The organism is Arthrobacter sp. NPDC090010, from assembly GCF_044748305.1.
Classification (GTDB): domain Bacteria; phylum Actinomycetota; class Actinomycetes; order Actinomycetales; family Micrococcaceae; genus Arthrobacter_E.
The window spans coordinates 57401-113129 of record NZ_JBIVFT010000001.1; the positions used below are offsets into that span (position 1 = coordinate 57401).

General features: G+C 66.3%; 52 protein-coding genes and 3 tRNA genes (2 of these 55 cut by a window edge). 25 read left to right on the forward strand and 30 right to left on the reverse strand.

The window, feature by feature from the left end; translation table 11 throughout:
• Positions 1-114, forward strand: partial view of a zinc metalloprotease HtpX gene (gene htpX, locus ACIPXZ_RS00240; RefSeq protein ID WP_400590006.1) — the end only. The gene continues 759 nt to the left of window position 1, outside the view; 114 of the gene's 873 nt are visible here — the last part of the coding sequence; its start codon lies off the left edge, out of view; its stop codon occupies positions 112-114.
• 165 nt (positions 115-279) lie between these two features.
• Here the strand turns inward: htpX and efeB are convergent, their stop codons facing one another.
• From efeB to ACIPXZ_RS00260, 4 genes are all read right to left on the reverse strand, one after another.
• Positions 280-1620, reverse strand: a complete 1341-nt coding sequence (gene efeB, locus ACIPXZ_RS00245) for an iron uptake transporter deferrochelatase/peroxidase subunit (protein WP_400590007.1) — start codon at positions 1618-1620, stop codon at positions 280-282.
• A 2-nt stretch (positions 1621-1622) separates the two neighbouring features.
• The gene (efeO, locus tag ACIPXZ_RS00250) at positions 1623-2795 is read right to left on the reverse strand and encodes an iron uptake system protein EfeO (RefSeq protein WP_400590008.1); all 1173 of its coding nucleotides are present in this window, start codon (positions 2793-2795) and stop codon (positions 1623-1625) included.
• Between the two features lie 33 nt (positions 2796-2828).
• The gene (gene efeU / locus ACIPXZ_RS00255; protein ID WP_400590009.1) at positions 2829-3728 is read right to left on the reverse strand and encodes an iron uptake transporter permease EfeU; all 900 of its coding nucleotides are present in this window, start codon (positions 3726-3728) and stop codon (positions 2829-2831) included.
• A 283-nt stretch (positions 3729-4011) separates the two neighbouring features.
• Positions 4012-4503, reverse strand: coding sequence for a YajQ family cyclic di-GMP-binding protein (locus tag ACIPXZ_RS00260; RefSeq protein WP_400590010.1), 492 nt, complete (start codon positions 4501-4503; stop codon positions 4012-4014).
• Positions 4504-4674: 171 nt separating this feature from the next.
• On the opposite strand from ACIPXZ_RS00260, the gene ACIPXZ_RS00265 reads away from it, so the two are divergent.
• Positions 4675-4965 carry a hypothetical protein gene (locus tag ACIPXZ_RS00265; RefSeq protein ID WP_400590011.1) on the forward strand — a complete coding sequence of 97 codons (291 nt, stop codon included), beginning with the start codon at positions 4675-4677 and terminating at the stop codon, positions 4963-4965.
• A gap of 116 nt (positions 4966-5081) precedes the next feature.
• A tRNA-Tyr gene (locus ACIPXZ_RS00270) sits at positions 5082-5163 on the forward strand.
• A gap of 167 nt (positions 5164-5330) precedes the next feature.
• Here ACIPXZ_RS00270 and ACIPXZ_RS00275 read toward each other — a convergent pair.
• The 3 genes from ACIPXZ_RS00275 to ACIPXZ_RS00285 form a co-directional block, all read right to left on the reverse strand.
• Entirely contained in the window at positions 5331-5588 is a 258-nt protein-coding gene (locus ACIPXZ_RS00275) for a hypothetical protein (protein ID WP_400590012.1), read from the reverse strand.
• A gap of 123 nt (positions 5589-5711) precedes the next feature.
• Positions 5712-7037: an erythromycin esterase family protein gene (locus tag ACIPXZ_RS00280; protein ID WP_400590013.1), complete on the reverse strand. Its 1326-nt coding sequence runs from the start codon at positions 7035-7037 to the stop codon at positions 5712-5714.
• Positions 7038-7100: 63 nt separating this feature from the next.
• The gene (locus tag ACIPXZ_RS00285) at positions 7101-7313 is read right to left on the reverse strand and encodes a hypothetical protein (RefSeq protein WP_400590014.1); all 213 of its coding nucleotides are present in this window, start codon (positions 7311-7313) and stop codon (positions 7101-7103) included.
• A 151-nt stretch (positions 7314-7464) separates the two neighbouring features.
• Between ACIPXZ_RS00285 and ACIPXZ_RS00290 the strand changes: the two genes are divergently transcribed.
• Together ACIPXZ_RS00290 and ACIPXZ_RS00295 are read left to right on the forward strand one after the other, a co-directional pair.
• The gene (locus tag ACIPXZ_RS00290; RefSeq protein ID WP_400590015.1) at positions 7465-8259 is read left to right on the forward strand and encodes a hypothetical protein; all 795 of its coding nucleotides are present in this window, start codon (positions 7465-7467) and stop codon (positions 8257-8259) included.
• A gap of 41 nt (positions 8260-8300) precedes the next feature.
• Positions 8301-8843, forward strand: a complete 543-nt coding sequence (locus ACIPXZ_RS00295) for an acyl-CoA thioesterase (RefSeq protein WP_400590016.1) — start codon at positions 8301-8303, stop codon at positions 8841-8843.
• A 105-nt stretch (positions 8844-8948) separates the two neighbouring features.
• Here ACIPXZ_RS00295 and ACIPXZ_RS00300 read toward each other — a convergent pair whose 3' ends face one another.
• The 4 genes from ACIPXZ_RS00300 to ACIPXZ_RS00315 all read right to left on the reverse strand — a co-directional run bounded on the left by ACIPXZ_RS00300 (position 8949) and on the right by ACIPXZ_RS00315 (position 11769).
• Positions 8949-9740, reverse strand: a complete 792-nt coding sequence (locus ACIPXZ_RS00300; RefSeq protein ID WP_400590017.1) for an ABC transporter permease subunit — start codon at positions 9738-9740, stop codon at positions 8949-8951.
• A gap of 1 nt (position 9741) precedes the next feature.
• Positions 9742-10722 carry an ABC transporter ATP-binding protein gene (locus ACIPXZ_RS00305; protein WP_400590018.1) on the reverse strand — a complete coding sequence of 327 codons (981 nt, stop codon included), beginning with the start codon at positions 10720-10722 and terminating at the stop codon, positions 9742-9744.
• A gap of 1 nt (position 10723) precedes the next feature.
• On the reverse strand, positions 10724-11371 hold the full coding sequence (locus ACIPXZ_RS00310) for a TetR/AcrR family transcriptional regulator (protein ID WP_400590019.1): 648 nt from the start codon (positions 11369-11371) through the stop codon (positions 10724-10726).
• Positions 11372-11436: 65 nt separating this feature from the next.
• On the reverse strand, positions 11437-11769 hold the full coding sequence (locus ACIPXZ_RS00315) for a hypothetical protein (protein WP_400590020.1): 333 nt from the start codon (positions 11767-11769) through the stop codon (positions 11437-11439).
• A gap of 131 nt (positions 11770-11900) precedes the next feature.
• Between ACIPXZ_RS00315 and trxA the strand changes: the two genes are divergently transcribed.
• The 4 genes from trxA (at position 11901) to ACIPXZ_RS00335 (ending at position 15707) form a co-directional block, all read left to right on the forward strand.
• Entirely contained in the window at positions 11901-12284 is a 384-nt protein-coding gene (gene trxA / locus ACIPXZ_RS00320; RefSeq protein ID WP_400590021.1) for a thioredoxin, read from the forward strand.
• 45 nt (positions 12285-12329) lie between these two features.
• Complete coding sequence (locus tag ACIPXZ_RS00325; protein ID WP_400590022.1) at positions 12330-12950, forward strand: rhomboid family intramembrane serine protease; 621 nt, start codon at positions 12330-12332, stop codon at positions 12948-12950.
• A 10-nt stretch (positions 12951-12960) separates the two neighbouring features.
• Positions 12961-14646 (forward strand): AMP-binding protein, encoded by a 1686-nt coding sequence (locus ACIPXZ_RS00330; RefSeq protein WP_400590023.1) that lies wholly within the window; start codon positions 12961-12963, stop codon positions 14644-14646.
• 140 nt (positions 14647-14786) lie between these two features.
• Positions 14787-15707 (forward strand): hypothetical protein, encoded by a 921-nt coding sequence (locus tag ACIPXZ_RS00335; protein ID WP_400590024.1) that lies wholly within the window; start codon positions 14787-14789, stop codon positions 15705-15707.
• A gap of 61 nt (positions 15708-15768) precedes the next feature.
• Here ACIPXZ_RS00335 and ACIPXZ_RS00340 read toward each other — a convergent pair whose 3' ends face one another.
• Positions 15769-16425, reverse strand: coding sequence for an NADPH-dependent F420 reductase (locus ACIPXZ_RS00340; RefSeq protein ID WP_400590025.1), 657 nt, complete (start codon positions 16423-16425; stop codon positions 15769-15771).
• Positions 16426-16452: 27 nt separating this feature from the next.
• On the reverse strand, positions 16453-17565 hold the full coding sequence (locus ACIPXZ_RS00345) for an LLM class flavin-dependent oxidoreductase (protein WP_400590026.1): 1113 nt from the start codon (positions 17563-17565) through the stop codon (positions 16453-16455).
• Positions 17566-17656: 91 nt separating this feature from the next.
• On the opposite strand from ACIPXZ_RS00345, the gene ACIPXZ_RS00350 reads away from it, so the two are divergent.
• On the forward strand, positions 17657-18130 hold the full coding sequence (locus ACIPXZ_RS00350; RefSeq protein ID WP_400590027.1) for a MarR family winged helix-turn-helix transcriptional regulator: 474 nt from the start codon (positions 17657-17659) through the stop codon (positions 18128-18130).
• An 8-nt stretch (positions 18131-18138) separates the two neighbouring features.
• A complete protein-coding gene (locus ACIPXZ_RS00355) occupies positions 18139-19248 on the forward strand; it encodes an NAD(P)-binding domain-containing protein (protein ID WP_400590594.1) in 1110 nt (369 codons plus the stop codon).
• A 26-nt stretch (positions 19249-19274) separates the two neighbouring features.
• Here the strand turns inward: ACIPXZ_RS00355 and ACIPXZ_RS00360 are convergent, their stop codons facing one another.
• The 5 genes from ACIPXZ_RS00360 to ACIPXZ_RS00380 form a co-directional block, all read right to left on the reverse strand.
• Positions 19275-19568, reverse strand: coding sequence for a DUF1905 domain-containing protein (locus tag ACIPXZ_RS00360; protein WP_400590028.1), 294 nt, complete (start codon positions 19566-19568; stop codon positions 19275-19277).
• Positions 19569-19635: 67 nt separating this feature from the next.
• Positions 19636-20622, reverse strand: coding sequence for a DNA-3-methyladenine glycosylase family protein (locus tag ACIPXZ_RS00365; protein ID WP_400590595.1), 987 nt, complete (start codon positions 20620-20622; stop codon positions 19636-19638).
• 53 nt (positions 20623-20675) lie between these two features.
• Entirely contained in the window at positions 20676-24347 is a 3672-nt protein-coding gene (locus tag ACIPXZ_RS00370; RefSeq protein ID WP_400590029.1) for an error-prone DNA polymerase, read from the reverse strand.
• 27 nt (positions 24348-24374) lie between these two features.
• On the reverse strand, positions 24375-26003 hold the full coding sequence (locus ACIPXZ_RS00375) for a DNA polymerase Y family protein (protein WP_400590030.1): 1629 nt from the start codon (positions 26001-26003) through the stop codon (positions 24375-24377).
• A gap of 63 nt (positions 26004-26066) precedes the next feature.
• Positions 26067-26780 (reverse strand): hypothetical protein, encoded by a 714-nt coding sequence (locus ACIPXZ_RS00380; protein WP_400590031.1) that lies wholly within the window; start codon positions 26778-26780, stop codon positions 26067-26069.
• A gap of 133 nt (positions 26781-26913) precedes the next feature.
• Here ACIPXZ_RS00380 and ACIPXZ_RS00385 point away from each other — a divergent pair, with 133 nt between their 5' ends.
• Both ACIPXZ_RS00385 and ACIPXZ_RS00390 read left to right on the forward strand, forming a co-directional pair.
• Positions 26914-28299, forward strand: a complete 1386-nt coding sequence (locus ACIPXZ_RS00385; protein ID WP_400590032.1) for a cystathionine beta-synthase — start codon at positions 26914-26916, stop codon at positions 28297-28299.
• Between the two features lie 35 nt (positions 28300-28334).
• Positions 28335-29498, forward strand: a complete 1164-nt coding sequence (locus ACIPXZ_RS00390) for a cystathionine gamma-synthase (protein ID WP_400590033.1) — start codon at positions 28335-28337, stop codon at positions 29496-29498.
• A 61-nt stretch (positions 29499-29559) separates the two neighbouring features.
• Here the strand turns inward: ACIPXZ_RS00390 and ACIPXZ_RS00395 are convergent, their stop codons facing one another.
• The gene (locus tag ACIPXZ_RS00395) at positions 29560-29886 is read right to left on the reverse strand and encodes a hypothetical protein (protein ID WP_400590034.1); all 327 of its coding nucleotides are present in this window, start codon (positions 29884-29886) and stop codon (positions 29560-29562) included.
• A 334-nt stretch (positions 29887-30220) separates the two neighbouring features.
• Here ACIPXZ_RS00395 and ACIPXZ_RS00400 point away from each other — a divergent pair, with 334 nt between their 5' ends.
• Both ACIPXZ_RS00400 and ACIPXZ_RS00405 read left to right on the forward strand, forming a co-directional pair.
• Complete coding sequence (locus ACIPXZ_RS00400) at positions 30221-30811, forward strand: ClpP family protease (protein ID WP_400590035.1); 591 nt, start codon at positions 30221-30223, stop codon at positions 30809-30811.
• Positions 30808-31395 carry a ClpP family protease gene (locus ACIPXZ_RS00405; RefSeq protein WP_400590036.1) on the forward strand — a complete coding sequence of 196 codons (588 nt, stop codon included), beginning with the start codon at positions 30808-30810 and terminating at the stop codon, positions 31393-31395. The genes ACIPXZ_RS00400 and ACIPXZ_RS00405 overlap by 4 nt, the downstream gene beginning before the upstream one ends.
• A gap of 21 nt (positions 31396-31416) precedes the next feature.
• Here ACIPXZ_RS00405 and ACIPXZ_RS00410 read toward each other — a convergent pair whose 3' ends face one another.
• The gene (locus tag ACIPXZ_RS00410; protein WP_400590037.1) at positions 31417-31788 is read right to left on the reverse strand and encodes a helix-turn-helix domain-containing protein; all 372 of its coding nucleotides are present in this window, start codon (positions 31786-31788) and stop codon (positions 31417-31419) included.
• 98 nt (positions 31789-31886) lie between these two features.
• On the opposite strand from ACIPXZ_RS00410, the gene ACIPXZ_RS00415 reads away from it, so the two are divergent.
• Positions 31887-32660, forward strand: coding sequence for an SAM-dependent methyltransferase (locus tag ACIPXZ_RS00415; RefSeq protein WP_400590038.1), 774 nt, complete (start codon positions 31887-31889; stop codon positions 32658-32660).
• A 129-nt stretch (positions 32661-32789) separates the two neighbouring features.
• Here the strand turns inward: ACIPXZ_RS00415 and ACIPXZ_RS00420 are convergent, their stop codons facing one another.
• The 6 genes from ACIPXZ_RS00420 to ACIPXZ_RS00445 all read right to left on the reverse strand — a co-directional run bounded on the left by ACIPXZ_RS00420 (position 32790) and on the right by ACIPXZ_RS00445 (position 41545).
• The gene (locus ACIPXZ_RS00420; protein WP_400590039.1) at positions 32790-34931 is read right to left on the reverse strand and encodes a phosphocholine-specific phospholipase C; all 2142 of its coding nucleotides are present in this window, start codon (positions 34929-34931) and stop codon (positions 32790-32792) included.
• 179 nt (positions 34932-35110) lie between these two features.
• Positions 35111-37558: an HAD-IC family P-type ATPase gene (locus ACIPXZ_RS00425; protein WP_400590040.1), complete on the reverse strand. Its 2448-nt coding sequence runs from the start codon at positions 37556-37558 to the stop codon at positions 35111-35113.
• 151 nt (positions 37559-37709) lie between these two features.
• Complete coding sequence (locus ACIPXZ_RS00430; RefSeq protein WP_400590041.1) at positions 37710-38750, reverse strand: hydroxyacid dehydrogenase; 1041 nt, start codon at positions 38748-38750, stop codon at positions 37710-37712.
• Positions 38751-38857: 107 nt separating this feature from the next.
• Positions 38858-39364 carry a hypothetical protein gene (locus tag ACIPXZ_RS00435; protein ID WP_400590042.1) on the reverse strand — a complete coding sequence of 169 codons (507 nt, stop codon included), beginning with the start codon at positions 39362-39364 and terminating at the stop codon, positions 38858-38860.
• 84 nt (positions 39365-39448) lie between these two features.
• Positions 39449-39856 carry a hypothetical protein gene (locus ACIPXZ_RS00440; RefSeq protein WP_400590044.1) on the reverse strand — a complete coding sequence of 136 codons (408 nt, stop codon included), beginning with the start codon at positions 39854-39856 and terminating at the stop codon, positions 39449-39451.
• Positions 39857-40456: 600 nt separating this feature from the next.
• Positions 40457-41545 (reverse strand): substrate-binding domain-containing protein, encoded by a 1089-nt coding sequence (locus ACIPXZ_RS00445; protein WP_400590046.1) that lies wholly within the window; start codon positions 41543-41545, stop codon positions 40457-40459.
• Positions 41546-41694: 149 nt separating this feature from the next.
• Between ACIPXZ_RS00445 and ACIPXZ_RS00450 the strand changes: the two genes are divergently transcribed.
• The gene (locus ACIPXZ_RS00450; protein ID WP_400590047.1) at positions 41695-43584 is read left to right on the forward strand and encodes a DUF2264 domain-containing protein; all 1890 of its coding nucleotides are present in this window, start codon (positions 41695-41697) and stop codon (positions 43582-43584) included.
• On the opposite strand, the gene ACIPXZ_RS00455 is transcribed toward ACIPXZ_RS00450, so the two are convergent.
• Genes ACIPXZ_RS00455 through ACIPXZ_RS00465 form a run of 3 tightly spaced genes read right to left on the reverse strand, consistent with a single transcriptional unit; the run spans position 43565 to position 46937 of the window.
• Positions 43565-45052: an APC family permease gene (locus ACIPXZ_RS00455; protein WP_400590048.1), complete on the reverse strand. Its 1488-nt coding sequence runs from the start codon at positions 45050-45052 to the stop codon at positions 43565-43567. The genes ACIPXZ_RS00450 and ACIPXZ_RS00455 overlap by 20 nt on opposite strands.
• On the reverse strand, positions 45049-46275 hold the full coding sequence (locus ACIPXZ_RS00460; protein ID WP_400590050.1) for a glutathionylspermidine synthase family protein: 1227 nt from the start codon (positions 46273-46275) through the stop codon (positions 45049-45051). Before ACIPXZ_RS00460 ends, ACIPXZ_RS00455 begins: the two co-directional genes overlap by 4 nt.
• A 2-nt stretch (positions 46276-46277) precedes the next feature.
• Complete coding sequence (locus ACIPXZ_RS00465) at positions 46278-46937, reverse strand: Tat pathway signal protein (RefSeq protein ID WP_400590052.1); 660 nt, start codon at positions 46935-46937, stop codon at positions 46278-46280.
• A gap of 165 nt (positions 46938-47102) precedes the next feature.
• Here ACIPXZ_RS00465 and ACIPXZ_RS00470 point away from each other — a divergent pair, with 165 nt between their 5' ends.
• The 7 genes from ACIPXZ_RS00470 (at position 47103) to ACIPXZ_RS00500 (ending at position 53413) form a co-directional block, all read left to right on the forward strand.
• Positions 47103-48593, forward strand: a complete 1491-nt coding sequence (locus tag ACIPXZ_RS00470; RefSeq protein WP_400590053.1) for an ATP-binding protein — start codon at positions 47103-47105, stop codon at positions 48591-48593.
• Positions 48590-49264, forward strand: coding sequence for a response regulator (locus tag ACIPXZ_RS00475; RefSeq protein WP_400590055.1), 675 nt, complete (start codon positions 48590-48592; stop codon positions 49262-49264). Before ACIPXZ_RS00470 ends, ACIPXZ_RS00475 begins: the two co-directional genes overlap by 4 nt.
• Before the next feature lie 43 nt (positions 49265-49307).
• Positions 49308-49964 carry an MOSC domain-containing protein gene (locus tag ACIPXZ_RS00480; RefSeq protein ID WP_400590057.1) on the forward strand — a complete coding sequence of 219 codons (657 nt, stop codon included), beginning with the start codon at positions 49308-49310 and terminating at the stop codon, positions 49962-49964.
• A 395-nt stretch (positions 49965-50359) separates the two neighbouring features.
• Positions 50360-52540: a DEAD/DEAH box helicase gene (locus tag ACIPXZ_RS00485; RefSeq protein ID WP_400590059.1), complete on the forward strand. Its 2181-nt coding sequence runs from the start codon at positions 50360-50362 to the stop codon at positions 52538-52540.
• A 116-nt stretch (positions 52541-52656) separates the two neighbouring features.
• The gene (locus ACIPXZ_RS00490) at positions 52657-53109 is read left to right on the forward strand and encodes a LysM peptidoglycan-binding domain-containing protein (protein ID WP_400590060.1); all 453 of its coding nucleotides are present in this window, start codon (positions 52657-52659) and stop codon (positions 53107-53109) included.
• Positions 53110-53200: 91 nt separating this feature from the next.
• Positions 53201-53272 (forward strand) — tRNA-Thr (locus tag ACIPXZ_RS00495).
• Between the two features lie 64 nt (positions 53273-53336).
• A tRNA-Met gene (locus ACIPXZ_RS00500) sits at positions 53337-53413 on the forward strand.
• A gap of 117 nt (positions 53414-53530) precedes the next feature.
• Here ACIPXZ_RS00500 and ACIPXZ_RS00505 read toward each other — a convergent pair.
• Positions 53531-55453, reverse strand: coding sequence for a DUF5107 domain-containing protein (locus ACIPXZ_RS00505; protein WP_400590062.1), 1923 nt, complete (start codon positions 55451-55453; stop codon positions 53531-53533).
• A gap of 250 nt (positions 55454-55703) precedes the next feature.
• Here ACIPXZ_RS00505 and ACIPXZ_RS00510 point away from each other — a divergent pair, with 250 nt between their 5' ends.
• Positions 55704-55729, forward strand: partial view of a hypothetical protein gene (locus ACIPXZ_RS00510; protein WP_400590064.1) — the start only. It continues 781 nt past the right edge of the window; the window shows 26 of its 807 coding nt (coding positions 1-26); the start codon lies at positions 55704-55706; the stop codon falls past the right edge of the window.

Genomic DNA, 55729 nt, shown 5'->3' on the forward strand with positions numbered 1-55729 from the left:
CATCTGATGATCGCCAACCCGTTCCGTGGCGCGGGCATGGCGAAGCTGTTCTCGACGCACCCGCCCATGAAGGAGCGCATCGCCCGCCTGGAGGCCATGGCCCGCGGGCAGTAGCCCTCCCAGGCCCACCCGCGACGACGGTGCCGGGCCGGCGCCTGGCTTTCCTCACGCTCTCACGCGAGAAGCCAGTTGAGCACAGTCCAGGAGCCTGGGACTGTGCTCAACTGGTTTCTCGTGTGAGGGGTGGCGGTGTCACGGCGTTTCGGAGCGCCCCAGAGGCTAGGAGAACAACCCCTGGCCCACATACTCGCCCTGTTTGACCCCGGGCGGCACGGCGAAGAGTCCGGAACCGGTGTGCTTGAGGTATTCGACACTGAGCCGGTCGCTGCGAGCGAGCTGATTCTGCATCGGCACGAACTGGGTCCGGGGATCCCGCACGAAGGCGATGAAGAACAGGCCTGCGTCCAGGCGGCCCAGGGCATCGTTGCCGTCCGTGAAGTTGAAGCCACGGCGCAGCATCTTCACGCCCTTGTTCGTCGTGGCGTGCGCGAGACGGACATGGGAGTCCATGGCGATCAAGGGCGCATCCCCGCGGCCCTTGGACTCGAAGTTGGGCTCCGTGAACTCCTGGCCGCCCGAGAGCGGAGCGCCGGTGGACTTGGTCCGGCCGATCACGGCCTCCTGCTCGCTCAGCGAGGTCCGGTCCCACACCTCGATATGCATACGGATCCGGCGGGCCACGAGATAGCTGCCGCCAGTCATCCACTCCTCGCCGGGCTTGTCACCGGGAGCCACCCAGACATGGTCCATCAGCTGCGCAGGTTCCTCCGCCTTGAGGTTCGCGGTGCCGTCCTTGAAACCGAAGAGGTTGCGGGGCGTCTGCTGGCTGGTGGACGTGGAGGACGTCCGCCCGAAGCCCAGCTGGGACCAGCGGAGCCGGGCCCTGCCGAAGGCGATGCGGGACAGGTTCCTGATGGCGTGCACCGCGACCTGCGGGTCGTCGGCGCAGGCCTGGATGACCAGGTCGCCGCCGGTGCGCTGGGGCTCCAGCTGATCGCCCGGGAAATGCGGCAGCTCGATGAGCGCCTCCGGGAGGCGACCGGACAGGCCGAAACGCGGCGCGCCGTCGTCGTTCACGAAGAACGAGCGGCCGAAGCCGAAGGTGATGGTCAGATTCGCGGCGGGGAGGCCCATGGCTTCACCGGTGTCCGAAGGGGGAGCCTCGTAATCGCCGCCCACGGCACCGCCGTCGCCGGTCTCCCGCCCCGCGGACATGGCCTCGGCGGCCGCCGTCCAGTCCCTGAGCAGTCCGATGACGTCATCGCGGCTGGCGGCCGTCACGTCGAACGAAGCGATGTGCAGGCGGTCCTGCACGGGCGTGACGATGCCTGCCTGGTGCTCCCCATGAAAGGGGACCACGGAGCTGACGGGCTGCTGAGCATCGGCAGCCGGCCGGGTGACGACATAGCTCGTGGCGGCGCCGACGGCTCCTGCACCCACCAGGGACGCGGTCGTCAGTAGGCCGCGCCTGCTGACTTTCGGGCCGCCGGACGACGCCGGAACGCCCGCCGCTTCCGGAGAAGCAGCGGGCGTGACCGGTGTGGGGTCCTGCTCGGGCATGGTCAGAGGACCACCGTGGCGGTCAGCTGGCCCAGGGGCTCGCCGAGGGCGTCCACGAGGCTGGCGAGCTGCTTGATCTGCGCCGGGCTGAGCTCGTTGTAGTACTTGAAACCATCGCCGACCTTGAGCTTGTCCAGCTCCGTCTGCAGGGTCTTGAAGCGCTCATCGAGGGTCTTGGCCAGCTCGGGCTTCTTCAGCTCCACGACGGGGCGCAGGTTCTGGTAAGCGATCCGGGCGCCGTCCACATTGGCCTGGAAGTCCCAGAGATCGGTGTGGGACCAGGTCTCCTCCTCACCGGTGACCTTGCCGGTGGCGACCTCGTCGAGGAGTTCCTTGGCGCCGTTGCCGAGCTTGTCCGGGGTCAGCGTGAGGGTGCGGGTCCGGTCGAAGAGCGTCTGGGTGTCGGCCACGAGCTTCTTGGAGAGCTTCTGGCGGTCGGCGGCGGTCAGCGGGGTGTAGCCCTTCGGCGGGAACAGGTCCTTCTCCGCCTTGTGCCAGCCGGTCCACTCCTGGCCCTTCTCCAGATCCGCTTCGCGCAGGTCCAGGCTGGGGTCCAGGTCACCGAAGGACTCGGCCACGGGCTCGATGCGCTCCCAGTGCATGCGGACCGAGGCGTAGAGGCTGCGGGCCTTCTCGGCGTCGCCGGATTCGTAGGTGGCGGCGAACTCCTTGGTGCCGGTGAGCAGCTGTTCCGTCTGATCCTTGACGTAGGCGACGTACTGGGTGGTAGCGGTGTCCAGAAGTGCCTTGGTGTCCGAGTCCACGGAGGCGGTGGTGCCGGAGGCCTCCACGGTGAACGCCGCGCGGATGCCTTCGCCCTGCATGCCCGGCTTGCAGGCGGTGAAGTACTTGCCCTCCGGGGCCGTCACCACGAGCTTCCGGGACAGGCCCGGTCCGATGTTCTCGACCTCGCCGACGATTCGCAGACCGTCCTCGGCCAGGAGATAGAACTCGGTGACCTGCTGGCCTTCGTTCTTCACGTCGAACGTCAGGTGGCCGCTCTTGGCCGTGGTCGCGCTGAGCTTGCATTCCTTATCGGTGCTGCTCACGGCGACCGGGCCGTCGCTGGCGCCATCGCTCGGTTTGGCGTTGTCCGTGCAGGCGGTCAGGGCCAGGGGCGTGAGGACGGCGAGAGCCGCTAGCGAGCTCAGAGTGCGGCGTGCGGAAGTGGGCATGACTGTCCTTGGAGGGTTCTTGAGTGGAAGGGATTACGACGTCGGGGCGACGGCGCGGGACGCCAACGGTTTGGCATCCGAGGAGGTCTGCTGCGCTGCGGGCTCCTGGGAGGCCGTCTTGCGTGCGAGCTGGGCGCGGCGGTAGTTCCGAAGGTAGAAGTACAAGGTGGGGACCACGTAGGCCCACCAGGCGATGGCTTCCAGCCAGGTGGTGGCCGGGGAGAAGTTGAAGGTGCCCTTCAGCAGAGTGCCGTACCAGGAGTCCGGCGGAATCACGCCCGAGACGTCGAAGGCCAGCGAGTGCAGCCCTGGGACGATCCCGGCCTCCTGAAGGTCGTGGATCCCATAGGAGAGGACGCCACCGGCCACCAGGATCAGGAAGATGCCGGTGACGGTGAAGAACTTGCCCAGGTTGATCTTGAGGACCCCGCGGTGCAGGAGGAAACCGAGCAGGACGGCGACGGCCAGCCCGAGGACGGCGCCCAGCAGCGGGACCGTGCTTTCTCCTGTGGCCTGGGCGGCGGCCCAGAGGAAGAGCGCGGTTTCCAGGCCTTCGCGTCCCACGGAGAGAGCGCCCACGAGGATGATGCCCCAGGCGGCCCCGGTGGCTGCGGCGTCGATCTTGCCGTGGAGTTCGGTGCCGAGGGTCCGGGCTGTCCGGGCCATCCAGAACACCATCCAGGTGACCATTCCGACCGCGATGATCGAGAGCGATCCGCCGATGGCCTCCTGCGCCTCGAACGTCAGGCCACGCGGGCCGAAGGTCAGCAGGGCCCCGAATGCGATCGAAACGGTGACGGCGGCGCCGATCCCGATCCAGAGCTTCGGCAGGAGCCGGGATCGCCCGGTCTTCACCAGATAGGCCATGAGGATCACGACTACGAGGGTCGCTTCGAGGCCTTCGCGCAGACCGATCAGGAAGTTCCCGAGCATGCTGGATTCCTTGCTGTATTCAGGGGAGTGGCGTGGACCCGGGAGGGGTACGCCGAGCAGAACATTACTCTCTCGGCTGAATTATGCAAACTTTTTGTTGTCTATTGCGTTCAGGTGAACCTTGCCTTGTCCTCCCTCTCTCCGCGAGAAGCCAGATCAGCACAGTGTCGAAGTCTCACACTGTGCTGATCTGGCTTCTCGCGGAGAGAGGACTGCGGAAATAACGACGGCGGGCGCCTCCCGTGTGTGGGAGGCACCCGCCGTCGTCGCTGTGAGGCTGCTGCTAGCTGCGGAAGTTCACGAACTGAAGGTCGACTTCCTCGAAGTCCTTCAGGAGGGCCATGGTGGCCTGGAGGTCGTCGCGGGACTTGGAGGTCACGCGCAGCTCGTCGCCCTGGATCTGGGACTTGACGGACTTGGGGGCCTCGTCGCGGATGATCTTGTTGATCTTCTTGGCGATGTCCTGCGCGATGCCCTCCTTGATGGAGGCCTCGATGCGGTACTCCTTGCCGGAGGGGAAGGGGTCGCCGGCATCGAGGGACTTCAGGGAGATTCCGCGCTTGATGAGCTTGGTCTGAAGGACGTCCAGGACGGCCTTGACGCGCTCCTCGGAGTTGGCCTTCATGAGGATCTTTTCGCCGCTGAAGTCGACCTCTGCGCCGACGCCCTTGAAGTCGTACCGCTGAGCGAGCTCCTTCTGGGCCTGATTGAGGGCGTTTGCGACCTCCTGCTTGTCTACCTTGCTGACAACGTCGAATGTGGACTCGCCGGCCATGACTCTCCTTGGCGGTTGGGGATCTTCTCACGACAAGTTTAAGGCCTGGGCGCCTCCGGGGGAGGTCTGGCTTCACAGTTCACTCTCAGCTGATCCCGTGGCGGAACTCAGAAGGGCGCGGAAGAGTTACTTTCAGTAGAACCGCAGCAGACGTCGAGGAAGGACCCTGGCATGAGTGCGGAACACGTGAAGTACTCCGTAGTGGGAGCCGCAGCGAAAGCGGGCGGACGAGCGGCGAGCGTCATCAAGGGCGCCTCGGCCGCGGTGGCGACAGCCGCCGTCGTCGCCGCCTCTGTTGCCTTCGCGCCGCAGGCGGCCCCCGAGGCGCGGTTGAGTGGCATTCACGAGGACCTGCAGCGGGCCGTGCAGCTCAAGCAGCTGACCCCTGAGCAGGCCGCCCGCTTCGAAGAGCGCATGAACAGGACCATCCTGGGTGGAGGAAACGACGCCGGAGAGGCGTGATCCCGGCCTTGGAGGGGGCGATCGGGACTCGATTCGATTCTGGCGAAAATTTTCTGTAATGTTGTCTTGCTTCCACTCGCCGGAAACGGTGCGGGAAGTGCTTCCACGTGAAGCTCGGCAGATTACCCGAGCGGCCAAAGGGGGCTGACTGTAAATCAGCTGGCACTGCCTACGGGGGTTCGAATCCCTCATCTGCCACGGCAAGCGAAGGGCCCGGAACCGAATGGTTCCGGGCCCTTCGTGCATCTCCGGTGCCCGAGTGCTCCTCTGAGGTTGGCAGCGCGGAAAGCGCGCCGATCTCGATGAAGCGCGCCCCAATTGGGGCGCAGAATGCCGATGGAGGCGCGGAATCAGCGGAGCCGGATTCAGAATCCTCCGAAGCGGTCTTTATGCAGATCGTCGATGGACTTCAGGCCTCGGTAGATCCCAACCAGGATCATCATCGAACCGAGGAACGAGATAGCTCCAGCAACGACGTACAGGGTCGTACTCAGAGCAACGGCATGGCTGAGGTCCTGCCCTAGTCGGCCGGTCGCCGCCAGCACGGCGACGACGGCGGCCCCGATGCTGCCGGCGAACAACAAGATGATGCCTGCCAGAAATGCAGAGCCTGATCCGCGCATGATGATCCCCTGGGTTGTGCGAACGGTGTTCCGAGATCTTATCCGGGCTGTGCTGACTGCGGCGGCATGGTGGGCCGGACATGCACAGCCGATGGCGAACCGGGCGCGGAAGCCCGTCCACCGTTACCCGATCCCGCGCCCGTCGATCCAGGTGTGCCAGGGCGTGACGCGGTCGATGTGGATCATGGCGTCGAAGGAACGGCGGGCGTCCGAGGGTTCCAGGCCGGGGCCGTTGTGTGTTCCGGTGGTCCGATCGAGAGCCGCTGCTGCCGGACCGTCAGCGCGACGCAGATCCACGAAGTAGTGTCCGAGACCGGGTTCCGCCAGCGCTTCGTCAAGGCTGCCGGCGATCGGGGCGCCGAGATCGGCGACGAACGGGGTTGAATGGCCCGGGCCGTCGTCGGGACCGGGCCGATGCAGCCAGCCGGTGCCGCCGCCGTAGGAACTCCCGATCACCACATAGTCCGCCCCGAGCCGCTCTTCCAGATGCTCGCCAAGCATGGTCATCGGCGTCGTGACGACCGGCGGTGCCAGATACGGAGTCTTCTTCACGTGACCGTTCGCGGCGGCGACCAGGATGCGGGGTTCACGCTCCAGGATCCATTCCACCGTGTCCGCCATCGTGACGTCCCGGAGGTTCGCGCCAGGCCAGGTCCGGGTCGGCCCCGCCATCATCGCTGCGAGGAAGGCGTCCGCTCCCAGGGCGCTCTGCGCGGCCCGGATTGCACGGTCGACCCGGGCAGGATCCGCCGTAGAGGCCAGGTACTCGGGCCTTCGTGCCCGCATCCGTTCCACCAGTCCGTGCAGTCGTGCGGTGAACGCGAAGCGTTCGGTTTCGGGAAGTGCCAGATATGCCTGAATGCTCGGCGCTGCCTGAGCGAGCCCCGAGCGGTCCTGCGGAAGGTATTCGAAGAACGGCAGAACCGCTGCCCGCACATGGGTCGCGAACTCGGGGTCGGCGTCGTCGAGCACTTCCAGCGCGCTGAGAACGCCCGGGAGCGCAGAGCTTCCGGAATCGGGCAGATCCAGGCCGTAGAAATGCAGGGGCGCTCCGTGGAGGACCTGTTCCCGCATCCAGGCGAGCTGATCGATCATCTCCTGGCACTTGCCGAAGTGATAGGAGACGCCGTGTCGCAGGACCTCGCGGACCTTTCCGCCGCCTTCGTGGAGCCAGCGGTCCACTGCGAGGCCGTCCGGGAACCCCGACTCCATGACCAGCGCGGTGAAGCCGGCCCGGCGCGCCAGGAAACGGAACACGCGGTGCCTGATGAGGAAGAACTCGTGCACCCGGTGCGTCGACTCGCCGAGCGCGACCACGCGGGCGTCCCCGATGATTTCAAGCAACGGTTCCAGCTCGGCGTCGTCATCGGCCTCTGGGTCCAACGTCGTCAGGCGATGCGCGTGCTCACTCAGCCAGGCGGTCAGCTCTTCGTGCGGTTCCGTGCTCACGCCCTGAGCGTAGCCGCACGCCGGTGGTTTCGGGAGCCTGTTCGCCCTACGCGTCCCCGGGGCTCAGCCTTCCAGGGCGAACCCGTCGAGGTGGTGGACCAGGCGGCGGCCGAGGCCGCCATCGAGCTGGATCCACAGGGTCGTCCGGTCGTTGGTCATACCGTCCACATGGCCGATGATGCGGTGGCCGCGGCTGTCGGCAAGCGTGATGGACTGACCGGTGGGGATCTCCGGCCAGAGGTGGGTGGTTTCTTCAGTGGCGCCCAGTGCACTCACGGCAGTCTCCTTTGCTGCTCTGTCATCTCTTCAGCATTTATTCTTCAAGACGAGAGTGAATACGGGGTGAACATCTGCCGGGAGTTCGCTAGAAGCGAGACAAACGTCGCCCCTTGCGCACTGCTTGTGCCTGGCTGAAGCATCGCGGAGCATGGACCTCATGACCGATGCCGCCGTGGACACGGCCTCTCTCGTCCGCCGTCTCCGTGCGGCCGGTTGCGTCTTCGCCGAGGAGGAAGCCGCGATCCTGCAGGATGCCACGGACGACGTCGGAGAACTGGACGCGCTGTGCACTCGCCGTGAGCGGGGAGAACCGTTGGAGCATCTCGTGGGGTGGGTCGGCTTCGGTGGACTGCGGCTGGCCGTCGGCCCGGGGGCCTTCATTCCCCGGCAGCGTTCCTTGTTCCTGGCGGCACTCGCGGCGGAAGCAGCCGCGCGTCGTGCCGATCCACTGCTGTGTGAAGCCTTCTGCGGCGTGGCACCCCTGGCCGCGTGGATCCGGCACCGGATGCCCGGAGTGCGGCTCCTCGCCTCTGATCTCGACGAGATCTCGCTCGGCTATGCGCGGCGCAATCTGGGGGAGGAGGCCAGGATCGTCCACGGGAGCGGCTTGGCGGCCTTGCCGCGGGAATATGAGCAGCAGATCGACGTCCTGGCGGCCGTTCCTCCGTATGTTCCCGAGTCCGAAGCGGAATTCATGCCCCACGAGTCTCGGGACCACGAGCCGGGAGGGGCGGTTTTCGCCGGCGTGGACGGGCTGGACTTCATCCGCCAGACCCTCGATGAGGCCTTGCGGTGGCTGGCTCCCGCCGGGGTGATGCTGCTGGAGATGAACCACGGTCAGCTCGATACGGCGGGCCGGTATGCCGAAGCGCAGGGTCTGTCCGTGAGCCACTTTCTGGGCGAGGATGGTCAGACCGCCGTCCTTGAGGCGAGGCTTGGCTGAACGCCCTTCCCCTAGAAGTTACTGGTGAGTAACATGAACGCATGCACCTCATCTTCCGGACGCTGTGGCTGCTGTTCGCATCCCGCCGTCGTTCCCCACTGAGCATCTGGGACGTCTCCAGCCTGCCGATGCGCGCCTTGCCCACCGATGTGGACATCGCCGTACATGTCAACAACGGCATGTATTTCTCCCTCATGGACCTGGGCCGCTTCGACCTCATGGTCAGGGCGGGCGTGTGGAAACGCATGCGCCGCAAGGGCTGGAGCCCAGTGGTCGCCGCCCAGATGATCAGCTATCGCAAGTCGGTGAAGCTCTGGCAGCGCTACACGATCGAATCGAAGATCATCGGCCTGGACGCCAAGGCCATCTACTTCGAACAGCGGATGGTGGCGGACGGCGAAATCTACGCCCGCGCGTACATGGCCACTCGTCTGGTGCGGCGGGGACGGCCCGTGAGCAACGAGGAGATCCTCGCCGAGGTCGGGCCGGTTCCCGAGGGGCTGGAATTGCCCGAGTGGCTCCACGAGTGGCGGACTCAGGTGGCGCTCCCCGGTTCCAGGACTCCTGCCCCGCACGATTGGTGATGGCGTGGCCCGGACGACGCGGTGACGCATGATCGGAGCCATCAGGCTCCGATCATGCGCCCCCCAATATCCGCATTTCCCCAATCCCTGTGTGCTCAGTCAGCCTCAGCGGCCGACGTCGCGAGCTCGCAGAACCAGCGCGGCCAGCACCATCAACACGATGGTGCCGCCCCACAGCCCCGCGCAGACTCCCCAGTCCACGCCCTTGCTGAAGGGATCTGAGCCGAAGAACCAGTGGTACGGCGAGAGGTTCAGCAGCCATTTGGCCGAGTCGCTCTGCTTGCCGACGGCGTTGAACACATAGCCGGCCACCGCCACGGCCGCGCCGAGGATCAAACCGTGGACGCGCCGCCCGCGCAGCGCCCCGCCGAGGAGGGCCGCAGCAGCGCTCAGGGCCACCAGGCCGGCGAACCCCAGAGCGGCGCCGGCGACTTTGCCCAGGTCAAGGTTCAGCTGGGATGGGCCATTGAGGACCGAGACCGCGCAGTACATCACGAGCACCAGGAACAGCAGCCTGGCCAGGATGGCGAGGGCGCGACCGCCCACCACCTGTACCCGGGTCACCCCGTGGGCCAGGGTCAGCTCCAGCAACCCGGACTCCTCATCGCCACCGACGGCTGAGGCGCCCCAGGCGATCGCCGCCATGCTCAGCAGGAGGAAGCCCAGCAGCCCGAAGAGCGTGGACTGGGTGTAGCCGGGTCCGCTGCCGAGTTCGTCGTAGTTCAGAGTCTTGACCAGTTGAGACGGCAGCGAGTTGAGCAATTGCTGCATCTGCCCGTTCCCCACCATCGAGGGGAAGAGTGGAAGGTACAGTGCAGCTGCGGCCACCAGACCGATGGCCCAGGCGACGGTCGCCCGCCAGCTGTCCACCACGCCGCGTGTGAAGATCGCCAGCATCTCAGGACTCCTTCCGTGCGTGACGTACGTGTCGCCGCTCGTGGCGGTCTGCATCGTGAGGTGGCCGCGCGCCGTCGTGGTTGTTGCCGTAGAGGGTCAGCACCGCTTCCTCCAGATCAGGCTCCTCCAGTACGACGTCGATCACCGGCAGCGCGGCGAGCGCACTCAGGAGGGGGCGGACGCCGTCGTGGACGCTCGCCTCGAGCTGTCCGTCGGGGAGCGTGCGCAGCTCGTCGACTCCGGGGACCGCACCGAGGCTTCGCGTGGCCTCGTTGAGAACGGCGTCGCCGTCCTCGAGGCGGACACGGAGTTTGCGCACGGCGTTGGCCCGCAGCTCCTCGACGCTGGCGTTGGCGACGATGGTTCCGGCGCGAAGGATGGCGACCCGGTCCGCGCTCTGTTGGAGTTCGCTCAGGACGTGGGAGCTGAGGAGCACGGAGCGCCCGTCATTGCGGACCTCCGCCACCATCGCCAGGAACTCCTGCTGGAGCAAAGGGTCCAGCCCGCTGGTCGGCTCGTCCAGAACGAGCAGTTCGGGGTCGTGCATGAACGCCTGGATGAGGCCCAGCTTCTGCTTGTTGCCCTTGGAGAGTTCGCGCACCTGCTTGTCCAGTGGGACGGCCAGGCGGTCGGCCAGTTCCTCGATCCGGCCTCGCTTCACGGGGCCGCTCAGCCGAGCGAAGTGGTTCAGGAGCTTCCGCCCTGTGACTCGGGATTCCAGGATCAGTTCGCCCGGGAGGTAGCCGATCCTGCGTCGAAGTTCCGGACCGGCGTGGCGGGGGTCTTCGCCCAGCACGCTCAGCGTTCCGCTGCTGGGCCGGATGATGTCCAGAAGACAGCGCAGGGTTGTGGTTTTCCCGGCCCCGTTCGGCCCGATCAGGCCCAGGACCGAACCCGGCGGCAGCTCGAAGCTGAGGCCGTGCAGGACCTCGTGCCGGGCGAAGGACTTATGCAGGGAGTCCACGCTGATGCTGGCTGACATGTCATGCCTCCTGAGTTTCGTCGTGGTCCGTGGCTTCTTGATAGGCCTTGAGGAAATCGTCCGTGGTGTAGAAGCCGTGAGTGTAGAGCTCAAGGCCGGGCCCGCCGATGCGTTGCATGACGCTTTGCCAGTCGCCGTCGAGGCCCAGCCACTTCGCTGCGAAGGGGCCGAAGGCGAGGGTGCCGACGCTGGTCAAGGCCGTGAGCACGGCGACGCCCCGGACATCGGAGAAGGGCCGGACGGTGCCGTCCTCGATACCGCTGCGGATGACGTGTTCGCTCAGTTCCACGAGGTGCTGGAAGAGCGCGGCACTGGTGGCGGTGCCTTCCAGCAGCGCCTGGCGGAGATAGTTCATCTCCAGCGTGTAACCATCCGGATCCCGGTTGAACTCGGCCATGAGGTGTTTCAGACCGCCAGGGTGCATCTTGCTGCTGGCCCGCTCCGTGGTGACGCCCAGGACCTGCTCGTCACAGGCCTCGCGCAGCCCGGCAGCCGAGCCGAAGTGATGGATGAGCAGCCCGGGACTGACCCCGGCCTCCGCGGCGATGGCACGCAGGCTCGTCTTGCCGAAACCGTCGCGGGCGTAGAGCCGGATGGCGGCGTCCCGGATGCGGGCCTTGGTCGTGAGATCGTCCTCTGCTGAACGCATGTTTAAGATGCTAAACACGTGTTCAATCGAAGGGAAGAGATGTGGAGGATGATTTTCGGAAACGTCTAGGAAGCGCTCCCGCGGGAGGCCGCCCGGCGCAGAACGGCGCGGCCGAGGAAGAGCAGAGCCACGGCGCCCAGCGCGATCATCGCCACGTCACTGTCGTGCCAGGAGAGGAACCCGGTCAGCAAAGGGTGATCCCGCTGCGTCTCAGGAGAGAACTCGTACCAGTTGTCGGAGCCCTTGGTGCTGGACCAGGCACGGCGTCTTCCGCCCAGGTCGCGGGCCCACCACGGCCGGAGAACGGCGTTCAGCAGCACGCAGAGGCCGAGTGGGACGACGAAGCAGGCGAGAAAGCCCCACTGCGGCCGTGACCGCTCGATGATCCCCCGCAACATCCGTTCCTCCTGTTCAAATGCTCATCTTACGGAGTGGACGGGTGGACGACCCGCCCGGGAAGGTCACGCCGAGAGCGGAAAGCCGGTGCCGGTGGTGGCCAGGCGCGGGCGGGCATGGTTACCGTGGAGGCATGGCTACCGTAGACATCACCGGAGAACAGTTCGCAGAGACCATCCAGGGCAATGACATCGTGCTGGTGGATTTCTGGGCCGATTGGTGCCGCCCGTGCAAGATGTTCGCCCCCAACTACGCGGCGGTCTCGGAGAAGCACACCGATGTCCTCTTCGCCAAGGTCGACACCGAGACGGAGCAGCAGCTCTCCGCCGAGGCCGGCATCACCTCCATTCCCACACTCATGGCCTTCCGCGAGCAGGTCCTCGTGTTCTCTCAGCCCGGCGCCATGTCCGCCCCGCAGCTGGAACAGCTGGTGGAGGCCGTCAAGGGTCTGGACATGACTGAAGTTCACGCGCAGGTCGCAAAGGCCCAGGCCGGAGAAGACGTCGAGGAGAGCTGACCTCTCCGGCGGACGCACCGCGGGCCATCCTTCTAGACTGGCGGGATGAGCCTCAGCCCCGAGCAGGAACGGCCCGTCCGGAACCGTTTCGTCACAGCCGCCACGACGATCGGCGGATTCGTCCTGCTGTTATGGGTCATTGAAGTCATCGACACTCTGACGGGGCATCGACTGGATGCCTTCGGGGTGCGGCCCTGGAACCTTGAAGGCCTGCTGGGAATCCTCTTCGCCCCGTTGCTCCATCTGGGCTGGGGTCATCTGATCGCCAACACCGGCCCCTTGCTGGTGCTGGGTTTCGTGATCCTGCTCTCCGGGGTAGGCACCTGGTTGCGCGTGACCGCTGTGGTCTGGATTGTCGGAGGACTGGGAACCTGGCTCACCGGTGGCCCGGGGTCCGTGCACATCGGCGCCTCCGGACTCGTCTTCGGGTGGATCGTCTACCTGGTTCTGCGTGGTGTGTTCACCCGGAGCCTTCTGCAGATCGGCCTGGGCGTGCTGGTCCTCCTGGCCTATGGTGCGATTCTGTGGGGCGTGCTGCCAGGCCAATTCGGGATCTCCTGGCAGGGGCATCTCTTCGGAGCCATCGGCGGTGGACTGGCGGCCCGCCTGGAAAAGCCCTCCGAAGACGGCGCGGAAGGGTGGTTCCCGGGCCGCGCGAAGCAGTAATGTGCCTCACATGGACTCCTACACCGCAGGAAACGCCGACGTTCCGCTGCTGGATGAGACGATCGGGGCGAACTTCGAGGCCGTGGTGCGGCGCTTCCCCGAGCGCGAGGCGCTCATCGAGGCCGGCCTGCCCGGCCACGCTGCACGACGCTGGACCTACCGCGAACTGAACGACGACGTCGACCTCCTCGCGAGGGCGCTTCTCGCCATCGGCGTCGGTGTGGGGGAGCGGGTGGGCATCTGGAGTCCCAACTGTTCCGAGTGGACCATCCTGCAGTACGCCACCGCGAAGATCGGGGCGATCCTTGTCAACGTCAACCCGGCCTACCGCAGCCACGAACTGCAGTTCGTCGCCCGGCAGAACGGCATGAGGATGCTCGTGCTGGCACCCGATGATCGCAACAGCGACTACGTGGCCATGGCGCGGGACGCCGTCGAGAACTGTCCTGAGCTGCGGGAATTGGTCTTCCTGGCCGGCAATGAGGAGAACGACCCGCTGCTGGCGCTCCGCGCCGGTGAGCCCGGACGGGCAGGAGAGCTCAGCTGGGCCGGCCTGCTTGAGAAGGCGGAGGCCGTCGAGCCTTCGGTACTGGCCGGACGACTTGCCGCGCTGGATCCACAGGACGCCATCAATCTCCAGTACACCTCCGGCACTACGGGCTTCCCCAAGGGAGCGACGCTGAGCCATCACAACATCCTGAACAACGGGCATCAGATCGGTGCGCTGCTGAAGTACAGCGAAGAGGACCGCGTGGTCATCCCGGTGCCGTTCTACCACTGCTTCGGCATGGTGATCGGCAATCTGAACATCCTCTCTTACGGTGGCACCGCCATCATCCCGTCCCGTTCCTTCAGCCCGGCAGCCGCTCTCCGGGCGGTCCAGGACTTCGCCGCGACCTCTTTGTACGGGGTTCCGACCATGTTCATCGCCGAATTGGCCCTGCCGGACTTCGGCTCCTACGAGCTCCGGACGTTGCGTACCGGGGTGATGGCCGGGTCGCTGTGTCCCATCGAAGTGATGAAGCGGGTGATCGGCCAGATGCACATGGAGGATGTGGCGATCTGCTATGGAATGACTGAGACCTCCCCGGTGTCCACCATGACCAGGGACGGCGACACTCTGGCGCAGCGCACCGAGTCCGTCGGACGCACCATGCCGCACTGTGAAAGCCGCATCATCGATCCGCTCAGCGGTGAGACCGTGCCGCGTGGCGAGATCGGAGAGCTCTGCACCCGCGGCTATGTGGTCATGAAGGGCTACTGGGACCAGCCGGAGAAGACAGCCGAGGCGATCGATGCTGACGGATGGATGCACACCGGTGACCTGGCCCGGATGGATGAGGACGGCTACGTGCTGGTGGAAGGGCGTATCAAGGACCTGGTGATCCGTGGCGGAGAGAACATCTACCCCCGGGAGATCGAGGAGTTCCTGTATCAGCACCCGTCGATCCAGGACGTCCAGGTGATCGGGGTCCCCGATGCGAAGTACGGGGAGGAACTCATGGCCTGCGTGATCCTCAAACCCGGCGTCGCGGAGTTGACCCTGGAGGACATCCGGGACTTCTGTGCCGGGCGCCTGGCACACTACAAGATCCCGCGGTACCTCGAAGTCCGCAGCAGTTTCCCGATGACCGTGTCCGGGAAGATCCGCAAGGTGGAGATGCGCGAGGAAGCCGTGGCCCGGCTGGGACTGTAGCCCTTCCCCCTGAACGCGGGGTCACTTAGGGCCCGATAAATGGCCAGAATTGGGCCCTAAGTGACCCCGCGTTCCGGATGTGGATGACCCCCTGTGGATAGCCGGAGCACGACACGCGGTTTTGGAGCAAGCTGTCAGACATGGCCAAAGCGACAGCGCTTCCAGGAGAGCTCAGGCACCGCCCATTCACGACGTACGAATCGCGTGCCGCCGGTGTGCCTCGCAAACGGCTCCGGGCTAAGGATCTGCTCGGGACAGGGCGGCTGATTCACGTGCCGGCGGGGGTCCGGCCGGATCTCCTGGAACGCAGCCGAGTGCTGACGAAGGCGACACCGGATGCTTGGGTGTCCCATGAGACGGCGGCGCTTCTGGGCGGTCTGGGTCTTCCGTTCTGGCTCGCCGGAGAGGAATCGGTCCATCTGAGCAAACCGCATGGGCTGCCCAGGGTTCGCCGGGATGGGGTGGTGGGTCACCGGGTCCACGTCTATCCGCAGGAGATCACCGATCTTGACGGTATTCCGATCTCGACTCCGGCTCGGACGTGGCTCGATCTCGCTCATCGGCTTCCACTGCAGTATGTCGTCGCCATGGGAGATCAGCTGATCCGAGTTCCCCGAGAGCGGTTCGAGGGCCGATCCGAGCCCTACGCCTTCGTACCGGAACTGGCCAGGATGATCAGGCGGCATCCCAATATGAAAGGGGTCCTCAAGGCGCGGCTGGCGCTTGAGGATATGCGGATCGGTGCCGATTCGTATCCGGAGACGTTCCTCCGTCTGGCCATGATCGAGGCCGGTCTTCCCGAACCTGAACTTCAGATCCGGGTAGACCCGGACGAGCAGTGGTCTCCTCCCGCTGATCTGGGATATCGGCGCTGTCGTCTGGCGATCCAGTACGAGGGTGGTCATCACAGGAGTCGCGCACAGCAGACTCGGGACAATCTTCGGGACGAGGTGTTCATCAACGCCGGCTGGACCTACTTCAAGACCAATGCCGAGGATCTCGCCGAAGGATTCGCTGGAGTGATCGAGCGGATCAGAAGGGCTCGCCGTCGTGCGGCCTGAACGCGGGGTCACTTAGGGCCCGATAAATGGCGAGAATTGGGCCCTAAGTGACCCCGCGTTGCTAAGCGGCCTCGGGGTCCTCGACCAGCTCGCCGACCAGGTCCCGGAGTTCGCCCGCGGTGACGTTCGCACCGAAGGCGGGGTGGCCGGGTTCCAGCTCCAGGCCCGCAGCCAGCGGTCCGGCCAGTACCGGATCGAAGCCCAGCGCGTCGATGAGCTGGCTGACCGTGGTGACATCGGCGTCGTCGTCGCCCGCGACGGCGATCGCCTTCCGGCCGGCGGCACCGGCAGGCAGCGCGCCCTCATCCAGGTCGTGATAGCCCATGTGATTGAACGCCTTCACCACGCGGGAGCCGGGCAGGAAATCCTGCACGATCTCGCTCGTCGAGGTCGACGGATTGCGTAGATCCTCACGCAGGCCGTCGGTCTCCCACCAGTAGTTCATGGCATCGATCACGAGTTTGCCGTGCAGTTCCTCGACCGGCAGGCTCGGGTACTTGCCCAGCGGCAGGGCGAGGATGACGACGTCGGCGTCGCGGGCGGCTTCGGCTGATGTCACGGCGGTGGCACCCGGCGCGAGCACATCGACGATGAGAGAGATCCGTTCCGGATCGCCGGAACCGGAGATCAGGACGCGATGGCCCGCGGCGATGGCCAGCCGGGCGAGGACGGTCCCGACCTTGCCTGCACCGAGGATACCGATGGTGGTGGGGGTCATGATGATGATTCTCCTGAGGTCTGAGGGTCAGGCGTGGACGGCCTTGCCGTCCGCGGTGATGCGGGCGATGGGGCGATTGGCGGGATACCAGCGGCCCGGGTTCTCGGCGAGCAGCTCCCGCACGCGCGGGGCGACCTGCTCTCCGAGGAGGCGGATGCTCTGGGCGCGGGCCTTCACAGGAAGATGGAACAGGTCATACTTCAGGTCGAAGCGGGAGAGGTGATTGGCCCGGACGATATCGGCGATCTTCTGCGCCACCGTCTCAGGGGACCCGACGTACAGTGCGCCTGTCTTCACTTCTTCTTCGTAACGGTCCTTGGTGGGTGGGTAGAAACCGCGCTCCTTGCTCATCCGCGTGACCACCGGTTCCCAGTGCCGCCAGTGCAGATTCTTCGCTTCCTCGTCCGTCTCCGCCACCAGGCCGAGCGAGTGCTGGGCGATGGGCAGTTCCGGGTGCCCGTACTTGGCCAGTGCCTTCAGATACAGCTCGGCGTGGCCGGAGAAGCGTTCGGGACGGCCTCCGATGATCGCCATCATGAGTGGCAGGCCGTTCTTGGCTGCGCGGATCACCGAGTCCGGGCTGCCGCCGATGCCTATCCAGGCGGGGATCCCGCCCTCCGGCATGCGCGGGTGCAGGCGGACATCGTCAAGTGGGCTGCGGTACTTGCCGGACCAGGTGACACGGTCCTGGCGCATGAGCTTGAGGAACAGGTCCAGCTTCTCCTCGAAGAGCTGCTCGTACTCGGCGATGTCATAACCGAACAGGCCGAATGATTCGATCGCGGAGGCGCGGCCCAGCACCATCTCGGTGCGCCCGCCGGAGAGGGCGTCCACGGTGGCGAACTCCTGGTAGAGCCTCACCGGATCCTGGGTGGAGAGGACGGTCACGGAGGTGCCGAGACGGATGGTCGAGGTCGCCTGGGCGGCCGCCGAGAGCAGGACCGGGGTGGCCGAATCCACTTGGCCTTCGCGGTAGTGCTCGCCGACGCTGAACACGTCCAGGCCGACGGACTCGGCGAGTTGTGCCTCGTCCACCAGAAGACGCAGGGATTCGGCGTCGGAGAGGACGCGCTCCCCGTCGGTGGCCACGTCTCCGAAGGAGTTGAGCCCGAACTGCAATTGCTGAACGTCGACAGTCATCGCTGCCACGACCTTTCGCTTCCGTCTCGATATCGGATTGACACGTCAATAGTGCGCTCGTAGAGTTGACATGTCAACTCCAGGAGGAACCATGGAACAGCCGAAGCCCCGCACGATGCCCACACAGGAGCAGCTGCACACCTGGCGGGACTACATCGAGACGGCGGAGGCGTTGCAGTCCCGCCTCGCCGCACGGTTCCTCAGTGAGACCACGCTCTCCGCCGGGGACTACCAGGTGCTCCTGGTCCTCAGCGAAGCGGAACGCAAGACTCTTCGCTCGTCAGAACTGGCCGCCAGCGTGGGCTGGGAACGAAGCCGCCTCTCGCATCATCTGGGCCGCATGGAGAAGCGCGAACTCATCCGCCGTTCCAGCTGCAGCGACGCGGCCCACGGCATCGACGTCCAGGCCACCGAGGCCGGGCTGTCCGCCTTCCGCACCGCGTCCGTGCCGCATCTGCGTGCCGTCCGAGAGCTGTTCCTCGAGGCGCTCAGCCCCGAACAACTGGCGCAGGCCGCCGGGCTCACCCGGGCACTGCGAACTCACCTCGGCCTGGAGGAACGGTGAACTCCGCGATGCCCGACGGCGTACGTCACGCGACCGTCGTCGTCATCGGTGCCGGGCAGGCCGGGCTCTCCGCCGGCCACCACCTCAAGGCCCGTGGATTCGTCAGTGCGCTGACGAATCCGGAGGCGGAACGCACCTTCGTCATGCTCGACGCCGAGCAGCGGCCGGGTGGGGCGTGGCAGCACCGTTGGGAGTCGTTGACCATGGCGACCGTCAACAACATCTTCGATCTGCCGCGCTTTCGGCAGATCCCCGTGGAACCGTCGACACCCAGCAAGGTTGCCGTGCCGGCCTATTTCACATCCTTCGAGCAGGCCGAGGGGCTGCCGATCCTCCGGCCGGTGACGGTCTCTTCCGTCCGCCGGGCGGACGAAGACCCGGACGGTGAGCTGACGATCGACTCCGGTGCCGGACGCTGGACGGCCCGAGTGGTCATCAACGCCACTGGCACCTGGACCAACCCCGTCCTGCCGCAGTACCCCGGGCAGGAGAGTTTCCTCGGCCGTCAACTGCACACCAAGGACTATGTGTCCCTGGACGAGTTCGCCGGGCAGCGGGTAGCCGTGGTCGGTGGAGGGATCTCGGCCTTGCAGCAACTGGAGGAGATCTCCCGGGTCGCCACGGTGCGTTGGTACACCCGCCGGGAGCCGGTGTTCCGGGACGGCGCCTTCAGCCCCGAGGTCGAAGGACGGGAGACCATCGAGAAGGTCACCGCGGACGCGGAAGCGGGCAAGCCGACCGGCAGCATCGTCTCCTACACCCAATTGGCCTGGACACCCTACGCTCTCGCCGCCAAGGCTCGCGGGGCGCTGGAACGCCGGCCGATGTTCAGCGCGATCGAGCCTTACGGCGTCCGCGAGGCGGACGGTTCCTTCACAGGGGTCGATGTCATTCTCTGGGCCACGGGGTTCCGTCCGGCACTTGCCCATCTCGAACCGTTGGGCTTGCGCAACGAGCATGGCGGGATCGAAGTGCGGGGAACGCAGGTGGCCGCCGAACCCCGAGTGCACCTCATCGGCTTCGGTCCGTCCCAGTCCACCGTCGGGGCCAACAGGGCGGGGCGGGACGCCGTCGCCGGGATCGTCCGGCTCCTCGACCGGGAATCGCTGGGGGTCTAGGCCCGCGTTCCGGGAAATCGCCGATCTCAGGACCGGCGTTCGCTCAGATGAACCGTCACCTCGTCGCCCGTGGTCTTGCCGATCTTCCGGCGGAGGGCGGCGGTCACGGGGAGCTTGTGCGTGCCGTCGCCGAGTGCCATGAAAGAACTCGCGAACGGTTCGCCGTCGATGGTCCCGCTGACCTTGACCAGCCCCCGCGTTCCGAAGAACCGGGTCGATCCGTCCATCTGCACATAGGTCCACCCGCCGGGGGCAGTGCTCGTCACAAGCCTCGCGGTGAACGTCACGTCCAGTGGCCCTTGCCTTGTCGGGTCCGTCATCCCCGGGTTCCTCTCTTAGGTGAAGCCTCCCTAGGGACACGGTACGCCCGGATCGATTCCGGGGGTATCAGTGGCCGCGATGATCCTGAATGGTCATCCGAGGACCGAAGCGCGGAGCATTGACACCCGCTGAATAGAGCATTCGTACGACGCGCTGCCGCTGGCCACGCCACGGTTCGAGGAGGCGGAGCATCCCGGCGTCGTCGGTCCGCTCGCCTGTGAGGGCGAACCCCACGAACTTCGCGAGATGGAAGTCGCCCACCGCCACGGAGTCGGGATCCGCATGCGTGCGCTGTGTGACCTCGGCTGCCGTCCACACCCCGATGCCGGGAATGCTCTGGAGCCCCGCGGCAGCTTCGGCCGCACTCTTCATGCCAAGCCTTTCAAGGCCCGACGCCGAACGCAGCGCACGCAGGACGGTCGCGGAACGCTGCGGCCCCACTCCGGCACGGTGCCACTCCCAGGAAGGCACGCGCAGCCATTCGGCGGACGACGGCGCGAGGGTCAGCGCGGAGGGTGCCACCCGCCCCGCGCCGGGGGCAGAGGAACCGAAGCGACGCAGCAGGTAGCGGTACGCCCGGCGGGCTTCGAAGGTGGTGACCTTCTGTTCCAGGATGGTCGGCACGAGTGCGTCGACGACGCGGCCCGTGGCGGGGGCCCGTGTGCCGGGGTTCCGCCGTCGAGCCTCCCGGACGAGCGGAGGCAGCGACTCCTGGAAGGGCCCTTCGTCGAAGGCGCTCCAATCGTCGCTGAGGCCCAGCAGATCCGGTGCGGAAGCGACAGCGTGTGCTGCGCCTTCGCCCCAGGCGCGGGCTCGCAACTCGTCCCGATGGTGGGTGAGCAGGAGGGAGACCGTGCCTTGCGGGGTGCGGAACGCCGTCCAGAGTCCGCCCGGATGCGGGGCGAAAGTCGGGTCGCCGTCACCTCGTTGCAAGGGGAAACAAGTGGCTGCGAGGGAGTAGTGCTCCGGAGCCTCCCAGACCCCTTCGGCATCCGCGGCGCCCAGCTGCTGCGCGGTCGCGGCGGGGCCGGAATCGCGGGAGGCCGGGAGCACTGAGGTCACGGAAGCATCATGCCACGCGGCACTGACAACTCCCCGTGCGCCACTCACTGAAAGTCCCGGGAGCGCGTCTTGGCCCGCAAGGGCAGGACCTCCAGCCGGTCAGCCACGAGATTCGTCACGCCTTCCTTGGTGCGTTCGAGCATTCCGCGGACCACCATGGCCCTGGCGGTCTGCGCCACGCGCCGGTAACGCGTCCACACGCCGATGCTGCAGATCACGTTGAGTATCCCTGTCTCGTCCTCAAGATTCATGAAGGTGATGCCCTGGGCGGTCTGTGGCCGTTGCCGGTGGGTCACGATGCCGGCCACCTGAATCCGGCTGCCGGTCTCCGCGGTGCGTAGAGCCGTGATCGGAAGGACTCCCCGGGCGTCGAGACGGTTGCGTGCATGGCGGACCGGGTGGTCGTCCGTCGCGATGCCTGTGGCCCACATTTCGTAGGCAACGGCTTCCTCATCGCCCAGTTCGGGCAGGAGCGGTGGCTGGATGTACGGCTGGGTTCCGGGAAGCTGACCTGGACGTTCCAGCGCGGCTGAGCCGGATTGCCACAGCGCCTCACGTCGGCTGAGGTCCAATGATTCGAACGCTCCCGCAGAGGACAGCGCCTCGAGCTGTTCGGCGCTGAGTCCGGTACGCCGGGAGAGCTCTGTGAGGGTGCGGAACGGCCCGTTCGTCTCGCGTTCTGCCACGATGTGTTCCGCCAGCTCCTTGCCGAGACCCGTGACGCTGGCGAGACCGAGCCGTACGGCGTGTGAGGCATCGCGGCGGTGGGCCGGACTTTCATCCGGCGCGTCCTGTTCGAAGGGGCCCGGCTTCGGCTGGTAGCGGTCCAGACAGGAATCGAGACCGCTCCGCGAGAGCGGCGCGTCTTTCCCTTCTTCGCCTCCCTCGGTGTCGGGATCCGGTTCGAGGCAGGCTTCCGCACGGGAACGCAGGATATCGGGCCGCAGCACGCGGACTCCGTGCCGACGGGCGTCTGCCACGAGGCTCTGTGGTGAGTAGAAGCCCATCGGTTGGGCACGCAGCAGGGCCGCGAGGAAGGCTCCCGGATAGTGCAGTTTGAGCCATGAACTCGCGTACACGAGCACGGCGAAGCTGATCGAGTGCGATTCCGCGAAACCGAAGTTGGCGAAGGCCTCGATCTGAAGATAGATCGCCTTGGCCTCGGCTGGGCTCAGGCCGTTTGCCGCCATGCCGGCGAAGAGCTTCTTCTGCAGGCTTTCGATCTTCTCCACGCCACGCTTGGAACCCATGGCGCGGCGCAGAAGGTCGGCATCCTCCGCGGTGCAGCCGCCGATCGCCATGGCCATCTGCATGAGCTGCTCCTGGAAGAGCGGCACACCGAGGGTCCGCTTGAGCACGGGTTCAAGGAGAGGGTGAGGGTAGCTTGGTTTCTCTTCCTTTGCGCGCCGTCGGATGTACGGGTGGACGGCACCGCCCTGGATGGGACCGGGCCGGATGAGCGCGATCTCGACCACGAGGTCGTAGAACTCGCGAGGCTTCAGACGCGGCAGGGTGCTCATCTGGGCCCGGGACTCCACCTGGAACACGCCGATCGAGTCGGCCCGGCACAGCATGTCGTAGACCGCGGCCTCTTCCTTGGGGATGTCCTCGATGGTCCAGCGCTCGCCGAAGTTCTCCTCGACCAGATCGAAGCAGTACTGGAGCGCCGAGAGCATTCCGAGGCCGAGGAGGTCGAACTTGACCAGCCCCATCCACTCGCAGTCGTCCTTGTCCCACTGCAACACGGTGCGGTTCTCCATGCGTGCGTGTTCGATCGGCACCACTTCACCCACGGGCCGCTCGGTCAGGACCATGCCGCCCGAGTGGATGCCCAGGTGCCGGGGGTAGCCCAGGAGCTGTTCCGCGAGGCCGAGGACGCGTTGCGGGATGTCGAAGTCGTCCGGCGCGGTCAGGGGCGGCTGCTCTGAGGACGCAGCCTGTTCTGCGGTTTGCCGGGAGGCCTCGGAGCGCTGGGCCTCGGCGAGGGCATCCCAGCGGTTGAGCTGTTTGGACCAGGCATCCTGCTGCCCCTGGCTGTAGCCGAAAGCCTTCGCAACGTCCCGCACGGCGTTCTTGGGCCGGTAGCTGATCACGTTCGCGACCTGGGCGGCATTGCCGCGGCCGTACTTCGCGTAGACGTGCTGGATGACCTCCTCGCGCCGGTCCGAGTCGAAGTCGACGTCGATGTCCGGCTCTTCCTCGCGCAGGCTGGAGAGGAAACGTTCGAACGGCAGGTCATACGCGATGCTGTCCACCGCTGTGATGCCCAGAAAGTAGCAGGCCGCGGAGTTCGCGGCGGAACCCCGGCCCTGGCACAGGATGCCCTGGCTCTTCGCGAACTGCACGATCTCATGGACGATGAGGAAATAGCCGGGGAAGTCCTTCCGTTCGATCACCTCGAGCTCCTGCTCGACCCGTTCCCGGGTGGCTTCGGGGGTCGCCGGGCCGTGCCACCCTGGTCCCGGAGTCCCGTAGCGCTCCGTGATGCCCCGGTCCACGAGTTCCCGAAGATATGACATCGGGGTGTGCCCGGCGGGGACGTCCTGTTTCGGCAGTTTCGGGCGGGCCGAGCGGAGCGGGAAAGCGAGTTCGTCGGCGAGGCGGACGGTGTTCTCGACCGCACCGGGATAGCGGGCGAAGCGCCGCGCCATCTCCTCGCCGCTTCTCAGATGGGCGCCGTCGCTTGCGGGCAGCCAGCCGTCCATCTCATCAAGGCTCCTCCGTGCCCGGATCGCGGCAAGTGCCGTGGCCAGAGGGTGACGTGAGGGCTCCGCGAAATGGGCGGCATTGCTCGCGACGCAGGGAAGCCCGAGCCGGTCCGCGATCGCGGCGAGGGCGTCATTGTGGGTGCTGTCGAGCGGGTTGCCGTGATCGAAGAGCTCGACGGCGACGCCGTCCTGGCCGAAGCGCGCCACCAGTTCACGTACGGCGTGCTCTGCGGCTTCCTCACCCAGACGCCCCGGCTGGGCGAGGGCTCTCCGGACGGCTCCCTTGCGGCACCCTGTGAGGATCACGGCGTGACCGCGCAGACGCGCGGCGACGTCGTCTAGATCGAAGATGGGACGGCCTTTCTCCGCTCCGTGGGCGAGCTGCGCCTGGGTGATCGCTCCGGCGAGGCGGTGATACCCCTCTTCGCCGCGGGCCAGGACGAGGAGGTGCTCGCCTTCGGGGTCGGCCACGCCGTTCTGAGGCGCGCTCAGCCCGAGCGAGAGCTCCGCGCCGAAGACCGTCTTGAGCCCATAAGCGTCCGCGGCCTCGGCAAGGCGGACCACCCCGTAGAAACCGTCATGGTCTGTGACGGCGAGGGCGTGCAGGCCCAGGCGGACGGCTTCCTCCACGAGTTTCTCGGGAGAGGAAGCTCCGTCCAGGAAGCTGTAGTGCGAGTGGACGTGAAGCTCGGCGTAGGGAACGGTGGGTGCCGCCGTGGCAAGACGCCGTGCCGTGGGCGAACCCTCTCCGGGCATCGACTGAGCCCCGGAGGAGGCTGCAGGCCCGCCGTCTCCGGCTTCCGGGCCCTCTGTGGGGAGGAGCTGCTTGAGCGGAATGTAGGGACCTCGTTTATGCGACCACGCAGGACTGTCTCCACCGTCATGTTCGATCGGCGCTCGCCCGGTCTCCGTACGTTTCGCGCCACGCTTGGCGGGAGGCTTCGACTCCTTGCCGTCGAGGATGTCATGGAGCTCCTGCCATGGCCTGGGAGGGTTGTTCCAGCCCATCGTCCTCTCCTCTCAATCTTCATGCCTTCAGTCGTAGCGGGCCTCGGCCCACCACCGACCGCCTTCGCCCAGCAGGAGCCAGGCCTCGTTTTCGCTGTCGAGGATCTGGAACCTCTCGGCCTGCCGGCTCTCCTTCGTGTCCCACCAGCGCTGCCGCAGGAGCCAGGGACCTGCCCAGCTCTGCACGGCCCGCCGGTCCGCTGTGGGTCCTGGTGAGAACCAGGCCGGGGGAGCCGTCAGATCCCCACGAGGCCCGACGCGGAGAGAACCGGCATCCTTATCAAGCAACCGGACCGGTACGGGCTCGGGGAAGACCGTGGCGGGAAGGGGCTCTGGAACCGTCCCCGGCCAGGGCCTGCCCGCGCGGGATTCCGTTCCGGACGGGGCCTCCTCGCCCCAGGGCACGAGCAGATTGCGCTCCGCGAGAAGCCTTCCGCCTCCCGCCACGGGGTGCAGCACGGAATCGTGGCCGAGCATGGTCTGAAGACGGCGGAGACCATGGTCCAGGCGCTCGTCGACACCGCCGAACAAGGCTTGTCCGCGACGTCCCAGGAGATCCACTTTGTCGGGTGATAACCGGAGCCGGACGATGGGGGCCGCGAGTGTCTCACCGGTCGTTCTCCAACGGGCTCGCTGGCCGCCCGCAGAATCCGGGAGGCCATTCCGTGCCGGTGCGGGCGGCCCGGATGACTGAAGCTGCCAGCGGACGCGATCCACGACGTCGCCCGCCCCGAAATGATGGGGGTGTCCCCAGGTGCGCTCGGAACGCCGGCCGGCGTCGTCCGTGATGCTCACCCGCAGCTCAGTGCAGGCGAGCCCCTGAATACGGAGAGCCTCGACGAAGGCCTCCGCCGTCGGTCTGAGCGCGAACGCGATCTGGTCCACACGGTCGAGCCCCGGTTCGAAGTCGACGGTGCGCTCGTGCGGTGGAGGAGGGACGCGTGGCACGATCATCCGCGGATCGCGGCCGCAGGCGCAAGCGTGTGCCATGAGCCCCAGCAGGCCGAAACGGGAACGGACATCCGACGGCGAGAGCTCCGCGAGACTGCCTAAGGTCTGGATCCCGAGCCGTATGAGGAGCGACACGAGTTTGGGTTCTTCGAGGACGGTGATCGGTATCCCGGCGAGGAACTCGGGGGATGCCCCTTCCTCGACGATGAACAGTGGCGAGAGTTCGGCGGTGCTGCGCGCGGCTTGCTCTGCCGCGAAGATCGAATCCGCGATCCCGGCCCTTGCCTCAAGACCGAGCCGGGCGGCTGCTTCGAGGGCGGCGCCGACCGTGGCCTCTTCGCTCCCGTAGTACCGCACGGCTCCCCGGCTGCGGATGACGCACAGGCCGGGCCGCAGGATCTGCACCCCGGGCAGTGCGGCCTCGAGCGCCGTGACGACTGGCTCGAACTCGCGGGCATCCCGCGCCGGATCGGCGTGCAGCGTCACCAGCTCGGGGCAACGGGATTCCGCCTCGCGCACCCTCAGGCCTCGGATGACCCCGGCTGTCCTGGCCTCCGAGGAACAGACGGACACCAGGCCTTTCTCGATGAGGGCCGCAGGCACCCGTTCCGGGATCTCATCGGCCAGCTGGGCGGCGAGGAGCGGCCAGTCCGGAAACCAGACGACGAGCGCACGTGGGATGCCCTGTGGTGTCCCGGAGTTCATGACAGCACTCTGTTCATGACAGCACTCTGTTCATGACGGCACCTTGTTCATGACGGCCCTTGGTCATGACAGGACCTTCACGAGTCTCGGGCGGATGCTGTGCGGCGGGGCGCTTGGCGGCCGCGGCAGGAGCGGCTGGTCCAGGGTGTTCAGCGCAGCGAGATCGAGCACTGCTCTCCGGGTGCGGCCCTTGTGGCTGAGTTCCAGGTCCACCTGGTGACGCCGCAGGTGACCGTGTCCTTCCCCGAGTCCTTCCCAGCGTGAGCCGCGGGATGTGAGCGCACCTTCACTCTGGGGCCAGGGGCCGAGCACCAGGAGCGTTCCGCCGCGCTCACGCAGGCGTGAACCGAGCCGCGCGGCGTCCCCGGGCGCCACGCGGCCGTTCGGGCGTACCAGCAGGAGCGGTAGGACGTCCGCGAGGGCTGAGACGACGGAGAGCCAGCCGGGGCCGGTGTCCGGCACGAGCACGAAGCGCTGAAGGGCGACGCCGAAGGCTGCCGCGGCCTCGGCCCCGAAGTCGGGGATCCCGGCAGCCCCGCACCACTCACCGTTCGCCGAGGGGCCGGCGAGCAGGGCCATGGCCACCGACAACGGGGTGTCGAGTGAGTAGGCGGCGCCCCCGCGCAGCCCGTACGGAAAGAGACCCGAGAGGCCTGGCAGGACGGGATGGGAACTGTGCCGGTTGCTTCTGCCCTGCATCAGATGGATGCGCTCCTGGAGCACACGCAGCTCGCCCTCCGAAGGGGCGGTGGAGGCGGAGCTGAGTGGAAGCGTCATCTCTTCATTATTCGAAAGTATGTTCGATTAAGTCAATCGCGGAGAGTGCCGTTCCGCGTGTTCCCAGGAGTGTCGGCCTAAGCTTCTCCTCTGGCCTCAATCCGTGTCAGTGGCAACGGCTAAAGTGGGATCCATGAAGTATGCGGAGTCCGTTCTGGACCTGATCGGTAACACGCCCCTGGTCAAACTCAACCATGTGACCGCGGGAATCAGGGCCACCGTCCTGGTCAAGCTCGAATACCTCAATCCGGGCGGTTCCATCAAGGACCGCATCGCGGCCAAGATGGTCTCCGAAGCGGAGAAGAGCGGCAAGCTTCAGCCCGGTGGCACCATCGTCGAACCCACCAGCGGCAACACCGGCGTGGGCCTGGCCCTGGTGGCGCAGCAGAAGGGCTACAAGAGCATCTTCGTCGTGCCGGACAAGGTGGGCGAGGAGAAGCGTGCCGTCCTGGAGGCCTACGGCGCCGAGGTCGTGGTGACCCCCACGGCCGTCGCCCCGGACAGCCCGCAGAGCTACTACGGGGTTTCCGACCGGCTGGTCCGGGAGATCCTCGGGGCATACAAGCCGGACCAGTTCTCCAACCCCGCCGCCCCGGACAGCCACTTCGAGTCCACTGGACCGGAGATCTGGCGGGACACCGACGGCAAGATCACCCACGTGGTGATCGGTGCCGGTACGGGCGGCACCATCACCGGCACTGGACGGTACCTCAAGGAGGTGTCCGCGGATCGCCCCGAGTCCGAGGGTGGCCGTGTCAAGGTCATCGGAGCGGACCCGGAAGGTTCCGTTTACTCCGGTGGTACCGGGCGCCCTTACTTCGTCGAAGGCGTCGGCGAGGACATGTGGCCCGGCAACTATGACAAGTCCGTCCCGGATGAGGTTCTGGCCGTCAATGACGCCGAGTCCTTCGCCATGACCCGTCGCCTGGCCCGCGAGGAAGGCCTGCTCGTCGGAGGTTCCAGCGGCATGGCCGTGGTCGCCGCCCTGCGCACCGCACAGGAACTGCCGGAAGACGCCGTCGTCGTCGTGATCCTGCCGGACTCCGGCCGCGGCTACCTCGCCAAGATCTTCAACGACCAGTGGATGCGCTCCTACGGCTTCCTGCCCGGAGCCGAGGAGGACACTGTCGGCGCGGTGCTGGAATCCAAGAAGGGCACCATGCCGGACCTGGTCCACATCCATCCCAATGAGAGCGTCCGCGACGTCATCAACATCATGAACGAGTACGGTGTGGACCACATCCCGGTCCTCTCCGCCGAACCGCCCGTCGTGATGGGTGAGGTTCTGGGCTCTGTGGATGAGCGCACGCTGACCAGCAAGCTGTTCCGTGGCGAGGCGAAGCTCACGGACAAGATCTCGGATCACATGGGGGAAAAACTGCCCCTCATCGGTTCACTCGAATCAATCTCGGCAGCCAGGGCGTTGCTCTCCGAATCGGACACCATCATGGTGACCTTCGTCGGCGCTCCCGTCGGCGTCGTGACCCGCCACGACCTGCTCAACTACCTCAGTCACTGAGCCTCACGTAACAGCCCCACCGGAAGGGAACCAGCATGACCGACGCATCCCGCGCAGCCGGCTTCAACACCACCGCCATCCACGCAGGTCAGGCCTTCGAGCCTCGCACCGGCGCCGTGGTTCCGCCCCTGCACTTCTCCTCCACCTACGCGCAGGACGGCATCGGCGGCCTGCGTGACGGCTATGAGTACGGCCGCGGCGGCAACCCCACGCGCGACTCACTCCAGGAGCAGCTCGCGGCCGTGGAGGGCGGACACTTCGCCTACTCCTTCGGCTCCGGTCTGGCCGCGGAGGACGCTCTCATCCGGGCCCTCTGCCGCCCGGGCGACCACATCGTCCTCGGCAACGACGCCTACGGTGGCACCTACCGGCTCATCTCCCGGATCCACGGGGACTGGGGCATCGGGCACTCGGCCGTCGACATGGGCGATCCGGCCGGTGTGGCCGAGGCGGTCCGTGCGAACCAGACCCGTCTGGTCTGGGTGGAGACGCCGTCGAACCCCATGATGCGGATCAGCGACATCGCGGCGCTCGCCGAGGTGGCGCACGACGCCGGGGCCCTCCTCGTCGTCGACAACACCTTCGCGTCGCCGTACCTGCAGAACCCGCTCGCCCTGAGCGCCGACATCGTCATCCACTCCACCACCAAGTACATCGGCGGTCACTCCGATGTGGTGGGCGGCGCCGTGGTGCTCAACGATGAGGAACTGGCGCAGAAGGTGCAGTTCCTGCAGTTCGCCGCCGGTGGGGTGTCCGGCCCCATGGACGCGTTCCTCACCACGCGCGGCCTGAAGACACTGGGCGTGCGCATGGACCGGCACTGCCAGAACGGACAGGCCGTGGCCGAATGGCTGCTCACCCGCCCCGAGGTGGAAGCCGTGCTGTACCCGGGCCTGCCGGATCACCCCGGCCATGAACTTGCGGCGAAACAGATGCGCGGCTTCGGCGGCATGGTGTCCGTGCAGTTCAAGGGCGGTGCCGAGGCGGCCCGGAAGATCGCCGAGTCGACCCGCGTGTTCACCCTGGCGGAGTCCCTGGGTGGCATCGAGTCCCTCATGAACTACCCGTCCGAGATGACCCATGCTTCCGTCAAGGGCACCGAGCTGGCCGTCCCGGAGAACCTGCTCCGCCTCTCCTGCGGCATCGAGGATGTCGAGGATCTCCTGGCGGACCTGGAGCAGGCCTTCAAGCAGCTCTGAGCCACGCCCTTCTTCCACGCGAGACGCCAGTTGAGCACAATGTTCCCGTCCGGGACTGTGCTCAACTGGCGTCTCGCGTGAGGGAAGAGAGATGCGGTACCACGACGATTTGAACGTCATCCTCATAGACGACCTTGCCGGGGTCGGTTGAGTGGATGAGCTGGTACTCGATGTCGTAGCGGGTCAAGAGGTCCGTGTAGAAGTCGATCCTCGCCAACAAGTGGGTGGCGGTGGGCTTGAACCAGGCCTGGGCCGCCGGGTTCACGGCAGGATCGTAGATCGATTTATGCGGTGTCGCATAGGCCTGGTCGTAGTAGTCATTGGCGCTGCGCCAGCTGGTCCAGTCCTCGGGGCTGAGCCTGCCTTCTTTTGCCAGCCGATTGGACAAGGCAAAAATCCCAAGGTGGATTCCGCTGCCCTCGGGGACCCTCGACTGGTAGCGCAAAAATTTTTGGACCATACCGACCACCCAAACATAAAACCCTCCACTCGACGGGAACGCGCCGAGTGGGCACTAAATCACAGTCCGGCAGCGGAACATTGCGATCAAGTGCCCACTCGCGGAGGGAGGGAGAGGGAGGGAGGGAGGGAGGGAGGGAGGGGCGGTGCCCCTCTGCTGTTGGCTGCTCTGCCCATGGCAGAGAAAGGGGCGAGCCGGTCCCGGCTGGGGCGACGATGGCTTCATGACTGATACTCCGAAGCAAACCCTGTTTTCAGAATCCATGCGACGGGAGTTTTACGAACGCCGTGTTCTGGTCCTGGATGGGATCCTCGACGATGACAACGGTACGGTGCTTGCCACTCAGCTGATGATGCTGGCCACCGATGACCCGGCGTCGGACATCGCCCTCTGGATCCATTCCCCGGGCGGTTCGGTGCCCGCGATGCTGGCCATCCGGGACATCATGCGAACCATTCCCAACGATGTCTCCACCCTCGCCCTCGGCATCGCGTGCAGCGCCGGCCAATTCCTGCTCTCCTCCGGCACCCAGGGCAAAAGGAAAGCTCTCCCGCACGCACGCATCCTGATGCACCAGGGCTCTGCGGGCATCGGGGGAACCGCGGTGGACATCGCCCTGCAGGCCGACGATCTTCGCCACATGCGCGATACCGTCCTCGGCCTGATCGCCCAGGACACCGGGCAGCCGGTGGAGCGTGTCCACGAAGACTCCCTGCACGACCACTGGTACACGGCCGAGGAGGCCAGGGCTTACGGCTTCATCGACACCGTGATCGGTTCCTTCGAGGACTACCGGCCGACGTCGCGCACCGCCGCAGGGTTCGCGCATGCCACGGAAGGGACCATCCGATGAGCAGCTACACCATCCCCAACGTCATCGCCCAGCATCCGCGCGGCGAACGCATCATGGACGTCTACTCGCACCTGCTCACCGAACGGGTGGTCTATCTCGGCACCGGGATCGACGCCGGCGTCGCCAACGCGCTCATCGCACAGCTCCTGTACCTCGAAGCGCAGAACCCGGAGCATGACATCCAGCTCTACATCAACTGCGAGGGCGGCGATCCGAGCGCGATGCTGGCGATCTACGACACGATGACCTTCATCAAACCGGACGTGGCGACCACGTGCGTCGGGCAGGCCGTCGCGGTGGGCGCGGTGCTGCTCGCCGCCGGTGCGGCCGGCAAGAGGGCTGCGCTTCCGCATTCCCGTATCGTGCTCCACCAGCCCGCGGCGCAGGGACGGGGAACGATTCCCGACCTCATCCTGCAGGCCGACGAGGTGATCCGCATCCGCTCGGACATCGAGGAGGCGCTTGCCCTCCACACGGGCCAGAGTGTTGAGACCCTTCGCCGGGACACCGATCGGGACCGGACCTTCACCGCTCAGGCGGCGCGCGCCTACGGCCTGCTGGACCTTGTGATCACGAGTCGCTGAGGGCCGCGCCGGGTATGAGGTTCAGGCGGCCAGAGCGAAGCACGTCGCGCTGGCCGCGCTCTGCTCCACCGCGGGACGCTCGACCGTGAGGGCCTGCGCGACGTCGAGGGTGAGATCAATCAGGGTCACGTCCAGGGCGCGGGCCACGACGGCGATGATCTCGCTCGACGGCTCCTTGCGGCCACGCTCGATCTCGGAAAGGTACTGCGTCGAGACACCGGCCCGCGCGGCGACGGTCTCCAGGGTCTCGCCACGCTCGGTCCGCCGTCGCCGCAGGGACCCGCCGAGGAGGTGACGCCACAGCGGCTCCCGCCTCAGGGGGCTCACCGGCGCACTGCGAGCGACGACGTCGGGGGCTTCGGAACGCTGTCCGCGGAAGGGATTCTCGGCCATGCTTCATCGTAGGACGGCGGTTCGCCGGGCGGGCGGTTCTCTGCTGTCAGCAGAGAACAGGAGCGGTCCTTTCTGCGAATCGTGGGAACATCGTCGATGTGACCGACATTGCTTTTCCTGAGATGCCGCCCCTCTACGAGTCCCTGACCTGGCTCACCCCGCTCTCCGAGGAGCGCGCCGCGAACCTCGTGGCGTTCCTGTCCGAGCCCGCTCCTGCTGAGGTTCTGGACATGGGATGCGGGTGGGGAGAACTGCTCCTGCGGGTTTTGACATCCACCCCGACGGCACGTGGACGCGGAGTGGACAGGGCTTCCACGTTTATCGACCGGGCGAGGCAACAAGCGCTGAGCCGTGGGCTGTCCGACAGGGTGACCTTCGAGGCGATGCCTGGGCTGGAAGCCGAGGACCGCCCTGCAGACGCAGTCATCTGCATCGGAGCGAGCCAGATTTGGGGGCCTCCGGTCGAGGCCGCGCAACCGCTCGACTACGCCGCAGCCCTGCGGGCCCTTCGAACTCTGGTGCTTCCCGGCGGCCGGCTCGTCTACGGCGAGGCAATCTGGTCGGCACCGCCCCATCCGGCTGCCACTGCTCCGCTGTCCGGACGAGATGACGAATTCCTCACCAAAGACGCATTGCTCGCGCAGATCCGCGCCGCCGGTTTCGACGTGGTGGACGATGCACAGGCAAGCATCCAGGAGTGGGATGCCTTCGAGGCGGGGTATCGCGATGGGTATACCCGTTGGCTGGAAGCCCATGATGCCGACCACCCCGCCGCAGAACAGGTCCGTCGGCAATATGAGGAACAGCGCGCCGCCTATGAAGACGGTTACCGAGGCGTTCTCGGGATGGCGTATTTCTGTCTCAGAGGATGAAGGCCGTCTGAGACATCGGGGGGTCCCTGCCGGAGCAGAACACTCCCGGCCCCCTATGCGAGTGGGCACTAAATCACAGTCCGGCAGCGGAACATTGCGATCAAGTGCCCACTCGCGGAGGAAAGGGCGCTACCCGGAAATGCCCGGCTTGCCGTTCTCCTCACAACCGGTCAGGCGACGTCGGAACGTCGGATCCTGCTCGGACGTGACCTCAATGTCGTACCAACCGTTCCGGGTCTCCCAGCCGAGCGACTTGCTGGCGCGCGGCTTCAGGCGCACCGTGGTGCCCTGCTTGCGATACCCCAGTGAGTTCAGCCGGAGCGTCACCGTCCTGGAGCCCGTGTTCCGCAATTCCAGATGCAGGGCGCTGCCTGTGCGCCGGGACACGGAGACGTCGACGCCGGCCGCGGCACCCGCCGTCGAGCCCTTCAGCTCGTACTGGAAGCGGTTCGGGCCGGTGACGATCAGATCCACCTGACCGGAAGGAGCCGGGAGCCTGACCGTCTCCGTGGAGGTGACATCCACGTGCCGCGGTTCGGCGACCTCTCCCGCGTAGCCATACACGGTGAAGTGCGTTGAGCGCGTCCCGGAATTGCGCAGCGAGAGCACGACGCCGTCGTCGTTCAGGGAAGCGGCGACGCGCGGCCGGTAAGGCAGCGGCCGCGCCGGGCGCGAGCCGCTTTCCTGGATCGGGGCCACCTGGTCGACCGGCGGGACCGGATGCCAGCGGCCCACCTTCGCGGGGACCGGCGCCGGGTGCTCAAGCCGTGGGGGCGTCCCGCCGGCGGTGAAGTCGAAGACGCCGGTCAGATCACCGCAGACCTCGCGCCGCCAAGCGGAGATGTTCGGTTCCCGCACTCCCGTCCAGCGTTCCAGGAAGCGGAGCACGGAAGTGTGGTCGAAGACCTCGGAGCTGACGTGCCCGCCCACGGTCCAGGGGGAGACGACCGTCATCGGCACGCGGGGGCCCAGGCCGATGGGCAGTGCGGTGGTCCAGTCCGCCGACTCACCGGAGGCCGGGCGCGGCTGAACGGGCGGCGGGACGTGGTCGAAGTACCCGTCGTTCTCGTCGAAGTTCAGGAAGATCGCAGTGCTGTCCCAGGTCTCGGGGTCGCTGGCCACGATGTCCAGCATCCGGTAGACGAAGTTGGCGCTGCCCACGGGGGTGGACGAACTGGGATGCTCCGAATCGGCGGCGGAAGGCACCAGCCAGCTGACCTTCGGGAGGGTGCCGCCCTGGATGTCGGAGGAGAAGCGCTCCAGCAGCGTATCGGGGCGTCCGCGGTGCATCGCCTTGTCGAAGAGTGACTTCTCGGCGTCGCTGAGGCGTGCCCGGCCCGCCTCCAACTGGGCGAGCAGACGGTCCTGCTCCGCGGGGGACTTGTCATGCAGGGAGTCGTAGAACTCCTCGGTGGTGCGGAACTTCCCGTCCACGGCGGCCAGCATGGTGCGGCCGATCTTCTTGAAGGTCTGGAAGTACTCGACGGCGTTGTCCGTGAAGTTGTCCCAGTCCTGATAGATCCTCCAGGGCACGCCCGCCTTTTCCAGACGCTCGGGGTAGGTGGTCCAGTCGTACCCGGCATGGGCGTAGTCATAGGCGGCATTGGTGACGGCCCGCTGCGTGGTGCCGGGCTCGTAGCCCGCGGTGCCACTCCAGAGATAGGTGCGGTTCGGGTTGGTGGAACCGTTCACGGAGCAGTGGTAGGCGTCGCAGATGGTGAAGGTGTCCGCCAGCTCGTACTGCAGCGGGATGTCTGCGCGCTCGTAGAAGGTCATGGTGGAAGGGCCCTTGGCGGGGATCCACTGATCGCACCAGCCGTTGTTCCAGGCCGTGGTGGTTCCGGCGAAGGAGTGATCCAGCGCGCCGAGGTACTGGATGTCCGAATCCGGCCGGCCGGCGAGTTCGGCGGCCTTGCGCAGTGAGAACGGCAGAACGGTGTCCCCGGTGGGGCGAGCTTGTTCATACATGCTCTTCCCGTTGGGCAGACGGGTGATGGAGCGGTCGCCGTAACCGCGGACGCCGCGGAGCGAACCGAAGTAGTGATCGAAGGAGCGGTTCTCCTGCATGAGGATCACCACGTGCTTGATGGACTGGAGGTTGCCGGGCCGGACAGGCCGGGCCATGGCGGCCTGAACCGAGGGCGGCAGCAGGGAACCTGCCGCGGCGAGAGCAGTGGCGGCGGCGGTTGCGCCCAGGAAGCCCCGGCGGGAGAACCCGGGAGCGTCCGCCGATGCGTTGCCGTCGGAGGAAGCGGGAGGAAGCGAAGTCATGCGAAAGCCTTCCGTGTGAGGGTGGGGTCTTCCACGCTAGGAGACCCTGATGAACCCACGGTGACTTGTCTGTACATCTTCTGGCAACCACTTGCACAGAACTGCGCGAACCGCCGATGGCCGCCCTTGTCCGGGATCGCTCAGGGCAGCCATTGGCGGCTCGCGTGAGAAGTGCGGGGTCAGGAAACCGCCCGGCTCTTCCGGTTCCCCAGGATCCAGGCGATCTCCACCAGCACGATGCCTGCGGCCGCGCAGCCGAACGCCGTCCACAGCTGGGAGGCGGAACCGAACTGCAATTGCAGCACTGTCTGTGCCACGGGAAGGAGGAACATCGTCACGGTGCCGCCGATCATGGCGACCAGCAGCAGCACCTTCCACCAGGTGTACGGCCTGGCGACGATCGCCAGCACCCACAGCGCGATGGTCATGAGGGTCAGCAGGGCTGCCGTCGAACTCTGCTCCTGCGGCACCGAGTCACCGCGTACCAGCAGATAGGAGACGAAGGACGCGATACCGACGACGACGCCGGCCGGCAACGCCCGCCGCAGCACCCGGGAGGCGAATCCCGGCTGGGCCCGGTCATGGTTGGGGGCCAGTGACAGGACGAAGGCGGGCAGACCGATGGTGAACCAGCCGACGATGGTCACATGCCGGGGGAGGAAGGGGTAGGGCACCTGATCCAGCCCGATCAGCCCGGGCAGCCCCACCAAGATGGCCAGCAGCACGGAATAGACGGTCTTGGTCAGGAACAGGGTGGCGACGCGTTCGATGTTGCCGATCACGCGACGGCCTTCGGCGACCACATGCGGGAGGGTGGCGAAGGAGTTGTCCAGCAGCACGATCTGCGCCACAGCGCGGGTCGCGGGGCTGCCGGCGCCCATGGCGACGCCGATGTCCGCGTCCTTGAGCGCCAGCACATCGTTGACACCGTCACCGGTCATGGCCACCGTGTGTCCCTTGGTCTTCAGTGCGCCGACCATGGCACGCTTCTGATCGGGCGTCACACGGCCGAACACGGTTCCGCGGGCCACCTCGTCGGCCAGCGCCTCCGGATCGGCGGGCAAGGTACGGGCGTCCACGGTGCGCTCGGCACCGGGCAGATGCAAGGAACGGGCGACGGCGCCGACCGAGTCGGCGTTGTCGCCGGAGATCACTTTGACCTCCACGTTCTGGCCGGCGAAGTATTCCAGGGTGGCAGGAGCCTCCTCGCGGATCTTCTGCTCCAGAACCACCAGCGCGGCCGGGGCTTGCAAGGTGGCGGCATCCAGTTCACCTGCCCGCGCCAGCAGCAGGACCCGCAGACCGGTGGAGCCGAAGCGGTCCGTCTCCTCCCGCCACGGGTCCAGGTCCGCCACGCCGGCAGCCTCGGCGGCGTCCAGCAGCACGTCCGGGGCCCCCAGAAGCCAGGCGCCGTTCGCTTCAGGGGAGTCCGTCGAGGAGAAGACGGCTCCGGAATACTTGCGGCTGGAGGCGAAGGGCAGAGTGTCCGCGACCGTCCAGGACGGGGCCTTCGGATAGGCCTCGCCGATGGCCTCCATCGAGGCATTCGGACGGGGGTCACTCGCGGCCAGGGCGGCCAGGGCGGAGGCCGCCAGCTGGCGGGCGGCGCCGTCCGCTCCGTGGACCGCGCCGTCGTCGTCGTTCCCGGGCAGTTCCAGGGAGCCGAGGCGCATGGCGTTCTCGGTGAGGGTGCCCGTCTTGTCGGCGCACACGACATCGACACGGGCCAGCCCCTCGATGGCGGGGAGTTCATTGACCAGACATTGGCGCCGTCCGAGCCGGATGACACCCACCGCGAAGGCGATGGTGGTCATGAGGACCAGCCCTTCGGGGACCATCGGGACCAGGGCTGCAACCATCCCGCGCAGGGCATCCGAGAGCGGCTGGTGACCGGAGAGCTGGTTGTAGATGGAAAGGAGACCGGCCGGGATGAGCAGCCAGGTGATGACCTTGAGGATCTTGTTGATGCCGTTGCGCAGCTCGGAATTGACCAGGGTGAACTTGCTGGCCTCCGCGGACAGCTTGGCGGCGTAGGCCTCCGGGCCCACCTTGGTGGCGCGGTAGAGCCCGGTTCCTGCGGAGACGAAACTGCCGGAGAGCACTTCGGCGCCCGGGGTCTTCGGCAGGGCATCGGATTCCCCGGTCAGCAAGGACTCATCCAGTTCCAGACCCGCGGCGGTGAGCACCTCGCCATCGACCATGACCTGGTCCCCGGGGCCGAGTTCGATCACATCGTCACGAACCAGGTCCTCGGGGGCGAGCTCCACCGTGGCGCCATCGCGCCGCACTCGTGGCTTCGCCTGGCCGACGATCGCAAGGCGGTCCAGGGTCTGCTTGGCCCGGATCTCCTGGATGATGCCGACCACGCTATTGGCGATGATGAGCAGACCGAAGGCCGCGTCGATGAAGTACCCCGTGGACACCACGATCGCCGCGAGCACCGCGAAGATGGCGTTGATCCGGGTGAAGACGTTGGAGCGGACGATGTCCCAGGTGCTGCGGCCGGTGGAGTCCTCGCTGCGATTCACAGCACCGGCGGCGATCCGTTCGGCGACCTGTTCCGAACTCAGGCCGCTGAAGGGCGCGTCGGGACGGCTGCGATCATCGAGGGTCTGCGCGGTGCTCACGGTCCTCAGCCTACTGGGGGTGCCTGGAACGCGCCTCGGAGCAGGGGTGGAGATCCGGGATGCCGTTGCGTGCTCAGTTGTCGTGGGCTGTTCCGCCTGGCACCCGCAACAACTGAGCACGCAACGGCAGAAGGAGGACGACGACGGCGGTTCAGGCCATGCGGTCGAGCTCGGCGAGCGTCACCTCATGGTGGAGGGGCTCGCCGTTGGCGGCGTGGGCCGCTTCGGCGATGGCGCTCGCGGCCAGCCGTTCGAGTTCGGTGCCGAGAGAACCTGCGATGTGCGGGGTCAGGAGGACATTCGGCAGGGTGTAGAAGGGCGAGTCTTCCGGCAGGACCCACGGTGTGGTGACATCCAGGATCGCGTAGACGTCGCCCTTGGCCAGCCGGGAGGCCAGGGCATCCTGGTCCACCAGTTCGCCGCGTGCCGTGTTGATGAACGTCGAACCGGGCTTCAGGGCATCGATGAGCTCCCGGCTGATCATTCCTGCGGTGGCAGGCAAGGACGGTGCGTGGAGGGTCACGACGTCGCTGCTTGCGACGAGTTCGTCCAGTGGCAACAGCGTGGCCCCGAGCGTGGCGGCCTCCTCGGCCGAGAGGTAGGGGTCCGCGACGCACAACTCCAGGGAGTAGGGCTTCAGCAGTTCCAGCACGTGCCGTCCGATGCGGGAGGCTCCGATCACGCCGATGCGTTTGCGGTGGTTGCCCATCCGAGGGAACAAGGTCAGAGGATCCAGCCCGGTACGCCCGCGGTGCAGCAGTCCACTGAGCTGGAAGACGTTCTTGTTCGCGAGCAGGATCATGGCGACGGTGTATTCGGCCACCGGGACGGCATTGGCGTCCGCTGCCGAGGTGACCCGGATTCCGCGCTCCCAGCACACTCGTGCCACATAGGGCTTCACCGTTCCTGCCGCGTGGTGGACGCTCTTCAGACGTGGCGCCAGGTCCAGGACGGATGTGTCGATCAAGGGGGTCCCCCAGCAGGTGAAGAGGGCGTCCACCTCGCTCAGGACGGCGCGGGCCTCTGGCGTACTGAAGTCTGTCAGGGGAGCGTCAGTGATCAGCTCGAGCCCCAGTGGCAGGCCGCGAAGCACCGCGTCCGGGAAGAACTGCCCGGCGGTGGCTTCCGGCATCGCGAGAGCGACGCGATAGGGCGGTTGCGGGCTAGGGAGAGCGCTGCTGGAGGTGTTCATCGCCTCCTACTGAACGCCCTGACGTTCGGATGCACAAGATCGCGAACAGAGACGAACGCGCGAGAGGACTGTAGCTATTATTGCATCTGAGATGCAATAAACTCGTGCTATTTCGTTTCATTTTCGCTCTTGGGAGGAAAGATAATTCGCCCCTTAATCTGCCCAGCGGAATTGATTCTCGGAGACCTGACGGGATTCGTTCGTCCTAGAATCGAGGATCTCAAGTCGTGAATCAGTTGATCTCGCAGCCCTCCTGTCGATTTCCAGTTTTCAGGAGGCGTTTCGAGTTTCTGAATCTGGGAATCAAAAGCGGAGAGGACTATTGCTTCAGCGGAGCCGTTAGATGAATTTATCATCCGTTCAATCGCTGGATCCATCTTTATGAGAAATGAATTATCAGATCTCTTCGAGAGAACCTCGATTGACGAGTCGAGAAATTCGGCGGGAAGTCCAAATTTTTGTATTCTGATTCTGATCTCAGGAAAGATGGAGTAGAGGGCATCAAGTATTTCTTGAGTGCCGACTAGCTTAGAATCTCGTCGATCTGCATACAAGTTTGCGATGGCTAAAATCTCTTTAGCAAGATCGTCGAGTTCCGAAAGTTTGATCTGCAATTTAGTCTCCCCAAATTTTACTAAATATGAGTATCTTGCAAATGTTTCCTCGATTCTTGGTGTAATCGCCCGAGGTGCTGGCGGCTATCTCCAGACCCAGACGCAAGGCTTACCCGGCATCCCGAGGATCGTGGAGCAGGCAAATGCGTTGCCATTCACATAGATATCCTGGGCGTCTGACCAGTACATGCCGTTCTCGGATGATGTGTTGCATAGATCTGGGCCGAAGAACGACACTCTATCACCGGGGAACCAATACGTACTGTAGGTGCATTGCCCTGGAAGAAGCGGCTGGCCGGCTATAGACCAATGAGCCATGTACCAACCGTCTCCATCGATGTCCATGGAGACAATGCCGTCAAAAGCAGATCCAGAGGTTGGTGAAGCCGTTTTATTTAGATTTTCGCCACCGACCTGTGAAAGAGGAACTACTTTGGCATAGACTTTTCCGTGATTAGTGACCACCGTCTTCTCGGCAATGATCGATTTCACGCCTCGAAGAGTGGGGGTTGCGCCGGCCATTCCATGACCAAGTGGAGAGAGTAGTCCTGCGAAGGTAAAGCATGAAATGGTTTTGAGTATTACATTTTTCATGACACTCCCGGAGTTTGATCCGATATCGCATGGAAGTGAAACTATTGACACTCAGCCCGATCCTGTTTCTTTCGGAACAATTCTGTATGTTTCGCAGGCGGCGAGCGTTCAACGTTGCAATCATGATGTCTTCTTTATCAAAGGATGCGCCCGGGCACAGTTCTTGTCAATAGAGTTGACAAAATTTTCTGGAGGTTCGCTCCCCGATCCCGGGACGTCCTCGCTCTGTTCCGTTTTGTGCCGTTGTGCAGGACTTTAGGATTGAGGCGGTGTCTTTGTCGGTTTGAGGGCGCCAACGGAGAGGAGCGCGCTTCGGCCTTGTTCTGCCATGTCATGAGCACGCCACCGGCATAAGTCACGGGAGGAGCGGCTCACTGCTACGTTAGCGCGTGCACTGTCGTGCTGACCGGACGCGGTAGTCATTTACGGGGACTTCATATTAGAAGCCATTTTCCCGCGTCCGGAAGCTCGACCGCCTGTCCTCGGCGCTCGCAGCCCTCAGAGAGCCATGCCCGCCGGCAACTGGGTCCTGGTCGACTGGCGCGGCACGAACTGCGGGGAGAGCGCCACGCGTTCCCGGGCGCAGAACCCCTCGCGGACCCGCTGAAGGCACAGGCTCGCCGCCCGGTGCCCGAGCTCGAACTTCGGGGGTGCCACAGCGCTGAGAGGCAGCAGCCCCAGGGAGGCGATCTCGTCGTCGTAAGCCACCACCTCGACGTCTTCCGGCACCCGTACCCCCTGCTCCAGGAACAGTTCCGTGAGAGCCAGCGCGCAGCCGTCGTTGTGCACCAGCACACCCCGGATGCCGCGCGTGGCGCAGCGCTCCGCCAGCTCGGCCAGCGCGGCCCGGTGAGCCTCGTGCCCGTGGGCGGAGGACGGGATCCGAACCACCGTGGCTTCGTGCCCCATCAGCTCCATGGCACGTCGGTACCCCGTCTCGATGGGCGGGGAGTTGGGGCTGTCCTCAAGGATGCCCAGGGCCACGGCACCGTCGCTGGACTGCACCCAGCGCCGCACCAGCCGTTCGGTGCCCCGGACGTGATCCGTGAAGACGGTGTCCCAAGGGCCTGGGTCCAGGACGTTCTCGAGAGGGCGCTCCACCATGACCACGGGAATCGTGGCCCCGTACAGGACATCGAGTGTGGGGGAGGGGCCGTCGTCCGAACCGAGAGGTGTGATCAGGAGGCCGTCGATCGGGGACGCCAGGAAGCGCTTGGTCAGCCGCAGCTCTTCCTCGGGGTCGTAGCCGCTCACTCCCAGCACCAGTCGCGCCCCGGCCTGCTGTGCGGCACGGCCGGCGCCCTTGATGATGAGCGAGAAGTAGTACTGCGAGGTCGGAACCAGCAGACCGATGGTCAGCTGACTCGGCTGTGCCGGGTGGAAGGCCGGGCTGTTGTTCAGGGGAGACTCCAGGGGGACGGCGCCGCCATGAATCCGGCGCAGTACGCCCTGGCGTTCCAAGGTGGCCAGATCCCTTCGAAGGGTCATCCCGGAGACGCCTACCTTCTCCGCGAACTCGGTGGCCAGCAGTTTCCCGGAGAGTGTGAGTTCCTGCTGGATGAGTGCGTGCCGCTCCTCGGCGTGCATGATCCCCTCGCTGTTCAGCTGTTTTCATATGAACGGTTTAGCTACCAACTGAACAACGTCCTGCCTAGCGTGGTCAAGGGCGGTCCGCGGTTTGGGTGAGGAGATCCACCTCCGGGACTGCTGTGAACGGCTTCTGAAGGGACGGATGGATGAACGACGACGCCGCCGATCGCCGCGCGTACTGGTTCGGCTTCGCAGACCGCCAGCTCTTGGCCCTGCGGCCATACTTCTCCCCGGGCCACGCACTCGTGAGTCTGCCGGGGAGACCGTCCGTCTCGGGGGTCCGTTCCGACGAACTGGAAGGCTTCGCCCGGACCTTCCTCCTGGCGGCCTTCCGGGTGGCAGGCTCTGAGGGCCATGATCCGCACGGCCACCTGGAGTGGTACCGGTCCGGTCTGGTGGCGGGTGCCACCCGGGACGGGGCCGAGTCCTGGAACCCGCTCGTCAGCAGGACGCAGGCGCTGGTGGAAGCGGCCTCCGTGGCGATCGGTCTTCAGCTGAGCAAGCCCTGGCTCTGGAACCGTATGAGCCGCCGGGAGCAGGACGTCGTGGCGGCGTGGCTCCAGGGCGCGAGCACCGCGGAGGCGTGGGACAACAACTGGCTCCTGTTCCTGGTGCAGGTGGCCGAGTTCCTGGCCGGAGCCGGCTACGCCCATGCGGCGGAACAGATCACCACCGGTCTGGACCGGATCGAGGACTGGTACGTGGGCGGAGGCTGGTACCGGGACGGCGACAACGACGGCACGGGGGACTTCTTCGACTACTACTGCGGGTGGGCCCTGCACCTCTATCCCCTGCTGTGGTGCCGTTTCGCGACGAACCGCCCAGGTGAGCCGCATCCGTGGGCCGCGCAGCGCCTGCCGGTGTACCGTGAGCGGCTGGCGCTGTTCCTGGATGCGCACCCCTCGTTCTTCGGCGAAGACGGCGGGCCGGTGTTCCAGGGCCGTTCCCTCATCTACCGCTATGCCGCCGCCGCACCGCTGGCCTTGGGGGCCTTGTTCCTCCGGCCGGAGGATCCGGGTGGGGATGCCGGTTCCCTGGCACGGGCCGGGACGCTGGCCACCAAGGCCCTGCGCCGTTTCGACACGGAACAGGCGTATCCGAAGGGCATCGCCTGTCTCGGCTGGCACGGCCCGTACGAGCCGATGGTCCAGAACTACTCCGGCCCGGGTTCGCCCTACTGGTCCAGCAAGGCGTTCCTCGCGTTACTGCTGCCCGAGGAGAGCCCCTTCTGGCAGCCAGCGGACGGGAACCCCGGATCGTCTCCACAGCTTCTTCCGGAGCCCGGCTTCCTGCTGCACCAGGGTGCGGACGGAGTGGCGCAGCTGGCCAACCACGGCAGCGACAAGTACTACGGCCCGGGCCCGGACAACGATCTCTACAGCCGCCTCGCCTATTCAAGTCACACCGGCCCCCTGCTCGCCTCCGGGCCGGAGACGGGACAGGCCGTGGACAACCACATGGGCCTGATCCGGCAGGATGGCTCAGCCTCCTGGCGCGGCCGTATCCATCGCCTTGAGGCGGGCCCGGGTGCGCTCGCGAGCTTCCACCGGCCGGTCTGGTCCGAGAGCGAGGACGAGAGGGAACAAGCCGTCACCGTGGCGTCGGCGACGACGGCGCACGGCGGCTACCAATTGCGTGTTCACCGGGTGTCCGTGCCAGACCCGGCGGAACAGTCCGGCGGACTCGTCCTGCGGGAAGGCGGTTGGGCCGTGACCGAGGGGGTTCATACGACGCTCTGGCCGCTCCTCCCGGAGGATGCGACGACGGTGCGCGGCTGCGCCGTCGTCGTTCAGAGCTCTGGAACGACGGCGTTCGGTGACGCGCGCTGCACCGTGGCCGAAGGACCACTGGACGGCGCAATCACGCTCCGGGCGAGTGTCCACCACCTCGGCTTGCAGGAGGCAGCCCACCGCCCAGGGCCGGCGTCCTTGCGCGAAGAAGCCGGCTGGGTGAGAGCCTCGGTCCGGATGCTCCCGCTGGATGAGCGGGACGAACCGTTTGTCCTGGAGCTGAGCTTCAGGACTCCTGAGCCGTGAAATAGGCCCGGGTACCGGGCGCGAACCGGGCCCAGAAGAGCAGCCCGGCCGAGAGCACGGCGAGAACGATCGCCACGGCCAGGGTCCCGCCGAGGCCGCCCAGCCGCGTCTGGGAGAACTCCGGATTGCCCCATTGCACGACGGCGGAGACGAAGGCCACCGCCAGGAGAAGCCCTCCCAGTCCCGGCAGGATGCCGCGGAGCCAGAGGTTCCGGGCGGAATCCCGGAGCGTGGCTCGGAACATCCAGACGCAGGCGAACGCGGTGACGGCATAGTAGAACGCGATGAAGACCGTGACGGCGTTGGCCGAGTCCACCATGATCTCCGCGCCCAGGGCATTGAGGAGAAGGTAGTAGGCCCCGGCCGAGATCCCGACCAGGACTGATGCCGCCCTCGGGGCCTGAGTGCCGGGCTCCACTGTGCCGAGTGCGGAGGGGATGGCCCCGCGTCGTCCCATGGCGAGCAGGCTCCGGGTGACGGGCAGGACGGTGGCCTGCGCACCGGAGAGCATGGAGCCCAGGAGAGACACGAGGACGATCCAGCCCCACGGACCCAGAGCCATGTCCCGCAGCCCGCCCAGGACGTCCCCCGCATTGTCCGGATTGCCGAGGCCCGCTCCGGTGGAATCGGTGGAGGCGAAGATCATCAGCAGGACGGTCAGGGCGAGGTAGACCAGCCCCAGCGCGAGCGTCGAGAGCAGGGCGCCGCGTCCGGGCGTCCGGGCAGGGTCATCGCTCTCCTCGTTCAAGGAGAAGCACGTGTCCCAGCCCCAGAAGAGGAAGACCGCCAGGAGCACTCCCTGACCCAGCCGGCCAGGGTCCTGCAGGGCGGCGCCGAGATCGAACCAGCTCCAGTCGAAGACCTGGGAAGCGCCCCTGGCCACCACGCCCACGACCAGTGCCACGGCCAGAATGCCGAGCGCCACGTACTGGACGTAGGTGAGGACACGTTGGACGTGCTCACCGATACGGATGCCCCGGGAGTTCACCCAGCACATGGCGGCGATGATGAGCAGCGCGGTGGGGATGGTGAGCCACGGTGACACCTCCCAGGAACCCCGTGAGGCCAGGAACCATAAATACTGACTGGCCACATGCCCCAGATTCACCAGAACCACGATGCTCGCGACCGCCGTGGCCATGCCGGCCAGCCAGCCGGTGGACGGGCCGAAGGCCCGACGCACCCAGGTGAACGAGCTCCCGCAGTCCGGCTCCCGGGCGTTCAGCTCCCGGAAGGCGAAGACCACGAACAGCACCGGCAGGAACCCCAGAATCAGTGCCAGCGGAGCGAAGTCGCCCACGCGGGACACGATCAGGCCGAGCGTGACCGAGAGCGCGAAGACGGGCGCCGTGGAGGCCATGCCGAGCATGGTCAGATCGCCGAGATCAAGGATCCCGGCGCGCAGTCCCTTGGGCGTGACGCTCAGCGTCCGCTCGGAGAACCTCGTGGAGGCTTCCTGAGGGCTCATGCGGGCACCCCGTTCCAGTCGGCGCCATTTCCGGCGGCAGCGTCGCCGGCACCGGACGGCGGGGCCGGAGCGTCGATGATGTTGGGGACGAAGCGGCAGAAGAAATCCGTCACCGGGCCGTCCGATTCCCGGATGCCGCAGCCCACCGATTCCCCATTCACGACCCAGAGGCCGAGCACGGGATGACTGCCGTCGAAATCAGGCAGTTCCTGATAGGCCTGGTAGCACCAGCCTTCGCGGCCGTAGTCCCCGGGCTGTTCCAGGTCGATGCCGGGCGCATGGATCCGGATGTTGTCACCCTCGCGGCCATGCAGGGGCTTGGCCACCCAGGCCTTCATGTCCCGCGGGGAGTCCAGATAGGCCGGCAGCAGATTCGGGTGCCCTGGATACAAGTGCCAGAGAGCCGCCAGAAGCGCCTTGTTGGAGAGCAGCATCTTCCAGGCGGGCTCCACCCAGGCCGGATTCAGCTCGCGCCGAAGCAGGTACTGCCCGAACGGCTCCTTGATCATCAGTTCCCAGGGGTACAGCTTGAAGATGGTGCTGATGGGGTAGTCGTCGAGGTCCACGAAGCGCTGATAGCCGTGATTCCAGCCGACATCGGACATGTTGATGCCGATGGTCGCCCAACCGGCCTGTTCCGCCACATCCCGCATGTACCCGGTGGTCATCCAGTCTTCGCCGGATTCCTCCTCCTCGGCATGCGCCAGGTGAAGCCGGGACATCCCGGTGCGTGAGCGGTACCGTTTCCACTGCTCGATCAGTGCCTCGTGGATGCCGTTCCACTGGTCTTTCTCGGGCATGACGTCCTGAAGCCAGTACCACTGGGCCAGGGAAGCCTCGATCAGACCGGTGGGGGTGTCAGCGTTGTACTCGAAGAGCTTGGCGTCGCCGTGACCGTCGTAAGCGAAGTCGAAGCGGCCGTAGACGTCCGGATCGCCCGCCTCCAGGGACTCGACGGCGAGCTCCCGGGCCTGCGCGCCGATGCCCAGATCACCCATCGCTCCCGTGCCGAGGAAACGCGCCGCCTCCAGGCACATCCGGTGCATCTCCTCCGCCACGAGTTCCAGACGCTCCACCTCGTCCATCCGGAACTCGTAGTAGGCGGACTCGTGCCAGTACTCCACCTGGGTGCCGTCCGGTTTGGTGCTGGTGGAGAACACCAGCCCGACGGATTCGATCTTCTCGCGCCAATCCGGGCGCGGGGTGGCGATCTTCCGTTCCACGCTCAGCCCCCGTAGCTCTTGCCGCCGGAGCTCTTGCCGAAGCCGCCGCGCGTCGTCGTGCTCTTGGTGAAGCTGCCTCCCTTGGAAGAGAAGCCTTTCGCCGCGGTGGAGCCCTTCGGCAAGGTCGAGGTGCCGCCCGAGTAGCTCTTCACCGAGGAGCCCACGGCCGGGATGACGCTGCCACGGGGGAAGAAGTACCAGCCGTAGTGGGCGTGGCCCCGGCCGGCCGCGCTGCTCGCGCCGGAGTCATCACAGTTCGCATCGTCCACCCGCTGCTGGGTGGACTCATCCGTGCAGACCTGTGCGTAATCCTCGTCATCGTTCTGACTGGAGACGACGGCGGTGATGGTGCCGGCCAGCAGTGCCGTGACGCCGAGCGAGATCACCAGAGTCCTGCGTCGGGTGCGCTTCTTGTGCTGCACCTGCTGCGCGGCCTCCTCCTGGGCGAAGGGATCCACATGAGGGGCTTGGGGGTCGGCATTCCCGGCCACTGCTTGCGCGCCCTGGTCCACCAGGGTGGGGTCGAGAGCGGGGGCCGTGGGCTGCCACGGGGGGACTGCGGATGAGCCCTCGGCCCGGCGCCCCGAACCGCTCTCGGGGACCTGCCCTGGGTCGCCTCCGGTCGATGGCCGTGACGCCGACGCGTCGTCCTGTTGTGACACTGCCTCTTCCTCCCCCGGGACGGGACTTCGTCTGACTCCTCGGTCAGTGTGATTCACCTGTCAGTGTACTGAGCAGAGGACCTCCTGACCGAGGGATCGGATGGGCAGGAGTACCCATGCGGGCGGAGCGGCCGGTAAGGGTGGCGGGCCTGCAAGACTGGAGTCATGACGCAGACTCCCCGCTGGGGCACCCTCCGCCGTTGGGTCAGGTTCGTGTTCGGAGTGCAGCGGCCCGGGCTCGGGCTGGTCCTCGCCGTGATTCTGCCTGCTCTGATCGAAGCGCTCGCGACGGTCGTCGGGTCACGCGACTTCACGCTGGTGGTGCTGCTGCATCTGGCCGGAGCCGTGCTCGTGGCCGCTCTGGGCGGTCTCTGGCCGGCCGTCGTGGCCTCGGTTTTCGCGGCCCTGTTGCTGAATCTGTTCTCCACGGCGCCCATCGGGTCCTTCCACGTCGTGGATTCGAAAGCCGCGCTGACACTCATCATCTTCCTCGTCGTGGCCTGTTCCATGGCGCTCGCCGTCGGCCTGGCCGGTCGTCGGGCGTTCCAGGCCGAAGAGGCCCGGGACGAGGCCTCGCTGCTGAACAGCCTCGCATTGCGGATCCTCGGCTCGGACGATTCCCTGGAGTCCTTCCTCGGCCGGCTCAGCGAGACCCTCGGCGGGCGGCCGGTGACGCTCCTCGCTGTGGAGGAAGAGGGTGGATGGCCGCACGGCACCCGGAGCGAGCGGGTACTGGCGAGCACCTCGGCCGAAGCGCCGGTGCGCTCGGCCGCTGCGGGGGCTGCCGTCGCCGTCGGCGATCAGTACCGGCTGCTGGTGGGCGGCACTGAACTGGACGCACGGCAGCAGCACCTTCTGGGGGCGTTCGTGGCTCTCGTCGTGGCGGTACGGGCGCGTCAGGAACTCGGCGCGAGCCAGCGGGAGAACGCCCGCCTCAGCGAGGGGAACATCATGCGCACGGCCATTCTGCAGGCTGTGTCTCATGACCTCAGGACACCCATCGCAGGGATCAAACTGAACGTGGCCACGCTGCGGCAGGACGCAGTGGAGTTCAGCCCGGAGGAGCAGGCCGAGCTGCTGGCTTCGATCGAGGACTACACGGACCGGCTGTCCTCCCTGGTGGCCAATCTGCTGGACATGTCTCGCCTCACGGGCGAATCGGCGGCACCGCTGCTACGGCCGGTGCGCTGGCACGAGGTCATGGAACGTGCCCTCTTTGCCGTGCCGCAGGGGCTGGTCCGGCTCGATCTGGCAGGACACGCCCCGGTGGAGGCCGACCCCGGCATGCTGGAGAGAGTGGTGGCCAACATCGCCGAGAACGCGGTACGGCACGGGCGCGGTGCCGCGATCGAGATCACCGCTCGGGAAGGGGTCGCCCTGGAGGGGCGGCCGGCCTCGGAACTGTGCATCGCGGATCACGGCCCGGGCATCGATCTGGAACGCCAGGAGGAACTCTTCCAGCCGTTCCAGAGCCTCGACGACTCGTCGCAGGGAGGCGTGCACGGAATCGGCCTCGGACTGGCCGTGGCGCGGGGATTCACCCAGGCCATGGGAGGACGTCTGCGCGCAGAAGCCACCCCGGGTGGGGGAGCGACGATGGTGCTGACCCTGCCACTGTCCGTGGGAGCGGGGACGACGACGGAGGGACCGCAGTGACCAAGGTTCTGGTGGTTGAGGACGAACCGGGCATCGCCCGGGCGCTCCAGCTGAACTTCAAGGTGCACGGCTACCAGTCCGTGCTGGCCCATAACGATGCGATGGCCAGGAGGCTCGCAGCGGACGAACGGCCCGACGTCGTCATCCTGGATCTCGGCCTTCCCGACGGCGACGGCATCGAGTTCCTCCGCTGGTTGCGTCAGTGGAGCGAACTGCCCGTGATAGTCCTTTCTGCGCGCCATGGTTCGCACGACAAGGTGGCGGCGCTTGACGCGGGTGCCGACGACTACGTGACCAAGCCGTTCGGCATCGAGGAATTGATGGCGCGGTTGCGGGCTGCCACCCGGCGGTCCTCGGCCCGTTCGGAAAGCCCCCAGGTCCAGGGGGCTGATTTCACGGTGGATCTCGCGGCGCGGAGAGTGACCAGGGACGGGGCTGAGGTGCGGCTGACCCCTACCGAGTGGAGCATCCTGGAGATCCTGGTGCGCAATCAAGGCCGCCTGGTGAGTCAGCAGCAGCTGCTCATGCAGGTGTGGGGACCGGCCTATGCCAAGGAGACCCAGTATCTCCGGGTCTACCTGAACCAATTGCGCCGCAAGCTGGAGAAGGACCCCGCCACCCCTCGGCATCTCATCACGGAGGCCGGGATGGGGTACCGCTTCGATCCGTGAAGCCGGCCGGCCCCGTGTCGGGGAACACGGCTAGGCTGGATTCATGCATCCCGGAACCGTGCTGGCCGTGTGCCGAGTCCATGAGCTCCACCCCGACGTCGAGGGCAGGGTGGGCGTCACCGCGATCGACAAGCGCCCCGTCGACGGACCGGTGACCGTGCACCGGCTCGGGGTGCGCGGCGACATTCAGGCCGACCGAGCCAACCATGGCGGCTTCGATCAGGCCGTGTACGCCTACTCCGAGGACGACGCCGACTACTGGGCGGCCGAGCTGGGCCGGGAGATCGCGCCGGGGTACTTCGGGGAGAACCTGCGCCTGAGCGGGATCGAAACCACCGGTGCCGTGATCGGTGAGCGCTGGCGGATCGGGACCGACGTCGAACTCGAGGTGACGTCGCCGCGCGTGCCGTGTTCCACGTTTCAGCGCCGGGTCGAGGAGACCCAATGGGTGAAGCGTTTCACCCAGGCGGGCCGGGTGGGCTGCTATCTGCGGGTCATCAAGACCGGCACCGTCACGGCGGGGGACCACGTGCACCGCGTCTATGTCCCGGAGCACGGCGTGACCATCGGGCAGTGGTTCAGCGAGCCGAGCCTGGAAATCGTGGATGCCCTGAGGGATGCTGAGGCCGACGGTCACATCGTGCTGCAGGAGGAGTATCACGAACGGTTCGAGCGGCTGGAGAAGCGCCTGAAGCGCTGAGCATGGTGGGAGATGCCCGGTGTGGGCAAGCTCACCAGCTCTTCCCCGGCTGCCCCGTAGCCGGGACGCACGCCCATCCCGTATGATGGATGCATCCCCCAATTCCGGTTTTCCATATATCCTGCCCAATTTTTGAGGCAGGACTGGTTGAACAAGGGGTCCGCAGGGTGTGCGGACATATTTCATGGAACGGCCGGCTGAGCACAAGGATGCTCGGAAGTAAGCACTGCGCGAAGCTCGCTGGGAGAGCGACAGGGTGCAGTGGGATGCCTGGCCATGGGATTGCAAGAGCGCTGGGTTTCCGAGCACCGGGTCAAACCGTCTCCGGTGCCCGTATGCGGCCGCCACTACTCATCGGTGAGCCGCCCGGCTGGAATGAATGAGGTTCCATCCCCATGCCCGAAAACATCACGCCCGACGCCGTCGAGAACGATACCGTCGCCGAAGAACTGACCGCCGCTCCCGTCGAGGAGCAGGCCCCCACCGCCGAGACCCCCGCCCCGGCCTCTGAAGAGGACGAAGAGGGCATCAAGTTCACCGACCTCGGCATCGACGGCCGCGTGCTGGCCGCCCTGAAGGACGTCGGCTACGAGAAGCCGTCCCCCATCCAGGCCGCCACCATCCCGCTGCTCCTGGAAGGCCGCGACGTCGTCGGCCTCGCCCAGACCGGCACCGGCAAGACCGCCGCTTTCGCCATCCCGGCCCTGTCCCGCATGGCTGAGCTGCACGACACCAACGGCCCGTCCCGCAAGACCCAGGCGCTGGTGCTGGCCCCCACCCGTGAGCTCGCGCTTCAGGTGTCCGAGGCTTTCACCTCCTATGCCAAGCACATGGACGACTTCACCGTCCTCCCGGTGTACGGCGGTTCCGCCTACGGCCCGCAGCTGGCCGGTCTGCGCCGCGGTGCGCAGGTCGTCGTCGGCACCCCCGGTCGTGTGATCGACCACCTGGAGAAGGGTTCCCTGGACCTCTCCGAGCTTCAGTACCTCGTGCTGGACGAGGCTGACGAGATGCTGCGCATGGGCTTCGCCGATGACGTGGAGAAGATTTTCCAGGAGACTCCGGAGGATCGTCAGGTCGCACTCTTCTCCGCCACCATGCCGGGCCAGATCCGCCGCATGTCCAAGCAGTACCTGAACGACCCGGAAGAGATCTCGGTCAAGTCCAAGACCACCACGGGCTCCAACATCCGTCAGCGTTACGTGCAGGTCATGGGCCCGCACAAGCTGGATGCCCTGACCCGCATCCTGGAGGTCGAGGAGTTCGACGGCGTCATCGCCTTCGTGCGCACCAAGATGGCCACCGAGGACCTGGCGGACAAGCTGAAGGCGCGTGGCTTCCAGGCCGCGGCCATCAACGGTGACATCGCCCAGGCTCAGCGTGAGCGCACCGTGGAGGCCCTGCGCGAGGGCAAGATCGACATCCTGGTGGCGACCGACGTCGCGGCCCGTGGTCTGGACGTGGAGCGCATCAGCCACGTCGTCAACTACGACATCCCGCACGACACGGAGAGCTACGTGCACCGTATCGGCCGCACGGGCCGTGCCGGCCGCAAGGGCGACGCGATCCTGTTCATGACCCCGCGTGAGAAGTACCTGCTGCGCGCCATCGAGCGGGCCACCCGCCAGAGCGTGGAGCAGATGCACCTGCCTACCGCGGAGACGGTCAACAGCCTCCGTATGAGCAAGTTCGCTGATCAGATCACCGAGACCCTCGAGTCCGAGGACGTCTCCGTGTTCCGCGATCTGGTCGCCTCCTACGAGGAAGAGCACGGTGTGCCCGCAGCGGAGATCGCCGCCGCCCTGGCCGTCATGGTTCAGGGTGATGAGCCGTTCTTCGTCAAGGAACTGCCGGCCGCTCCGGAGTTCCAGAAGCGTGAGCGCAACAAGGACGGCTTCAACTCCCGTGGCCCGTCGCGTGCGCTCACCGAAGGCAACGCGACCTACCGTCTCGCGGTCGGCCGTCGCCAGCGCGTGATGCCCGGTTCGATCGTTGGCGCACTGGCCAACGAGGGCGGTTTCTCCTCGTCTCAGATCGGTGGCATCGACATCCGTTCCGATCACACCCTGGTGGAGCTCCCGGCAGATCTGAGCAAGGATCAGTGGGCCGCGCTGTCCAAGACGCGTATCGGCGGTGAGCTGATCCACCTGGAGCTGGACAATGGCCGTCGCCCCAACCGTGAGCGCAACGATCGCGGTGGCGACCGTGGCGGTGACCGCGGCTTCGGCGGCGGAAACCGTGGCGGCAACTTCAAGGGCAATGGCGGATACAAGAAGGATTTCCGCAAGTCCGAGGAGGGCGGCTTCAACCGTGACCGTGGTTTCGGCGGTGAGCGCGGTGGCAACCGTGGCTTCGACCGCGACCGTGGTGAGCGCAGCAGCGCGGACCGCGGCGGACGTTCCTACTCCGAGCGCAACGAGCGCAGCTATGATCGGGACAGTGGTTCCCGCGGTGGATACGGGGAACGGTCGCGTGGCGGCAACGGTGAGCGCTCCGGCGGTGACCGCAGCAGCAGCTTCGGACAGCGCAAGCCGCGCCACAACAAGGGCAATTTCGGCGGACGGAACTCGTGGTAACTGATTTTCCGGATGGAGGCGTTCACCCTCAGGGTGGGCGCCTCCGCGCCTTTAAACGGATGGATGATCCCGCGCAGGTGAATGATGCTGCGGAAGCGGAGGGGGAGACTGCGGCGATGCCTGCGGTCGACGACGGCGGACCGGAGCACCGCGCGGACGCTCCGGTGGATGCCCCGGCGCACGGCGGCGGTGAGCCGGAGCCTGAACAGGCGCGTCATCTGGCCGTTGGTGATGCCGGGATGGCTGCCGTCGAGTCTTCGACCGGTCCCGGTGGCGCTGACGCCGAGGACACGGAGCCTGTTGGTCCTGAAGCCGACGACTCCGTTCTGATCGACGCCGAACGGACCGAAATCGAGCCCGTGGTCGAGGCCGTCAAGGTGCCGACGCGGCCGTCGCAGGTGACCGTGGAGGACGGCGAGACCATGGAATCCATCGCTGCCCGATGGGCCGTGGATCCTGCCGAGCTGGCCGGGCTGAATGCGTGGCTGACACCCAATTCCCGGTACCTCTTCCCGGGCCAGGTCCTGAGGCTCCCACGAGGGTCTGGAGGCCCGATAACGAGGGCCTGACATGGGGTGATGTGATCTGCCTCAAAGAGGAAGGGAGGGGCCTTCCTCGATTTGGTGCTGGGCTGAGGATCCGGTAAAGTATTTCTTCGTTGCCCCCTTAGCTCAGTGGTAGAGCGCGTTCTTGGTAAGAACGAGGTCGCCGGATCGATTCCGGCAGGGGGCTCTGGATGAGGAGCCCGTGTCAAGGCGGTGATTGACCGGCTTGACACGGGCTTTTGCTCATCCGTGGCGGCGTAGCTCAGCTGGTTAGAGCGCACGACTCATAATCGTGAGGTCCCGGGATCGAGTCCCGGCGCCGCTACCAAGGAAGGCCCCGGAACCATGGTTCCGGGGCCTTCTGCGTTGCCTGGACATCGATGGTGTCCAGGTACCCGGTTCGGGTCGACAGGTTCCCGGACGCCTCGAATAGAACCGCGGGTTCTCAGCTCATGGTGAAGTCGTAGCGCTCAGGCAGGGGGATGCGGGGGAACGCGGCGTCCCAGAGATCGCGTAGCACAGTCGCTCCTTCCCGGAGGTCGGGCACTTCGATCCCGCTTTCCAGCAAGGCCGCAACGTCTTCATTCCGGCCCAGGGCGTACAGCGTCCGGGCCCGCAGCAGACTCAGCCGTCCCTCAAAGGAACCCTCGACGTCGTCTTTCACGGAAGCATTCCCGTCGGCCGCATCCAGCAGATCCAGGGCATCCGTGGCCGCCCCGGCGTCGAGCATGGCTTCCGCAGCCTCGATGAGCAGCCTCCGGTCGCCAGACGCGAGCGCGCAGGCGCTGCGGTAGTGCTCAAGCGCTTCGGACGGGTCTCCATGGGTCTTCAGAAGCGAACCCAGCCCACGATGGGCCTCGGCGGTGTCGCGCAGTGCGAGCGTTCGGCGGTACAGCAGCTCGGCTTCCTCCACCCGGCCCGAACCATGGGACATGAAGGCGCGGTGGAGCATGGCATCCGCGTTTCCGGGCAGCCGGGCCAGCAGCTCCTCCCACCGTCCGCCGGAGACCGCCGCCGTCGCACCGGAGAAGGACCCGTCCCGGAGCAGCCGCAGCCAGGGCTCCTGAGCCGGACCCAGGGTGGACTCATCGAACGGTGTTCCGGGGAACTCCGCCGCTCTGCCCTCGGAGATCCGGGCCGCACGCTCCAGGGCTCCCCAACCGCTCCCCGCGGACAAGGGCTCGGGAGCCAGGTCCATCCGTGAGGTCGCCGCGCGGTGCGCCGCCTCAAGTCCTTCCGGGCCGAGCAGGGCATCGGCCCGTCTCTGCCCCTCGGTCATGGCATGAGACCAGTCCTCGGAGTGCGCCGCTGCGGGCGACACGGCCGCGTTGCCATAGGCCTCGGTCCAGCTCCACTCGGCACCGGCGGGCATCGGAAGATGCTGGAACTGGGTCTGCGCCAGACCGGCCTGAATCTCGGCGTACTCCCCGCCTCGTGGGGTGAGCCAGTGCTGCCATCGCCGGCCGCCCTGCCCGCGGCCCCAGACGAAGAGCTTCCTGCCGCGCAGCCGCTGCGTCGAGAGCATCGCCAGGCCATCGCCGTCGACGTCGGCGTTCAGCAGCCAGCGCGGTCCGTCCTCCGGAAGATCGAAGAAGAAATCGGCGGCGTGGGTGTTCCGTGCGGGCCAGGTGCAGTCACGGCCTTCGTATCGGGTCGGGTCGACCACGGCGATCCGGTGATAGTCGTTCGAATAGGCCTGGACGGCAGGCGCCAGCACACGGCTGTGCTCGTCCTGCGGCACGGCCGCATTGGTCCACCAATAGACGGGGACCTCATGGTCCTGGACATTCCGGATGCGCACGGAGGCGAGCAGCACCGGGGAATCCTCCGGAAGCCAGAGGTCCACCTGGAACACCAGGCCGCGCAGCCGCTCGTACTCCCAGAGCCGGAGGACCTCCTGACCATCGGAACCCCGCACCAGTCCGCAGTGCAGCGGCTCGCAACTGGTGGGAGCATGCCCCCGTGTTCCGAGGTTCCACTCGATGCCCCCGGCGAACCAGGCGTTCCGCAAGGCGAAGTTGGCCAGTTGGAGCGTGTCCGGTGTGTGCAGGAGTTGCTTGCCGGTGGCCTTGTCCTGAAGCTCCCAGAGGCGGCCGCCCCACTGCGGCAGGACGACCGCGCGCAGCCGGCTGTTCTCCAGTACGACGGCGGTCACCTCCTGGCGCGTCAGCTCGCGGGCATAGCCGTCCTGGACCGAGTACGGAAACAAGCTGGGCGGGTAACCGTAGCCGAGGTCTCCCAAGCCGGCGGAGCCTTCGACGCCGGGGTCGTAGGGGGTGTCGGGAAGGGGGCCGAGGAGGGGGAAGGTGTTTCCTCCGGGCAGTGCGGAGACGTCGAGAGGGATGGAGGAGACGGTGATGCCGGGCATGGGGCTCCAGACGTGGATTCGAAGACCGTGAGGCTGCTCGGGACGAGTCGGCTTGAGCAGATTCTTCCGCTGTCCCGCAAGCGGGTCCAGGGTCGCGGAGGATGGTGCGCAGTAATGAACAGCGAGGACCGGGAATCCCAGGACGACGGGGAAGCGTACGGGGTTCCGGCTATTCTGAACCGTGGAGACGGGACGATGAGGAACCGGCCTGTCCCATCCTTCGCACCGATCTTCCAAAAGGGGAGAAACCATGACCGAGAACACCCCGGGCCACGA

Excerpts from the sequence above, each read along its gene's own strand:
- ACIPXZ_RS00310 (WP_400590019.1), bottom strand. The coding sequence starts at position 11,371 with ATGCGTTCAGCAGAGGACGATCTCACGACCAAGGCCCGCATCCGGGAC.
- ACIPXZ_RS00335 (WP_400590024.1), top strand. The coding sequence starts at position 14,787 with ATGGCCAAAGCGACAGCGCTTCCAGGAGAGCTCAGGCACCGCCCATTC.
- ACIPXZ_RS00450 (WP_400590047.1), top strand. The coding sequence starts at position 41,695 with ATGAACGACGACGCCGCCGATCGCCGCGCGTACTGGTTCGGCTTCGCA.
- ACIPXZ_RS00370 (WP_400590029.1), bottom strand. The coding sequence starts at position 24,347 with ATGGGCTGGAACAACCCTCCCAGGCCATGGCAGGAGCTCCATGACATC.
- ACIPXZ_RS00290 (WP_400590015.1), top strand. The coding sequence starts at position 7,465 with ATGGACCTCATGACCGATGCCGCCGTGGACACGGCCTCTCTCGTCCGC.
- ACIPXZ_RS00265 (WP_400590011.1), top strand. The coding sequence starts at position 4,675 with ATGAGTGCGGAACACGTGAAGTACTCCGTAGTGGGAGCCGCAGCGAAA.
- ACIPXZ_RS00275 (WP_400590012.1), bottom strand. The coding sequence starts at position 5,588 with ATGCGCGGATCAGGCTCTGCATTTCTGGCAGGCATCATCTTGTTGTTC.
- ACIPXZ_RS00260 (WP_400590010.1), bottom strand. The coding sequence starts at position 4,503 with ATGGCCGGCGAGTCCACATTCGACGTTGTCAGCAAGGTAGACAAGCAG.
- ACIPXZ_RS00325 (WP_400590022.1), top strand. The coding sequence starts at position 12,330 with ATGAGCCTCAGCCCCGAGCAGGAACGGCCCGTCCGGAACCGTTTCGTC.
- ACIPXZ_RS00430 (WP_400590041.1), bottom strand. The coding sequence starts at position 38,750 with ATGAACACCTCCAGCAGCGCTCTCCCTAGCCCGCAACCGCCCTATCGC.
- ACIPXZ_RS00305 (WP_400590018.1), bottom strand. The coding sequence starts at position 10,722 with ATGTCAGCCAGCATCAGCGTGGACTCCCTGCATAAGTCCTTCGCCCGG.
- ACIPXZ_RS00400 (WP_400590035.1), top strand. The coding sequence starts at position 30,221 with ATGCGACGGGAGTTTTACGAACGCCGTGTTCTGGTCCTGGATGGGATC.
- ACIPXZ_RS00445 (WP_400590046.1), bottom strand. The coding sequence starts at position 41,545 with ATGCACGCCGAGGAGCGGCACGCACTCATCCAGCAGGAACTCACACTC.
- ACIPXZ_RS00470 (WP_400590053.1), top strand. The coding sequence starts at position 47,103 with ATGACGCAGACTCCCCGCTGGGGCACCCTCCGCCGTTGGGTCAGGTTC.
- ACIPXZ_RS00385 (WP_400590032.1), top strand. The coding sequence starts at position 26,914 with ATGAAGTATGCGGAGTCCGTTCTGGACCTGATCGGTAACACGCCCCTG.
- ACIPXZ_RS00410 (WP_400590037.1), bottom strand. The coding sequence starts at position 31,788 with ATGGCCGAGAATCCCTTCCGCGGACAGCGTTCCGAAGCCCCCGACGTC.
- ACIPXZ_RS00350 (WP_400590027.1), top strand. The coding sequence starts at position 17,657 with ATGGAACAGCCGAAGCCCCGCACGATGCCCACACAGGAGCAGCTGCAC.
- ACIPXZ_RS00380 (WP_400590031.1), bottom strand. The coding sequence starts at position 26,780 with ATGACGCTTCCACTCAGCTCCGCCTCCACCGCCCCTTCGGAGGGCGAG.
- ACIPXZ_RS00485 (WP_400590059.1), top strand. The coding sequence starts at position 50,360 with ATGCCCGAAAACATCACGCCCGACGCCGTCGAGAACGATACCGTCGCC.
- trxA (WP_400590021.1), top strand. The coding sequence starts at position 11,901 with ATGGCTACCGTAGACATCACCGGAGAACAGTTCGCAGAGACCATCCAG.
- ACIPXZ_RS00300 (WP_400590017.1), bottom strand. The coding sequence starts at position 9,740 with ATGCTGGCGATCTTCACACGCGGCGTGGTGGACAGCTGGCGGGCGACC.
- ACIPXZ_RS00315 (WP_400590020.1), bottom strand. The coding sequence starts at position 11,769 with ATGTTGCGGGGGATCATCGAGCGGTCACGGCCGCAGTGGGGCTTTCTC.
- ACIPXZ_RS00490 (WP_400590060.1), top strand. The coding sequence starts at position 52,657 with ATGCCTGCGGTCGACGACGGCGGACCGGAGCACCGCGCGGACGCTCCG.
- ACIPXZ_RS00330 (WP_400590023.1), top strand. The coding sequence starts at position 12,961 with ATGGACTCCTACACCGCAGGAAACGCCGACGTTCCGCTGCTGGATGAG.
- ACIPXZ_RS00295 (WP_400590016.1), top strand. The coding sequence starts at position 8,301 with ATGCACCTCATCTTCCGGACGCTGTGGCTGCTGTTCGCATCCCGCCGT.
- ACIPXZ_RS00360 (WP_400590028.1), bottom strand. The coding sequence starts at position 19,568 with ATGACGGACCCGACAAGGCAAGGGCCACTGGACGTGACGTTCACCGCG.
- ACIPXZ_RS00390 (WP_400590033.1), top strand. The coding sequence starts at position 28,335 with ATGACCGACGCATCCCGCGCAGCCGGCTTCAACACCACCGCCATCCAC.
- ACIPXZ_RS00480 (WP_400590057.1), top strand. The coding sequence starts at position 49,308 with ATGCATCCCGGAACCGTGCTGGCCGTGTGCCGAGTCCATGAGCTCCAC.
- ACIPXZ_RS00505 (WP_400590062.1), bottom strand. The coding sequence starts at position 55,453 with ATGCCCGGCATCACCGTCTCCTCCATCCCTCTCGACGTCTCCGCACTG.
- ACIPXZ_RS00420 (WP_400590039.1), bottom strand. The coding sequence starts at position 34,931 with ATGACTTCGCTTCCTCCCGCTTCCTCCGACGGCAACGCATCGGCGGAC.
- efeO (WP_400590008.1), bottom strand. The coding sequence starts at position 2,795 with ATGCCCACTTCCGCACGCCGCACTCTGAGCTCGCTAGCGGCTCTCGCC.
- ACIPXZ_RS00455 (WP_400590048.1), bottom strand. The coding sequence starts at position 45,052 with ATGAGCCCTCAGGAAGCCTCCACGAGGTTCTCCGAGCGGACGCTGAGC.
- ACIPXZ_RS00345 (WP_400590026.1), bottom strand. The coding sequence starts at position 17,565 with ATGACTGTCGACGTTCAGCAATTGCAGTTCGGGCTCAACTCCTTCGGA.
- ACIPXZ_RS00355 (WP_400590594.1), top strand. The coding sequence starts at position 18,139 with ATGCCCGACGGCGTACGTCACGCGACCGTCGTCGTCATCGGTGCCGGG.
- ACIPXZ_RS00405 (WP_400590036.1), top strand. The coding sequence starts at position 30,808 with ATGAGCAGCTACACCATCCCCAACGTCATCGCCCAGCATCCGCGCGGC.
- ACIPXZ_RS00340 (WP_400590025.1), bottom strand. The coding sequence starts at position 16,425 with ATGACCCCCACCACCATCGGTATCCTCGGTGCAGGCAAGGTCGGGACC.
- efeB (WP_400590007.1), bottom strand. The coding sequence starts at position 1,620 with ATGCCCGAGCAGGACCCCACACCGGTCACGCCCGCTGCTTCTCCGGAA.
- ACIPXZ_RS00375 (WP_400590030.1), bottom strand. The coding sequence starts at position 26,003 with ATGAACTCCGGGACACCACAGGGCATCCCACGTGCGCTCGTCGTCTGG.
- efeU (WP_400590009.1), bottom strand. The coding sequence starts at position 3,728 with ATGCTCGGGAACTTCCTGATCGGTCTGCGCGAAGGCCTCGAAGCGACC.